The following is a 57,671-nucleotide window of genomic DNA, read 5'->3' on the forward strand; positions in this document are numbered from 1 at the left end:
TTGCTTTACATGCCAGAACTCACTGGCGGCGGTATTGGACTGATTCCCAATATCACGAATGGTGGCTATAGTGCAGGCTTTCTTTTGCTGCTATTCCTCGGCCGTATTATCACTACTATGATTTGTTTTGGCTCGGGCGCACCAGGTGGCATTTTTGCGCCAATGCTGGCACTTGGGACTCTATTTGGGTATGCATTTGGATTAACAGCTAAGAGTCTATTCCCAGAGCTTGATATCCAACCGGGCATGTTTGCAATTGCCGGGATGGGTGCATTATTTGCAGCCACTGTACGCGCTCCAATCACAGGCATTTTATTGGTGATTGAAATGACCAACAATTACTACTTAATCCTACCATTGATTATTACTAGCCTGGGTGCGGTGATCTTTGCTCAAGTCTTAGGCGGTCAACCTATTTACAGTCAGCTACTTCATCGAACCTTAAAAAATGAGAAGTTGAGGCAAGTAGACTTACCTCGTGAGCCAAATTGAGAATTGCGCCGTAACCACTCAACTTGTATTATCGTTGCCGAAAATTCAACCGGGCTAAGGATAGCCTCGTTCTTGATTAGAGTAGATGTTCTAGGAGAAAACCGTTGAACTGGCGCAGGCTAACGCAATTCCAAAATGTTCCCCCTTCTCAAGCGGCCTTAGCTCTTGGAATGATTGGTCTAGGGCATGCGTGGGCTTTGTATATGCCAGAATTTGGGGTATTAGTGCGTCCTTATATGGCTGGCTTAGGGGCATTGTTACTGCTCCCAGTTCTTATTAAGTATTTCACCAACCTCAACACGTTTCTAAATGATATTCGTCATCCTCTTAGTGGCAGCCTGATGGCCCCTATGAGCATGGCATTATTGATCCTTTGTGACTATCTCGCTGTTATTTCCCCCGTCATTGCATATCCAATATGGTTTGCCGCTCTTTTGTTGCACTTTACCATGATGGTACTGTTTTTTAGCTTTCAACTGCTTAACTTCAAAATGTCCAACATTGTCCCCAGTTGGTTTCTTTACCCTGTCGGGTTGATCAGCAGCTCTTTGGCAGGCACGCAGTTTGGTCATACGGTCTTTTCTGAAACACTGGTGAATGTTTGTATCACGATCTACTTTTTCATGTTGCCATTGGTGTTATATCGTCTGGTGTTTGAAGGCATGTTACCAAGGCGAGCGAGACCGACACTTGCCATCATGGCCGCACCTATCAACTTAACCTTAGCAACCTACCTAGTGAACTTTAAACAGCCCGATCCTATTTTAACCGGAGCATTAGCTGGCATAGCCATCACTATGACCTTGCTTATCTACCTTTGCTATATCCGGTTACTGCGCTTGAAATTCCAACCTTCCATTGCAGCAGTCACCTTCCCTTCTGTCATTAGCGCTGTTGCAATGCATCGGTTGACGGGATTTTTCGAGCAGTACCACCCTCATTGGCATTGGCTACACAAATTCGGTTTCTTTGAGCTGACGATCGCAACGATTCTTGTTGCTTGGGTCTCATTTGGCTACGTAAAAATGTACTGGCCTGAGTTTTTTTCGAACAAGGCAATTGAACAACCCAAGCCATAAAAATGGAACCGGCCGCACGCCCAAACGGTACGCTAGTAATAAATAAGTTAATACACAGTATATTTTTGTTTGCTCACTAGCGCAAAGAAATCATATTCAATCCTAGATTATGCACTCCGATTCATTCATATATCCCTTGTCAGCTGGCCCAGGTTTTATAAAAAGGATATATGTACCATGAACATGTTAAAAAGTGCTCCGCTTCTGCCAGACTTTATTAAATCGTCTTTAGATCATTACATTGAAGATTTAATGGGCTCTAATCAGAATGGTAAACATCTTGTATTAGGTAAGCGTCCTACATCACAAGATATCGTTTTACAAAGCAATGATTACCTTGATTTATCAAATCATCCAACAATCATTGACGCTCAGGTTCAGTCTTTATTGAGTAACACAGATACGCCTTTTATGTCTGGCATATTTCTTCAAGATGAAGCTGATAAACCGAGTGTAGAAAAACAACTCGCTCGATTTACCGGATTTTCTTCTTGCTTACTGTCTCAATCAGGCTGGGCTGCGAATACTGCCCTGTTGCAAACTATTTGCGATACCAATACCAATGTTTACATCGACTTTTTTGCGCACATGTCAATGTGGGAAGGCGCAAGAATTGCTGGTGCAAATCTTCATCCCTTTATGCATAACAATGTACGCCACCTCAAAAAGCTCATCCGTCGTCATGGCCCAGGATTAGTTGTTGTTGATTCCATTTATAGCACCATCGGCACTATCGCACCGTTGGAAGAGATGGTTTCCATCAGTAGAGAACTTGGCTGTGCGATTTTAGTTGATGAGTCACACTCTCTGGGCACCCATGGTTACCATGGTGCGGGTTTAGTGAATAAGCTTGGCTTAACAAAACAGGTCGACTTCCTAACGGCAAGCCTCGCTAAAACATTTGCCTACCGCGCAGGAGCGATTTGGTGTAACAACCTTGCTAATGAGTGTATTCCATTTGTCGCCTATCCGGCTATTTTCAGCTCGGCAATGTTGCCGTATGAAATTGACCGCATCAGCGCAACGTTGGAAATCATTTTGAAAGCGGATAAGGAAAGAGAGGTGCTCGCAGAAAAAGCCAACGCTTTGGCTAAAACCCTGCGCTCAATTGGTTTCACAATTCGCAGTGAATCACAAATCATTGCATTGGAAACAGGGGATGAAAGAAACACAGAAAAGGTTAGAGACTACTTAGAAAGCCATGGCGTATTTGGCGCTGTCTTCTGCCGGCCAGCAACTACTCCAAATAAGAACATCATCCGGTTTTCTCTAAATAGCTCTGTTACCGACGCGCAACTAGAAAAGCTGATACAGGTATGCCATGACGCCTACCACCAGCCAAACATCTATTTTCTTTAATAGAGAGGGCTCCCCTATGTCTTGTCATAGGGGAGCCCTAAATCCAATTGGCAATCTTATCGAGAATCAAATCACTATCCGCTGGTTTCACAATATAGTCATTCATACCCGAGCTCTGTATCTTTTCAATCGACTGTTCCGTTTTATCTCCGGTATGCCCTAGAATAGGGATCGAAGCATATTGCTCACTTGAATTTCGAATCCGTGACGTTGTTTCAATGCCATTTAAAGCGGGCATCTCAATGTCCATTAAGACAAGATCAGCGGGTTGTGCAGCCAACATTTCCAAGACTTCAATGCCATTCTTCGCTTGAACAACCTCAAAACCCTGCCTTTCTAGCAAAATGGAAGTGTAGGTACGAAGTGATTGGTTGTCGTCAGCAACAATAATTCGCTTGCCGCCAATGCCTTTTTTCTCTGGCAATACATTTCGGTCAACGGAGGGTGACTCGAAAAAAAGTTCATCTAAAACTTCTTTACCTTTCAACAAAAAACGATGTTTTTCGATAGGATACACCGTGAGATGGCGTTCAATTGCGTTATAGTACTGGCTATTTTCATCATAAAGATACACAAGCCGTGCCTCAGTAAAATGCAGCCTTTGTTCCAACTTATCAAAGTAGTTAGGTTCGGAAACCGCAGCATCGAGATCAATCATGATCAAGTCATATTCAAACTCGTATTCTTCAAATTTGGTTGCCGTCTCCAGAGAGATATTATTTAAGCGAAAACCTCGATAAAAGGAGAGCTCATTTAATAAACGCCCTACAGCATTCTGCTCACCGATATAAAGTACGGACTTATCTTTTAATAAGTCTATTTTGATCGCCTCAACTTGTTTGGACTGATAATGAGGAAAACTTAAGGTAAATTTGGTCCATTCGCCAACCTGTGATGAACAAGAGATATCACCACCAAGTGCTTTCATCACTTTACGACAAAACGGTAAACCTAAGCCATAACTACCCTCTTTGCCAAAGGTATAAAAGTCCTTAAAGATATGTTCTTTGATCGCGGGATCAATACCAACCCCGGTATCCGTTAGTATCAGCTCATTGCCATCTTGAGTGGCCCTGAGCGTGATACTGATTCGGAATGAATCTCCACTTTGGTAGTAAAACGCATTCTTCAATAAATTATATAGCGCATATTTAAGCAGCAAATCACTCCCTAAAAATTGGAAGTCTTCCATGACATCGAGTGTCACCTTTTCTTTATCTGCTGCTCGGCGATACGAGAAGCTGGCCACCGCCTCTTCAACAACCTGCAATGCAGAATACTGCTTGAATGTTCCTCTTGATATTCTGCTTTCATCGATTGAGGTAAGCAGTAGATCTATCGTCTCATTACCATGCTCAATCACTTCATCGGCATCTGCAATTACATCTCGTGCCAACATCAATTCTTGATGAGACATTAAGTGGAATTCTTTTCGTCCATGGCTTGTTTGAGGTAACACAGAATTGAGTACTTCTAATGATGATTTAAGCGCTGCAAGGGGGTTACGCATTTCATGAGCAATCCCAGCACCAAATGATTTAGCAATAGAGGCCTTTGTTTCGTGTTCAACTTGATTACGGAAATAAAACAAATTGCCAAAGATGTAAGTAAACAAAAAGATGGGCACATACGCCCATACCACATGACCAGCGATTTTTGTGTAGTCAAAGCCATAGGCAAAGAGAAAGGCTAGCGCGATACAAACCAGCGCTTGTGCAAGCATCAAACGAGTTTGGTGAACCAACAGGATATGCAAAAAGATAGATGCCATAAACGACATGACCCAAACCGTTGACCAAGCGTTTTGAAACATCATAAAGGCAAAAAAGAACGGTAAACAAAAACCAATAACAAATAAGTACAAGAGGGGCATAAAACGTTGAATATGCTTCGGTAGCGCTTTCCGAAATGCAATCAAGGCAAACAGAGCCGAACAAAACAGCCTTAATGCCAAGTTTTCATAGGGCTGAGGAAACAAATAAGCCCATATATAGTAATACACCGGAAAGCCAAGTAGCCCCATCCAACCGACAAGGGTCAGATTGGGCTCCGCATATTGATAGACTTTGCGTACAGCTTCCATTCGACTTCCTAAACCAACGTATATTTTATTATTCTACTTTAAGGATTAGCACAACTTTATGTGCCCCCCCAAATACCCTGCCTAACTAGTTTTTACTAGCTAACGACTTTCACTCGGCTTCCAACTCGACTGGCTTCAATATCAACACGCAGTGACATCTGTTCTTTTAACTCACTGACATGAGAAATCACGCCGATCGTTCGCCCACCTTGCTGGAGATCGATTAAGGTTTGGATTGCCAAATCCAAAGATTCTGGGTCAAGACTACCAAAGCCTTCATCAATAAACAGTGTGTCCAGTCGAATTCCGCCACTGTATGACTGAACCACATCCGAAAGCCCTAACGCTAACGATAATGCCGCCATAAACGATTCACCGCCAGATAAGGTCGCAACATCTCTCAACTTGCCGGTGTAGCCATCTTCCACCATCAAATCAAGCCCTGAGCCTGCATTACCTTTTGCACGTTCTTCCTTACGACGAAGCTCGTATCGCCCTTTGCTCATGATCCGCAAACGTTGAGAGGCCTGAATAAGCACATCATCCAACAACACACCAAGAACAAAGCGGTGTAAGCTCACTTTTGCCCCAGTTTTGCCATTTGCGATATCACTTAAAGTGCCGATCACTTGGTACTCTTTTTCAAGAGCCTCGTTTTGCGCATAAAGGGCCACTAATCTCTTTTGCACTTCTTGGATACGATCTAATACAGACTTAGCCTCAGAATAAGCGTTCAGCGCCTGTTGGTGAGCAATATTGGCTTGCTCTCTTACTTGTGACAACATCTCGACTTCAGGCTTTGAAGCGCCTTCAAGTGTTTTCTGTAGCGTTTCAATTGAGCCTCGTAGACTGGCAGACTTCTCATCATACGTTTGTATCTCGACATCTAGAAGCGCCAGTGTCTGCGGATCTAACTTGGCGGCAAGATAGGCTTGCTCATCTGAAAACGGGCTGCTCGAAAGCGCTTCTAACCAGAGTCGCTGAGCCTCTTCTACTTCAGTTTGAGTCCGATTTAATTGCTTACTCAGTTCATCACATGTTGCTTGCAGCTCAATCGTTTTCTGTTTTCCCTGCTCAGCATGTGCTTTCGTCGTTTGTTCAGTGTCGAGATATTGCTTAACCAAATGCTCTGTTTGTGCAATGGCGACCGTAACCTCTTCCTGCTTCTGATACTGTGCTGGGATCCCTTTTGAATAAGTGTCGACTTCCGCCAACTGTCGCGCTAGTAACACATTCGCATCATTTAATTGTTGTGTTTTTTCATCTAATTCACTCTTCACTTTGGTGAACTGACTTTCAAGTTGCACAAGTTGTTGGCTAGTCTGCTCAGGGTCAAGGCGACGTAGCTGAGCTAACTCATTGTCTAAAATCGATAATTGCGCAGCAACTTGTTCTTTCGTCTCTATTGCTCTTTCACCAAGCTGGAGCAAAATGCCGTCTAGCGATTGCTGGGTTTTCGCCACCACCAGCATGCCTTTTTGAACTCGGGCACTGACGGTATCGAGTTGCTCTTGATGCTTTTGTTGTTCTAAACGCGCTTGTTCAACGTCTTTTTTTGTGACTTCTTCAGAGGTAAAACGAGCTGGATTTGGGTGCTCACAACTGCCACAAACAGGACATGGTTCCCCTAGTTCAAGGCGTTTTGCAAGTTGAGCAGCCTGAGTGCTATGCCAATGAAACTCGATACGATCTGCCGTTTCTTTCGCCTTGGCAACAAGATGTTGGGCTTGCATTTGCTCTTGTTCAAGCTGCTTTAAAAGCAATTGTTGCTTCTCAAGCGCAGTTTCAGTTTCTGCTTTTTGAACAACAAGCGTTAGTTGGCTGTTGATGGCATCAAGTTGCTGCTGCTTCAGCGGAATAGTAGCGTAAGCATCTTTTACCGACTCGAGCTCACTGCGTTTTTCAGTAAGACTTTTCTCCAAGCTTTGATGCGTTCTATCTAACGCCGACTTCTCAGTACTCAATTGAGAAATGTGTTGGTTGCTTTTAGCCACCATTTGCTCGGATTTCGCCAACTCAGCAAACTTGCCTGAGATTTCCTTTAATGTGTATAGCTGCTGATTGAGCTCAGGTACTTGTTTGGCTTGCTCTGCTGCATGGAGCCAAGCATTATTGCTTACTTCAAGTTGTTGAGTGGCAGCTTCAAGCGTGACTTTGGTTTTACACACTTGTTCAGAGACATGCTTGGCTTCTTGATTGGTTTGTTGCAACCTAGCATGTGCGACATTCAGAGCGATTGCCGCTGACGCATTTTCTCGTTGCACTTTGTTTTGAGCATGGGCCTCATGCTGTGCCAAATGCGTTGTTTGCTGGGCAAGCATCTGCTCTAGGTTGTCAAACTTACTAATCAGCTCGACTGCCTGTTTCTCATTCGCCTGTGCTTGCTCTAGCTCTTTTTGCGTCTTTACTAGTTCTTTTTCTGCTAATTCACATTGTGGGAGTTGTTGCTGGTGTAATGTATGTAGCGCTTCTTCACTGTCCACGTTCACGACATCCAATACGCCTTTAATTTGGTTATCAAACTCGTCTTTCGCTTTGCGAATTCCCGCTGCACGGTCAAACAATGCCCGTTCAATAGCAACATAAATGTGTGTTGCAAAAAGTTGCCCAAAAATCTGTTCACGCTCCTTGGAATTTGCGATGAGCAGTTCACGGAACTTTCCTTGAGGCAACACCATCACTTGCCGAAATTGCTTAACGTCTAAACCAATTAACTCTACGATCGCCTTCGCGACGGGGGTAGGTTTATTTGCAATTAACTCTTCGTCTTGATGGTCGATACAAAACAACGTTGCTGAGTGGGTTCTTTTAGTTGTTCCCTCTCCCCGTTTTTTGGGGATCTGCTGCTCTGGGCTACGTTCAATACGATAGTATTTCTCACCCAACGCAAACTCAAAAATGACCTCCGTCATCAACTCCGCTTTCGCATGGTCACAACGCATCTGGTCGCCCGTACGTTCACTACCAGTAGTTTCACCGTATAAAGCAAAACAAATAGCATCAAGAATTGTACTTTTCCCAGAACCAGTAGGCCCATTGATCAAGAATAAAGGCGCCGAGCCAAGCAACGTAAAGTCAATAACTTCACGCTCCGCGAATGGACCAAAAGCTTGAACGGTTAATTTGATTGGCTTCATTATGCGTTCTCTTGCTTGCGGGTTAATTGACCAATGATCTCATTCATGGCCGCTTCTTGAGCTTCTGTTAACGCTTCTTGCTTTGCTTCGGTGAAAAAATCCTTAAACATATCCATTTCACTTCTTGCCAACTGCGCTTTACCCATCTCTTGTTCAACCCCAATTAACATGCCGGGTTTCTCTAGGTGGAGCACATTCGGATACGATTTCCTCAGCTTCTCCATCGGGTCCAAGATGGCATGTTTATCCGTCAGACGAGCCAATATGTAATCGTGACTATTAGGATCTTTTTGCCCTTGTTCGATAATGTCTTGAAGCTCTCCCTCAATAATGCGCATTTGGTGAGGAGCCACCAAATCGATATGAGTAGCGGATTTAAAACCAGACTTATCCAACTCGACTAACGTCATCCCTTTCTTTTGATGTTGTTCAGAGAAGCTGTATTTCATGAGTGAGCCGGAATAACGGATGTAGTCTTCACCTTTTTTCTGAGGTTGATGCAAATGCCCAAGCGCCACATAATCAAATGGCAGAAAATGCTCATGACTCACCCTATCAGAACCACCAATCGACAACGGACGCTCAGATTCAGAATCGATAGCCCCATCGACAAAACAATGACTGATAAGGACATTTTTCTGATCAGAAGAAAAATGTTCGGTGATCTCATCGACTAACTGCTTATGCGCTTCGTCATGGGTAGAAACTGGCGTTTGATAGGCATGACGTACCAATTCAGGGTCGTTATATGGCATACCCCAAAAGGCCACGTCACCGGCTTGTTGGGACGTGATGATCACCGGTTGACGCATATCTTCAAATGTACTCAGTATGTGTAAACCTGCCCCCGACATCTGGCGAGACGCAAACCCTAATCGCTGAGCACCATCGTGATTTCCTGGGATAAGAATGACAGGGACATTGAGTTCATTACACGTTCGGTTGATAAAGTCGTTCAACACTTCTATCGCAGCCGTAGGAGGAACAGAACGATCGTAAATATCACCAGCAACCACTACAGCATCAACATCATTGTGACTTAGGTACGCAATGATTTGATTTAAAACAGCTTGCTGATCTTTAAGAAGAGATACGTTGTGAAATTGACGGCCAAGATGCCAGTCCGAAGTGTGAAGGAACTTCATTAACGCCCTGTGAAATCCATATTCGATTGACGCTAATGATACCATTGAGTGCCAAATGTTATAAACGAAAACTGCCACAAAAAACGTGGCAGTTTTTACTGATTACAATCTGAATTATTCCGCTCGGCTTTTACAGTGCGCGATTGCGTGTTCCAGTAGCTCTAGTGCAGTACTGTCGCATGTTGGTAGCGTTGCATCACTCTTGCCAATTGGCGTCACACGCTCACCCCATTTAATATGGCCAGCACCCCATGTTAATCCGGCGCCAAATGCCGCAAGTAAAAGGTTATCTCCGGCTTTTACTCGCCCTTGCTCTAACGCTTCACATAGCGCAATTGGCACGGTTGCCGCTGAGGTATTGCCGTAATTGTGAATATTCACAAAGGCTTTTTCTTGCTCAATACCTGACAGATCACACAGTGTTTGGATAATGCGAATATTAGCTTGATGTGGAATCACTACATCGACATTTTCAGTTGAGAGGTTGCTTCGAGTTAGCACACTGTGTGCTGCTGCCCCCATACCTTTTACTGCTCGTTTAAAGATTTCTTTACCGACGAAATTAAAGTCCCAGTAGCCGTTATCAGCCGCAAATCGATCCATGCAGGTACCGAATTTCGGCACTGCAAGAATATCTCGCCCTGCTGAGTCACAACCAAGTTGAGCGTGTTGTAAACCGACTTGTTTCTCAGTTTTTGAAAGCACGACAGCACCTGCACCATCACCAAACAACACGGCGGTGTCACGCTTTGTCCAGTCAATGTAAAACGACAGTCTTTCCGCACCTACAACGATAGCATTGCGGTAATTGCCCGCTTGGATTAAACGAGTGGCCGTTTCCAAACCGTATACAAAACCTGTACAGGCAGCATTGAGATCAAATGCTGTAGCCGTTTTTAACCCGAGGTTTTGCGATACTTTAGATGCAATATTTGGAATCAAGGAATCTGGTGAGCAAGTTGCAATGATCACCAAATCAATATCTTCAGCGGCTAAACCTGCGCAAGCCAATGCATGCTGAGCGGCGACTGTTGCCATGTCAGAGGTGTTCACATGGCTGATACGACGATTTTCAATTCCAGTACGTGTTTTTATCCACTCATTGGAAGTATCAATGAACGTGCTTAGGTCATCATTCGACAGCGTTGCAGGTGGTAAGCATTTCCCCCACCCGGTAATTTCGGCATAAAAATTAGACATTGCGGACCTTTTGTTATTTTTTCGCTATGGATTGAGTATAACGACCCAAACTACCGAGTGTCATCCTATTGAAATTAATAATCTAAACCTTATCTTGTAAGAAAGCCCTGAAAAACTCGTTCTTAATTTGAGTTACATTATAAGAGAGAAAAGTCATGTCTACATTTAACACTCGTTGTCCTTCTTGTTCAGGACTGAACCGAGTTCCTTTAGAAAGAGTATCGGACCTTCCCAAATGTGGTAAGTGTCAATCAGAGCTGCTTGATGGTGCACCCGTCGAAGGTACCGATTTAAACTTCGATGCAATATTAAATAGCGACCAACCAGTGGTTGTTGATTTCTGGGCACCGTGGTGTAACCCATGCGTTGGATTTGCCCCAGTATTTGCTGATGTGGCCGTAGAGCAAAAACAGAAGGTACGATTCGTAAAGGTTGACACTGAAGCACAACAAAACCTAGCCATGAAATATCAAATTAGAAGCATTCCAACCGTTATGGTTTTTAAAGGTGGGAAAAGAGTCGATGTAATTAACGGAGCCCTTCCTAAAAGCCAATTCCAGCAATGGTTAAATGTGGCTATAAGCAAATAGCACACTCAAATAAATGCCGCCATTAAATGCATAAATCGGCGGCTTTTACACCTATTTATACACCATTGACATCAATAAATATTATTTATCGTCAAGTTCAATAATTTTCGTTGTACTTCAACCATAATCCCCTCCATAGTCGCGCCAAATTCTGATTACTTTTCTACCAATTCATTGAGGCGACGACATTGGAAAATACCTTCTCTCCTGAACCTGTGAAAGCTCGTATCACCGTGCCAGTTATTGCATTAGCACTTTATGCCGTTGCATCTGGTTATCTGATGAGCTTAATTCCGTTGATGCTTCCGCATTACGGGTTGGAGAGTAGTTTAGCCAGCTGGCTTGCTAGTGTTTTTTATGCAGGTTTGTTAGTTGGCGCCGCCATCATTGAACCGCTCGTCACTCGTGTCGGCCACCGCAATGCTTTTGTCTATTGCTTAACAGCTTTCATCTTAACCATCATCGCATTGCCAATTTTTACGAATGCTACACTTTGGCTCAGCGCGCGATTCATTGCCGGTATTGCCGTTGCTGGGGTATTTGTCATTGTTGAGTCTTGGCTTTTACATGGTGATGAAACTTCTCGCGCAAGACGTCTAGGTTTATATATGGGTTCCCTTTATGGAGGCAGCTCACTAGGGCAACTCGGCATCGGTTTGCTAGGCATTGAAGGTGGCGTGCCATTCATCGCTATTTTCACTTTGCTTCTGATGGCAATTGTCGTACTTCTATTTGGCGAGTCCGATCAACCAGAAAGCCAACACAGCATTCCTTTGTCATTAAAACAAATTGGTAAGTTAAACCACGCTGCAATTATTGGTTGTATTGTTTCTGGCCTCACACTGGGCGCTATTTATGGCCTGATGCCTCTTGAGCTGGATAACCGAGGGATCCAACATCAGGATTTAGGCAGCTTAATGGCTTTAATCATTCTTGGTGGCATGGCGGTTCAACCTATCGTCCCATGGTTATCTAAGTACTTAGGCAGAACATTACTGATGGCACTGTTTTGTATGTTAGGGGTAGCCGCTATCGCTTTGACCAGCGCTTTCTCAGATTTGCGCGTGTTGGGGCTTGGCCTGTTCATACTTGGTATGGCGACATTCGCCATCTACCCTGTAGCTATCAACCTTGGTTGCGATAAGTTAGATGCAAGCTACATCGTCTCTGCAACTCAAGTAATGCTGTTTAGCTACAGTGTCGGCTCTGTTGCTGGCCCTGTTGCCGCAGACGGGTTTATGGCAGACAACCACGGCTTAATGCGATATCTGTTCGCGACATTGCTAGCAACGTGCATCTATATGTTACTTGCAAGCGTGAAAAGCAAACGCCAAGCCATGGCAGGAGAATAAACAAGGGGCCATACTAGGCCCCTTTTTCTTTTTGCTTTCTTAAATAACGATTTGACACATTACTACTCGGCTGCTCTGGTACCTTCCTCTTTTCATGAATTAAATGGCGAATCGCAAGGATGGGATGTGGTAATAACATTCTGGGGCCTGAATATCGCATAACTAGCCGCATTTGCTCCTTCGGCTCAGGCTTATAACAATGAATTGGGCATTGATTGCACGTTGGTTTATTTTGGCCATAAGGACACCGATCAAGTCGCATTTCTGCATAATCCAACAGGCTTTCACACGTTTCACACAGTTCGTCACGACCCTCATGTTCAGTATGATGAGCATGACAATAGATCTTCACCATCGCCGTCACAGTCTTAAATTCTGTTAGCAATGCTCCCTGTAATATCATCGAACTCTTTTTGTCCATATTCTGCGCCAATCGAAATCAATAATTAAAGTCTAGAACCCCAACTCATTCAGCACTTTGATTTAGATTGGAAAAAACAACAATTAAAACCAACTGATGACAATATGACCAAGTCCTTCGTTTATTGCATAACAATCGGTTACAATACCCGCAACTATAACGATAAAAATAACAATTATACTTAGCAAATCAGGGGAAGTGGGATGGTACTAAATTCCAGAGGGGCATTTAACCAGCACTGTTATGTCGATGAGACGGGCAATCATCGAGCGCGCTATAAAGGGCTGGAGTTGAGCAGTGTTTTTCAACCCATTGTTAATGGGCGAAGACGACTCATTGGCCTTGAAGCATTACTGAGGGTCTTTAGCACTAAAACTCAAAAGCTCATTCCTCCTAACCTTGTTTTAGATACCCAAAAGAATGACTTCATCGATTGCCTTAATGTCGACCGCCTCAGTAGAGCTATCCATCTTCGAAACTTCGCTACTCTTAACCGCACTGATATCACCCTATTTCTCAACATGTTGCCTATCTCAAGTGAATACAATATGCAAAAAGCCATCGATGCCACGCTACTTTTAAAGCGTATGCAAGAACTTGGCATCAATACCAGCCGTGTTGTTTTTGAATTAGTTGAAACAGAATCGATGGCAGATGAACTATTAACCTCTGCCACACATTATATGCAGCAGGTGGGGTTTCAAGTTGCCATTGATGATTTTGGAGCGGGAGAATCCAACATAAAACGGCTCAGTTTGATAAAACCGGACATCATTAAAGTCGATCGTTCACTGTTGCAGGCATTTTGCCAAGGTCGCCCAGCCTCTCTCATTGAAGTATTACAGCATGCTCGCGTACTAAATGTTCCCGTGATCATAGAAGGCATTGAAACAACAAAAGAGTTTAAGCAAATGCAAGAGCTCGAGATCCACTACTACCAAGGTTTCTTACTTGGCAAACCGCAGAATCTAAAGGATATATTTGGGAATTAAATAAACTGAGTCAAAAATGGAGGCGCGTCCCGGAGTCGAACCGAGGTCCACGGATTTGCAATCCGCTGCATAGCCACTCTGCCAACGCGCCTTATTTTTCCTGTTCGGATGAACAAATGAGAGATGGTGCCCCGGGCCGGACTTGAACCGGCACAGCGCGAACGCCGAGGGATTTTAAATCCCTTGTGTCTACCAATTCCACCACCAGGGCACACAAATTTCTTTGTGATGCCGTTTAAGAGTTTTGTTAAACACCATCTTTAAATTCGAATGGAGGCGCGTCCCGGAGTCGAACCGAGGTCCACGGATTTGCAATCCGCTGCATAGCCACTCTGCCAACGCGCCTTTCCTTTCAACGCTTTAGTTACCCACCGCTGCGTTCGATGCATACTTTACGGATTGCAGGAAAAGAGTCAAACAAAAAAATCATTTTCCTGTTTGATTGCTGGGTTTTACATCAAATGGGTGCGAATTCGATCGAAGCGATTACAAATCCCCCAACCTATTGAGATGGCTCTTACCGTTATTTGTACATTGTGACACCATTCAACTCGGTGTACCTCACCTAAACTCTCAGAGTAAGTACTACGAAAAACAAAAACACCGCAACAAATCACAATTGCTGCGGTGCAGTTGTACTCAATACTAATACTTAAATTGAGCAATCTCTTTATTCAAGCCATCAGATTGACCTGATAAATCTTGAATCACTTCATCTACGTTATTTACCTGTTCAGAAACGGCCCCTGATGCATCAGCAATCGAGGTGATACTGCCACTGATGTCTTCTGTCACGGCTTTTTGTTCCGCCGCTGCTGCGGCAATTTGAGTCGTCATTTCATTCAGCTGACTGAGCATGTCAACAATTTGCCCAAGCATATCGGTATTTTGATGGCAGGTTTCCACACCTAATGACACAGTTTGGTTGGCATGTTGAATACTCTGAGCGACACCTTGAGTTTCTTTCTGTAATGCATCAATCTTTGATCTTATCTCTTCAGTGGAAGATTGAGTACGGCCGGCAAGCGATCTCACCTCATCGGCAACGACAGCAAAGCCTCTACCTTGCTCCCCTGCTCGAGCCGCTTCAATTGCTGCATTCAATGCCAATAGATTGGTTTGCTCCGCGATGCCCTGAATTACATCAAGCACTTCTGCAATAGAATTACTTTCCGCGTTTAGTCGTTCAATTGCCTCAACGGCTGTTTTCATCTCATTGTCGAGTTGGGAAATTTCATCCCCCAGCGAGGTACCAATTTTCATACCTTCATTCCCAGTATGGTTGGCATTGGTGACATATTCCGCTGCTCGGTTAGCAAACTGAGCGACTTCAGCGATCGACGCGCTCATTTGGTTGACAGCTGTCGCGACTGAGTCTGCTTTATGACTTTGTTCAGAGACAGCGGAACGGGTGTTGTTCATATTGGAAGACATACTGCGCGTATTCGAATTTAACGCATCTGTCGCCTGAGCAAATTGCCGGATCATTCCTTGTAAATGCTCAAACAAGGTATTCAATGCGCCAGCCAGTTCCGCCATTTCATCTTTACCGTTAACCGTTAACCGCGATGTCAAATCGTTGTTGTGACTGATCTCCTTGATTTGTTCACTGGCATGACGAATAGGTTGCGAAATACTATTACCAACCATGTAGGACAACACAATGGCGGCAATAACCACGATCACAATACAAATCAGTGCAGTAGTAATTTCCGCCTCAACCAACACTTCCACATCTCTCAAGGCTTCCTCAACTGTTAACTCGGTCAAAATTGCCCATTTCATACCCGCAGCCGTTACTGGCGCATAAGCGGAAAATACGGGTTTACCAGAAGTGCTGCTCGTCGACAGTTTCATTCCACTTTGGCCTGTCAATGCAAGAGTTAAAGTTTCACTATCGACTCTTTGACGGCCAATTGCAGACCCTTTGTCTGAAATCTGCGTAACCAAATCATTTGATACGCCAGTTGCTTTTAAAGCCTCAAAATAAGCAGTGTCATCTTCAATTAGCATCCTTGGTTGGCTACGCATTAACTTATCCGGGCCAACGAGATAGGTCTCCCCGGTATTGCCCAACCCTGCAAACTGCCATTTGCCATCAAATGTCATGAGTGCATTGATCTCATCCACTGGCATTTGAAAAATTAAAACCCCTGACCGCTTTCCTTGGGTAAAGACTGGCGTAGAAATAAAGGAGGCAGCCGCTTCATACGACGGATAATAAGGATAGAAATCTTCAAGATAGAACTGACCATTGCCTTTCTTCATTCCTTCACGATACGCAACAGCAATACCACTGTCCTGATATGGACCGGAAGTAAGGTTAGTAGCAAAATCGAGTTCTTTAAAAACGGAGTAAACAATATTCCCATCAAGGTCAACTAGAAATATGTCGTAGTAGCCAAACTGCTCAAGAAACGATTTGATGCCAGGATGATGTTTTTTATGTACCCCATCATAATCCGTCCCTAAAGAGTCACTCTCCATCTGGTGCTTCTCTCCCAGACCATTTGGATTCACTGCAATATAGCGGGCTTGGAGCGCTATGCCGATCTCAGGGATCTGCGAGAGCCTTTGTGACTCATTGGCTGACTGTCCATTATTGGACTCTCTGTAAGTCGTGCCGAACTGATTAGAATAGTATTGATTGAGTTTTGTGATATCAGAAGATGAGACTTGATTTGTGGGGTAAGCTTTAAAAGCTTGAGTAAATTCAAGCATCGCTTCCTGTGTCGATTTTAATCCTGCGAGTGTCGTTACCTGACCACTTATCTGGTCAAAGTAACGTTGGATTTCATTTTTCTTGATTTCTCTAACGGAGATGAGTTGTTGCGACGCCCGATTATACAACGCCTCTTCAGCTAGCACCGATGATTTCCATCCAATGAACCCACCCGTGATTACAACACCGAGAGCACATAACACCGTACACGCCAGAACAATTTTAGTGGCAATTTTCATATCCCAAACCCCTGCTCCAATATCCTCTTGCTTGGAGCACAATGACTGATTGAAAATGCCAACTGACTGGTTATTGTTAGAATTGTAATTTCAATAAAATGAGTTTAGGCGCATATATCTGAATTTTCGAATTATCAATCACACCAATCGTTACAAGCTCATTAAGGAATACGCGAATTTTCCTTTCTAAATTGGCGGGGAGTTTTATGGCACCACGCTTTAAAGCGAGCTGTGAAATTGGCAGCAATGGGATAGCCAACAATTTCACCGATGTGTTGGATGGCCCACGTAGTCGAACTCAACAACCTTGCAGCATATTCCATACGCATCCGCGTAATATGGACCTTAGGGCTGTGTCCATAAGCTTGCTGGCAAAGACGATGTAAATGCGGCGGGGAGCATGGGTATAGTGCTGCTATTTGGTCTACGTTCCAATCTCTGTGAAGCGCCATTTGTACGGTATCAAATATCCGATTTAAACGCGCTTTTTTATCAGAGTGGTGTTGTAACTTTGGCGCTTTCAAGAAGAGTTCAATCTGGCTAAGTGCGTTTTCGATCACCACACAACTCAATTCGACAGACAAGTTTCTTGCTCGTAATAACAGCAGCACGTTCGCGTAGATAACTTCTGCTAAAGAAGTTAGGTGATATTCGAATTCTTCCCCAACTAACGCACTCCAGTCATGATTTGGAGAAAGGAAAATCCAAGCAATTTGCCACTCTTCCTCTTCTATACTAAAGCCATTTTCTAACCCCGCTGGTACGATGGCTAATGAACCCGGCTCTAAAATTTGCTTGTCTAAATTGCAGGTGATCCAACCTTTACCTTTTACAGTGTAAAGCAACATGTGTTTATGCTGATTTTTCCGGTAAACCGTAAATAACTCACGGCAATGCGCAATCCCACATTGCACAATCCCTAGCCTTTCCATGGACATTACTTCATTACAACTGATGAACTCATGTTGTGTCTTATCTGAAATCTCAAAGCACTCTTGTTTTTCCATTTTGATAGTTTTGCATAAGTTTTAGATATAATTTAAAAATACCGAATACATAAAAACCGATACACTCCTTTCTGTACTTTCTAAGGAGTTATGCGATGCGTACCCCACATCAAACGCTTGACTATAAATTTTGGCAAAAACTCATTCAAATTGGTGTTCCTGTCTCTTTGCAATCCATGCTTTTTTCTTTGCTTGGTGTCGTGGATATATTTATGGTGAGCCAACTAGGAGAAGCCGCCACGGCTGCTGTTGGCGTGGGAAACCGCATCTTCTTCTTTAATCTAGTGATGATTTTTGGCATAAGTGGCGCTGTCAGCATACTAGCTTCGCAATACTTTGGTGCTAATAATATGGATGGCGTGAAAGTCACGTTGGCTCAGACTTGGCTTGCCGCCTTACTCGTGACTATCCCTTTTATTGTTGGCTATGCACTATCACCAGAAGCGATTATTTCCTTCATCTCAGATGATCCGGCTTACATTGTGATGGCTAAGGACTATCTGGTCGTCACGGGCATAAGTCTTGTCTTTACTGTTTTGGTCGTTCCACTTGAATGCGCACTAAGAGCGGTCGGAGTAGCAAAACTGCCTACTTATGTCAGCATATTAGCCATCATCATTAATGTAATACTCAATGCCTTACTCATTTTTGGGTTATTTGGTTTTCCTGAGCTAGGCGTTTTGGGAGCCGCGATTGGTAGCCTTTTATCTCGCCTCGCTCAAACAGTGCTGTTGTTTTATTTGGCGCATCAACGATTTAAACAGCTCTGGCCGGAAAAAACACATTGGTTACAAACGTTCACAACCTCCCATCGTCGCCGCTTTTTAAAGGTCGCAACCCCAATGTTCATACATGACACAACATGGGCTTTTGGGTTGATCATTTATAACGTGATCATTGGGCAATTAGGGGTATCAGAGCTCGCTATCGTCTCTTTATTGACGCCAATTGAAGGGGTTTTGATCTCAGCCTTTATGGGATTTGCCGTTGCAGCATCAATCATCCTTGGCAATGAAATTGGCGCACAGAATTACCAGCGTGTTTCTAATACTGCATGGTGGTATGTGATCATCAGCGTCGTACTGGCATTAATGCTCGCGGTCCTTTTTTTGCTCGCGAAACCTTTGCTGTTTACGTTGCTCGAGAAGTCTCCAATTCATGATGTACAAACAGCCGTCAACATCTGCTTAATAATGGCATTTGGTATGGTGTTAAAAGTATTCAATATGGTCGGGATCGGCGGCGTATTAAAAAGTGGTGGAGATATTAATTACAGTATTTTCATTGACTTGTTTGGTCAGTGGGGATTTGGTATCCCACTCGCATACGTTACGGGAATTATTCTAGGGTGGCCTTTAGAATATGTCATGTTAATCATCCTTGTTGAAGAAATCGTCAAGTTGATTTTGACCACCTATCGTATTCGAAGCAAAAAGTGGATTAATAACTTAGTTAATGATGAAGAACCACTCTGTGCATAAGGAACTCACACCTAAGGGCGTCACTCTTACACGATAAGGTGCGCCCTTCTTTTACATATCATTAAATCGTTACTGCAATAATATTGGTAACGCCATATTTGAAACACGACTCTTGTTCACTTCTTCCAACACTCTTCTTTTTTACGACTAGGCTTAAACAAAAGAACAATAAGGAGACATAAAATGATCAGACAGTGGCTAGGCTTAGTTTTGATGTCGTTTACATCGCTTTCATACGCAAATACCGACAATTTTGATGACTTCTATCTTGGTCTTGCGAGTAGCTTTTCTGAAGTGGATATCAATGGCGTCGATCAAGTCGATGACAAACCTGATATTTCCTCAGTTGGGATTATTTTCGGTTACCAACCATCCAAGTACTTTGCGATAGAAGCCAGAGAGTTGGTTCGAGTATCGAGTCGTTCTGATATGTTCGATGGTCAAGGTTCACTACTCGCTCGCGGCATTGTTCCTATCCATGAATACTTTGCTCTCTATGGTGTCGGGGGGATCTCTGGTATTTACACCAGCGGCTTTGATGATTTGGAGACTGATGTAACCTATGGCGCCGGTTTTAGAATCAAAAAAGGCTCCCCACTTTACCTTGATGTCGAATACCGTCGGCTATATTCAGGAGACTTTGTTGGTAGCGACATTGAAGTCAATTCTGTCAATCTCAATATCGTTTACGGCTTTTAAACAAAAAAAGCCAGCACGGGGGAGGCACTGGCTAAAGGAGCATGGATTAGCTTCTTACTGAGCTTTTTTATCGACTTTGTGGATTTGATATCCGTCTTCCCCGCGACGTATGCGCACACCAAAACCTTCATTTTCGATGAAGGTATAGTCGTGCCCTGCCACCGCTGGCCAAACTGCCAAAGCGGACAATCTTTCACGACCTGTATTGACCAAGCGATGGGCAACAACACTGCGAATATGATGGACACTACCGGGAAACACTTTTTCTACGGTTACACTGCCTTGTTCATTTTGTAGGATCAGCAATCCTTCACCAACAGCGCCAAAATAGTATTCGGCTTGTTCTGCTCGTTCATGAATGTGGCCACGAGTCATGTAATACTCATTTCCAACGGTCCCCGGATTAAGGTGAGTCACGCCAAAATTGAGCTCTCCTTCCGTCTGTTCAGGTGGAAACATCTCAACGCAATAAATAACTTCGTTCGGATCCCTTTTCTCATAAGCGTTTTTGTCCTCAAACACCCCTTCTAAAGACCCTAATGTCGTTTCTTTGCACATCAACTCCTCAGAACGAATTTGCCCCGAAATATAGTTTACGTACGGAGGAATCTTAACTTCCATGGCTTAACTCCTTTTCAGCTTTAATTAACTCAGCAAATGCCAAAAATATATGGTAGAACGTGCTCGCCGGAGAATGAGGCTGCTGCGAGAAACCATACTTGTCAGTTTGGTCGACCCATAACCCCTTTTCTGCGGGTTCAATGTAGTATTTGAAAATATGATCAACTGCGGATGATATCGCAGCTTCACGAATCGGCGTAGGGTTGCGCTCCCACAGTGCAATACACGCTTTTAAGTATTCGGTTTGGCACCACAAGCGTGATGTCGGCCTTAATGCTTCACCCGTAGACAAGACTTCATCCCGAACTAATTGATTGGGGTTGTGACCGTATATCTGAGCAAAACGCTGTAACTTCTCTATTTGTTCGGTCACATCAGCGTTAGTCAACTTTTGGTAGTGATTAAGTAACCAAATCCATTCGTAATGATGTCCCGGGTCTACGTGCGTCCCCGTCTCTTTATCTAATGAGAGATCCGCATTGAAGAACTCTGCGAGATGATCATCACGTAGAAAATACATATTAAACAGCTGGTAAATGTGACCGGCACGTTGAAGCCAAATAGCATCGTCCGTTGCTTCATAAGCAACCATCAAGGCTTCAAACAAATGCATGTGAGGGTTTTGCCCTTTCGCATTCAAGCTTTCGGTTGAGATGTAGAAGCCCGGTTGACGATCAGAACTGAGTTCACGCTCAATGAAGTCATACATCGCATACATGTTATTTAAACTATCTTGGCTACGAGTGAGCTTGTAATGCCAAGCAAACCCCAGCAGAGCGAACGCTTGCTCATATAGATAAATCTGTGATGGACCTTCATCAAACTCTTTGCTTAACGCAAACTTAAACCCCTGCTCTGGAGAGCCGTAATAATATAAGCCAATCGTTACGACATCATTAACAAGCTCTGTAGCGTCGCACATATCAAGCAATGTTGCGTGGCTAAAAACGTAAATCTGTCTTGGTTGTACTCGAAACCGAATCAATGATGGTGCGTAAAGTTCACCATCTTGACGTATCCCCTCAGCAAACAATGCGTGCTCTTTAAGTACACTGTTTTGCCATTTTGGTAAGGCGTAAGAAGTCAGCCAGCGCTGACAGCGTGCAGCCTGAAAAGATAAAGAATTCATTTTGTTATCCCTAAGGCAACGCTTTGATTAGCGTTGCCTTCAGAAGCCAATAGAAATTAGAAGATGCCGAGTGCGACACCAATGGCGGAGAAAGCAACGAGTGCTAACATTGCATTGACTGGGCTTAGTCCCTTCTTCGCCATTGCATACCAAGTTCCTAGAACAACCAGCAAAGGCAGTAATTTAGGGAAGATTCCATCCAACATGGCTTGAATACTGATATCGACTCCATCTTTTGTGGCGTACTCCAGCCCTGTGCCAAGGTTCACATAGCTTGCCGCAACACCGCCCATGACAAACACACCAAGCAACGATAGTGCTTCACGTATTTTGGTGGATTTATCACTGACTAGCACTTCCACTGAGCTTGCACCCATCTTGTAGCCTTTCATAAACAGCTGGTATGAACCAATCAGTGCAATGGCGTTAAAGGCAACAATATAAAAAATCGGGCCAAGAATATTGCCACCTGCGGCAAGTGCCATACCAATACTCAATAGTATTGGGATCAACATTCCCGGTATCATCGAATCGCCGATACCTGCTACAGGCCCCATCAAACCGACTTTGAGCGTATTAATGGTTTCCCCATCAAGTGGCTCGCCATTCGCCTTTTTCTCTTCCATACCCACGGCCATACCGTTGATGATGGCACCCAGTTGTGGCTCCGTGTTGTAGAAAGAAGCGTGGCGTTTCATGGCTTCAATACGATCTTCTTTATTTGGATACAGTTTCTTTAGTGCCGGCATCATGCCTAAACAAAATCCAAACGATTCAAGACGCTCAAAGCTCATTGAAGACAGGTTGTACATCATCCATGCTTTCCAGCATTTGGTTAGATCTTTCTTATTCAGCTCTACCCGTGAGCTGCCAGTGTTTTCTGTCGGGTGTTTAAGTTCAGTCATCAGAATTCATCCTCATCGTCATCAGCGACTGCATTTTGTGCTGCTACAGAAGGTTGTGGATCTGGCTTGTAGTTGTAGTGAATCAACGCAAATAGCGCACCAATCGTGACTAAGCCCAGCATATTCAGTTTTAAGAAAACGATGCCAACAAACCCAACAAGGAAGTAGATCAACATACTGTTGTCTTTGATGATCTGCTTCAGCAAGATAGCGATACCCACAGCAGGTAAAATGCCACCTAGAACGGACATAGTGTCAATCACCATATCTGGCAAGCTTGCCATGAAACCTTCGATGTATTGGTTACCAAAATAAACCGCGATAAATGTCGGAATAAAGCGCATCAAAAAGTTGGTGACTTGCGGATAAATGGCGGAGTTCATGTATACCCCACGTTCATCACCTGCCTCTATTGCCAGATCAGCTCGGTGGTTCCAGTAGGAGTTAAGGACCATCATGAAGTTGAAAATAATGGTTCCGGCGATACCAATGGTCGCCGCAATCGCAACGGCCACTTCGACCCCCTGTCCCGACATAACCCCGAGGGCAACGGCCGGAAACGCTACAAAGTTTAAGTCTGCTGGCATCGCACCACCTGGTGTGACCATCGCGATGTATACTGCTTGCACAGCCACACCAACCATGATCCCGGTTTGTAAATCACCAAGGATAAGGCCAACGAGCATCCCCGAAACTAACGGGCGAGTAATGGTGTACCAGCCACCGGTTAGCCCCATCAGCCAAGGGCTTGATAGCGCTCCGAGATAACAAAGTATCCCGATAAGTACTGCTTCTAAAAACATAATCTTGTCCTTTTGCTCACGTTAAAGCATGGTTACTTCAGTTTTTGTTGTGCGTCTTGCCAGCTATATGCATTGGCATCGGGCACTAATCTGAATTCAATCTGATGTCCGGCATCGCTCAGATAGTTAAATGCCGTAATTTCTTCTGCATTAACACACTGATTTCCACCGATGGTTGTCGTGCCCTCACGAGCACTCATAGGACCAACGTTGATTTTTTTATTAAGGTTGGTCAGGTCAATTCCCGACTCGCTGATTTTCTGCAGCGTGACCGGGGATTTAGCAATAACGAAATATTTTTTGTCACTGGCAATGACTTTAGGAAGCTTGGTGATTGCAGTCGCCGTATCAAATAACCAAACTTTGACATCCGTGACAGCGCCTTTCATAACTTGAGAGAGCAGTGGATCAGCCGCAACCGCATCATCAATCGCGACAATACCGTCGCAAGGCAGCTCTTTTGCCCAACGAGTCATCAATTGACCGTGGATCACCCGGTCATCAATACGTACAAATGAAATGGCCATAACAAGCTCCTTAAAAATCGTCTTCTTCCGTCGAATCAATCAACTCTGCAATTACAATGGTGCTGAGTGCTTCTTTATGTAGTTTTTGTGCGACCACGAGTGCGTCATCTTCTTCAACATACTCTGCTGTCATTAATAAAGTGGGAAAGTTAACCCCTGTCACGACTTCCACATTGGTTTCAAATTCACGGTCAAACGCGTAGGTACACGCCACGTTGTAAGGTGTGCCGCATTCAAGATCACACAACACAACAATACCGTCGAAGTGAGGGGCGACCTTGCGGATCTCTTGATCAAAATCTCGCTTGAACTGTTCAATGCCGCCTTCTTCGGTCAAACAAACGCAGGAGGTATTTTCTAGCTGACCAAAAACCATATTGGCGCTGGCCATCAGCGCTTGTGCCAACGGTCCATGTGTCGCAACAATAAAATGAATCATCTAATTACCCTCTTACAAACGCTTTAATGGTTGCCAGTTCATGCCCGACACTTTCACCATGTGGTTCAATGATGTATTCGTCCACGTTCGCCGGAATCACAAAGGTTTCGGCATAATGGACAACAAACGGTTCAAACTGATTGTTTGGGCTGATCACTCGTGCTTCTTGCCCCTCAATTAAGTTAAGTACATTTACCGCACCGCATGTCTGGTGTAACACTGGCTCAGAAAACCAATGGCGGCGCGTTTCAATAAACTCTCTGTCATGCAGACCCGTTTTCTCTTCACGCCAACCTGCGCCTTCAGCAATAGGCTCAACCGCGTTAATCAAATTACTTTCACACCATTGGGTATCTCTGTCCCATTGGATCACCTCTTTGCCATGATCCAAATGCACCGGACGTGGTAGCCCATCCATTCCAAGGCGTCCCCAATCCCATAGCTTGAATGTAAAAATGTAAGGTGTGGCACTTATCTCCAGAACCATCGATTCAGAACCAGAACAGTGGATTGTCCCGGCAGGAATCAAAAAATGATCGTGTTTTTTCGCTGGAAATTGATTGATGTACTTTTCATCATCGAAAGGCTTTTCACCGCGTTGAGCAGCGTGCAAATCCGCCATCATTTCATCCGGATTAATGCCAGTTTTCGTTCCCAAATACACACTCGCATTTTCACCCGCGTCCAAGAGGTAGTAACTTTCGTCTTGGGTATAGTGCATGCCAAATTCGTTCTGGATATATTCCGTTATCGGGTGTACCTGCAAGCTAAGATGTTGACCCTCCATGGTATCGAGGAAATCAAAGCGGATCGGGAATTCAGCCCCAAATCGTGCATGTACTTTTTCACCTAACAAGGCTTTCGGTTGCATCAAGACCAGATCTTGAGAAGGGATCTCCACGGTGACGTCACCGTATTTGAGCAGTAAACTGTTCTCTTCCGGCACACAGTCGAAGCACCAAGCATAATTTGGTTTGTCCGCTTCCAAATCACAGACTTGTTTCATCCACTGCCCACCCCAAACTCCCGGATCAAAGAAAGGAACTAAGCGGAAAGGTTGTTGCGTTGCCTGACGAAGCCCAGCGTTAAACGCTTCACCAGTGACCAATTTCGGGTCCATCGCACTGTTGGTATCGAGCAAGAAATCAACCGCATCGAGTAACTTCGTTTTGTAGCGATCAAATACGCGCCACTCAATAAAGAAAGAGCGTTTATAGCGGCGTAGCACATCTTCGTTAAAGTTATCGACGCCCCAGTTTCCAAGCTCTCCTCGACGAAAACGCTGTTGGATTTCCCAACGCGCCATGTCGGCGTAAACAAAGGTATCTCCTTGCACGACTAACCTTGCACCATGGCCGTACACCACAATGAGCCCACTTTCACACTGTTCTACCAACTCAGATAAATCTGCTAATCTCTCTTGGTCGAAAAATTCTTCTAGCTTATGTGGAGCTATCACGCCAAATACGCGATCATCCGTAATATGACGCTCTAACATGGCATGAATATAAGTTTCTTCATATTTCGCGGAGTCGGTAGAAATCACAACAGCAGGATTAAGCGGTGCGATAAGCTGTTGCAGTAACTCATCATGATCGACGCCATGATAGGTATCAATCACTAACACATGTTTATGGCCCTGAGCGACACTGTTCTCAAGTGTTTTTACGATACTCGCCCAGCCTCGTTGTGCATGGTGCTGATAACCCTTCACTTCGATGTGTGGTGTTTTGTCATAATTCGATTGACCAGATAAATACTTCATACATCACCTTTGATTGCCTTCTGATGACAATTTAATCAATGAGTCATAAAAACCACAAATGGGTTAACGTGTTTAACCTATCATTTATCTTTGTTTAATCTCGATCTATTGGCATTTGTAAGTGTACGATCACAAATAAATCGTTTAAAAATACATCAAATAAGATTAAACGTTTAACCTAGAATTAATTCATTCAGAACAGTGATACATATAGTTAGAAAATAGGCTTTTAATGAACGCTAGGCTGAAGTGTCTTGATGAGGTGAACAGATGGGAAAAGCAACAATTGCACACGTCGCGAAGCATTGTCAGGTCTCAACCGCGACCGTTTCTATGGTCTTAACCAACAAAGGGCGAATTTCCGAACCAACTCGAGAGCGAGTGTTGAAGGCTGTGGAGGAGCTTGGGTATGTGTACAATCAAGCGGCCGCCAACTTACGGCACAAACGCAGTAACCTCGTTGGCTTAGTCACCCCCGACATTACCAACCCCTTTTACTCAGAGCTCATCGCCGGCCTTAGCCACTTTCTCGAAGAACGAAACTCCATGTTATTTCTCGCCAACTCAGAAGAAAGTGTCGAACGGCAAGATAAGTTCATCGACTCATTGCTAAGCCAAAATGCTGGAGGTGTGGTGATATGTCCAGCCGTCGACACCGATATCAACTATTTAAATACCGTTAAAGGTCGCGGGCTTCCCGTCGTGCTGGCAGTTAGGCCACTTGGTGATGATCTGTTTGATTTCGTCGGCACCAATAATTTTATGGGACTACAACTGGCTACCGAACACTTGATCCAACTCGGCCACACTCATATTGGTTTTATCGGTGGTTTGGAAGGTTCGAAAACACGCTCACACCGACTTGGCGGGTATTTATCTAAGTTGATGGAACATGGCATTCCATTTCGTGAAAGCTATGTGCGCAGCTGTTCTGCGAGCCGTACCGAAGGAGCAAAAATCACACAAGAGCTGTTAGAGCAACACCCTGAAATTACCGCGGTGATCGGTTATCAAGACATCGTGGCGTTTGGTGTTATGCGTGCAATCAAAGCCATTGGAAAGCAAGTGGGTAAAGACATCGCTGTCGTCGGTTTTGATGATGTGCCAGAAGCGGCGGACTCCATGCCTGCACTCACCACTATTTCTGTCTCCGCAAAGCAGATAGGCCGAGTTGCGGGTGAGCTAATTCTGGCGAGAATGGAGGGTGATAAACAGACGGTGAAAAGCACTATCTTTCCCCCCAAGCTTAAAATTCGGGAGTCGTGCTGCTAGCTATCAATACAAAAAAGCCCCTCTCAATGAGGGGCTGGAGCATAGTCATAGGGGGTGACTATAGAGAGTTAAAGCTTTGACTGGATTAATGCCGTTGCGTTATGCATTGCGTCTTTTGTTGTGACATCCAGTGTTGGTAAATCGTTAAAACGTTCAGGTTCTTTGATCGCAACATCGTGAGCAAAAATCACAAACTTCGCATTAGCCACATCTTTGGCAGTAATGCGGTTATTGATGCCATTTGCGCCCTGAGTTTCCACCTTGATTTTAATTCCTAAAAGATGGGCCGCTTTTTCCAATGATTTGGCCGCAAGGAATGTATGTGCTACACCTGAAGGACAAGAAGTAATCGCAAGAATGTCGGCTTCGCCCTCACCTTCAACTGATGCATAGACTTCTGCGACAGCGCTTTCAGATTCATCTTCAGTGACATTCTTCTTAAGTAAAATAACGATCAATGCCGTTGTGAGCGCCCCCGCTAATGTCCCAACAACATAACCAATCTTGCCATCAACAACAGGGAGAACAATCCATCCGCCCCATGGCGCATGGTTTAACACATGGAACATAAAGCCAGTAATGTTACCAACGATACCACCAGCAACAATGGCAGGAAGTACACGCGCTGGATCGGCAGCAGCAAATGGAATCGCCCCTTCTGTAATACCGATCATCCCCATGATACCTGCAGCTTTACCTGCTTCTCGTTCATCACGTTTGAATTTCTTAGGTGAAAGGAAGGTTGCCAGCGCCATACCTAAAGGAGGCGTACAAATAGCAATGCCCACACCACCCATCAGCCATGGTTGCGTATCCACCTGAGTTTGCGCAAAAAGTGTCGCGACTTTGTTGATAGGGCCACCCATATCAAAGGCAGTCATCCCACCTAAAATGGTACCAAGCAGCACTTTTCCTGAACCCGCCATTCCTGCCAACCACTCGTTCATGGTTGTCATTGCACTGGCGATTGGCGCACCAATAACCCACATGACAGCACCACAAGTAATAAAAGTGCCCACAAGCGGATAGATAAATATGGAGCCAAGCGAGCTCATGCTGTCTGGCAGTTTAATTCGTTTGAGTTGCCGAACCACAAAACCAGCAAAAAAACCAACAACAATTGCGCCAAGAAAACCGGTGCTGTACTGGCTCACGGCAACCCAAGAGCCAATCATACCCGGCGCAAGACCCGGTTTGTCTGCAATGGAGTAAGCAATATACCCACCCAACACCGCAGTGAACAGCGTCAAACCAGCGATACCCATTTGGGCAATATCCGCTAAGATGCCACTCTCCGGGACTGCTCCTTGACCAGAAATCATGACCGATAACGAAAGCAGCACGCCACCTGCGACAATGAATGGGATCATGTGTGAGGTGCCAAATAACAAGTGTTCTTTGATGCGGCCAAGCTTTTGCTTCATCTCACTAGTATTGTTGGCCGTTGATGGCATCTCTACTGGGCTTGGTTTGATTACATCCTGAGGTACATCAATCAATAACGCTCTCGCCTCTTCCACCGACTTAGCGGCTTTTAGGCGCTCAACAAAACCGTCTTCGACTAACTTACCTGAAATTTGTGCTAACACTTCAATATGATGATTGTCTGCACCATCTGGTGATGCCAACATAAAGAAAACATCTGACAATTCACCATCCTCAGCACCATAGTCAATGCCTTTGCGGCTGATGCCTACCGCTACTGCCGGTGTTTTTACCGCATTACTTTTAGCATGGGGAATAGCAATACCATCTTCAAAGCCCGTATTACCAATCTCTTCACGTCGCCATACGTCTGCAAGAAATTGCGATTTATCATTTAACTTACCGGCTTTGTCTAGCAACTCAGCCAGCTGTTGCAACACATCATCTTTGGTCCGAGCTTGCAGATCTAATGTGATGATCTCAGGCTCAATAAGGTTTGTAATATCCATCTTGTCATTACCTTTATATTCACGCTCGGATATAGATTAGTGAGCCAACTCATTTGTAGAAATAGGACGAAAAAAGCATTCACTGGACAAACGTATCACACCAAACAAAGTGTGATGACCGTCGTTAATTTGCTGGTTTTAAGTCACTTTTTTTCCGTCAGGCTATGCTAATATTCGACAAAATTGTTATTGAGAACACCGATGAAAATTGTAGCCGTGACCGCCTGCCCAACGGGTATTGCACATACCTACATGGCCGCAGATGCTCTGATTAAAACTGCGCCAAAATATAACGTACAAATAAAAGTTGAAACCCAAGGAGCAATGGGGATTGAGAACCCGCTCACTCCTTATGACATAGCTCATGCCGACCAAGTGCTCATTGTTTCCGATATTGACATTGAACAAGCCGCACGTTTCGAAGGCATGAATAAAATTCGACTTTCCATTGAAGACGTTTTACTCAACGTCGACAAAGTATTCCAGCAGTACTGTCGTAGTTAATTACTGCTGTATGTACGAATATCAGATCACTTTTCTCGTTAACAACGCCGATCGCAGTGTTCAACTGGCATCGGCGTTGCCACCCATTGTTAAAAAATTCAAAAGCACCATTCATCTCATCAACATCACCCAAGATCGCAGTGGCAATTTATCCAAAGCCCTCGGGGTATTTAAAGCCGGCATGGTCGAAGGTGACTTGTGCCAAATTACTGCTATCGGTGTCGATGCAGAGCTGGCGTGCTTTGTCATCAAAGATCTGGTTGCCGATTTATATACCGTTATAGGAACCGATATCTACTCTGTGCTGTCCCAGCACGTGAAAACACCTCTTCCATTTAAAGATATACATTTTGATTACGCCAAAGCCCAAACGATACTGACTAAATTTGAGTGCTTAAAGGGCATAGCGCAACTTATCTATCCTAAGAACCCTGACGAGCTATTATTAGCTTTCATTAAGCGCGAAGAGACCTCATCAACCTGCGTTACTCCAGGAATTGCGCTACCTCACGTTATGTTTAAAGAGAGCCATCAGCTCTCCATTGCAGCGATTTCTACTGAAGACGCCATTGATTGGCAATCACCCATCGGCAAAACCCACTTAGCGATTGGCTTGGTCATGCCTGATAAGCCAACAAAAGCGCAAATCATCGCGGTAACCAATTTGACTCGCAACCTACTCAACCACACCTTGTGTGAAAGGCTGCTGCTCACACGAAATAGTAGTGAGTTGCAATCCATCATCATGTACGCCACATCACGGTTAATTTAAGCTGCACCACGATATTCGGTTGGCGTTCTTCCTGTCCGGTTTTTAAACACACGGCAAAAATAATTCACATCTTTAAAACCACACCGAACCGACACTTCGTTCAATTTGAAGTTGTACTTCTTCAACATAAATTTAGCGCGGTCGATCCGCACCCACGTAATGTAATCAGCCAACGTCATATGCCCTTGCTGACGGAACATTCTCGACAGATGGTTCGAGGAGATACTAAAACGCTCAGCAATGCTGTCACGGGTGATCTGGCGATGAAAGTTCTCTTGAATATAGATACAAATCCCCTGATACAGATCTGTTACTCGATTGTGTGACTGGGTCACAGGTTCATCCAGCATCGATTTGCTGTACTGCAACAACGCCTGAAGTAGCAGTTCATCCATTGGCTTTTTGTGAGACTCTTTCGCCAATGAGCTAAGGGCCTCAAGAATGTTATCAATGGCAAAACCTGAGCGGGTCTGAATGCTGTGTTTTTGAACATCAAAAAAGCCCACTTCATTTTTCCGCTTACTGACAAAACTCAACCCAAGCTGACGACGGCCAAACAACATACTAAGCACTGAGCAATCTGTATCCCAGTCCGGCTTATTCCAACAGTTGGGAGGAATAAAAATCGCATCACCCGGCTTAGCTATAATATGCGAGATCTGGCGTTCGTGATTTTCCATTTCATTAATGTATTCACCGTCTAAAATCAGCTCCAAACGAGGGAAGTTCACCTGATAACTGAATGCTGGAGGCGTATGAAAGTCTCCCGCAAACCAAATGTTATGGAACGGTTCTCTTTCACTTAATACCGATGAAATTAAATCCTGAAATACTGTCATACCTACTCGCTTAGCCACATAAATCCAGCTGGCTATTTCATACGGCAAGGTATAACGCGTTATTGAAATAAGTACTATTGGGGGAGTTCACAATTACAAATGAATGTTACAAAAATCCAGTAAAAGCCTTAATTATCCTCCCTCCTTCGCAAACAATACTGACCAAATGCAAACCTTTGCATCCAATGGAAGCAGTTGTATTTACTGGATTCTGCAATTTATCGAATATCAAACTCTATTTTGATTAAACATTAACCATGACACTGTGTTCATAGATCCAAATCACATCCAAGACATTAGGTTACAATCATCCAGCTAATGCATTTTTTCTTCACTACAGTCTCGTAGGTTCAAATTTCACAATAACCCCGACATAAGAAAAACAGTTAGGGGTCAAACATGATTAACCAATTAATCAACGAGAACTTAATTCAACTCTCGCTTGGTGCTGAAACAAAAGATGACGTGTTTCATGAGCTGATTGAAATTTTGTTCCAACAAGGTCGGATTAACGATAAAGCGCAGTTTCTTGCCGATATCAAAGCACGCGAAGAACAAGGCAATACTGGATTTGAAGACGGTGTTGCACTTCCACACGCTAAAAGTGCTGCGGTTATCGAGCCTGCCGTTGTGATTGGTGTGAGCAAAAAAGGGATCGATTACGGCGCAGAAGACGGTCAGCCCTCTAAATTATTTTTTATGATCGCGTCACCTGATGGTGGCGATAACCATCACATTGAAGTCCTTGCAGAGCTCTCTTCTAAGTTGATTGAACAAGGTTTCATTGAACAGTTTATCAATGCAGAGAGCAATCAAGAAGCGTTAGCGCTGCTACTGGAAAAATCCGAATCGGCGCAGCAACCTTCAGACAGTGAAACAAAAGGTTTCCTTATTGGTGTCACTGGTTGTCCTGCTGGTGTCGCCCATACTTACCTTGCCGCAGAAGCGCTGGAAAAAGGGGCAGCAAACAGTGGATACCAGATCAAAGTAGAAACCAATGGTTCAATTGGGGTGAAAAACAGCCCAACTGAGGAAGAGATAGCCCGAGCAGATGCCATCATCGTTGCCTGTGACAAACAAGTTGATATGGCACGATTCGCTGGAAAGCGTGTGATAAAAACCAATGTAAAAGCCCCTATCAAAGATGCGGAAGGCCTGATTAAGCAAGCGTTAAGTTCACCAATTTATCAGACGGATGCATCAAGTGCTGACTCGTCTAGCACAAGTAATATTGCACAAGCACGCTCAGATCTTTATCGCTTCTTAATGAACGGTGTGTCACACATGATCCCGTTTGTTGTCACAGGTGGTTTGTTAATTGCGCTGGCACTGGCAATTGGTGGAGAACCAACAGAGGCGGGAATGGCAATTCCTCCTGAAAGCATGTGGAACCAAATCCTCAACGTCGGGGTTGTTGCCTTTACTCTGATGATCCCTATTTTGGCTGGTTACATTGCTTATGCGATTGCCGACCGCCCTGCTCTAGCCCCTGGTCTTATTGGCGGCTGGATTGCGAATAATGGCTCATTTTATGGTGCGGAAGCTGGCACTGGCTTCATCGGCGCTATCATCGCCGGTTTGCTTGTTGGCTACTTTGTTAAATGGCTCACCTCAATTAATTACCATAAATTCGTGCAACCTCTTGTGCCAATCATGATCGCACCGATTACAGGTTCGCTCTTCATCGCTGGCTTATTCATTTTCGTCATCGGTGCTCCTATCGCCAACCTCATGGATGGTTTAACAGCTCTTCTTACCAGCATGAGCACCGGAAACGTCATTCTACTGGGGATCGTTTTAGGGGGCATGGCTGGCTTTGATATGGGTGGTCCATTCAACAAAGTGGCATTCCTGTTCTCTGTCGGCATGATTGCCAGTGGCCAAACTCAATTCATGGGAGCAATGGCTTGCGCAATCCCTGTAGCACCGCTTGGTATGGCACTCGCTACATTCCTTGGTAGAAAACTCGACCTATTCGAACAATCTGAAACCGAAGCAGGCAAAGCTGCTGGCGCAATGGGGCTAGTAGGCATTTCAGAAGGGGCGATCCCATTCGCCGCTCAAGATCCAATGTCTGTTATCCCTGCAAACGTACTTGGTTCCATGGTCGCTGCCGTCATGGCGTTCTCCTTCGGCATTACAAATAGCGTGGCACACGGTGGCCCTGTTGTGGCCTTACTTGGCGCAATGAACTACCCGCTGCTTGCGCTTATCTGTATGGCGGCAGGTGCAGTAACCACAGCTGTCACTTGTGTCGCACTGAAGAAAGTTCGCAAAGCCAAGCCGGTTGCAGCAAGCGCTTAATTTTATTGGCTGACAGGCTTGAGTCGTAGGGCTTAAGCCTGCCTTCGCATCACAAACTCAGAGAATTCCATGACTTGCACACGAACCACGCATCCGGTGTTCTATCCGATGACCAATGTTATTCAAAACTACGCTTGGGGCAGCACGTCTTCCCTTACACAGTTATTTGATGTACCAAATAGCGATAACCAACCTCAAGCTGAGATCTGGATGGGCGCACATCCAAACGGCTGCTCGACCATCGAGAGCGATGGAGAATTAACACTACTTTCAAGCTTGATCGCCAGCGATAAGACGTGTTTTTTAAATCCAGAAATCACAGAAAAATTTGGTGAGCTGCCCTACTTGTTTAAAGTGCTTGCGGCTGATAAAGCATTGTCGATCCAAGTCCATCCAAACAAGCAGCAAGCAGAACATGGCTTTCAATTAGAAGAACGGTTAGGAGTCGCGCTTAACGCCAGCAATCGAAACTATAAAGATCCAAACCATAAACCTGAGCTGGTTTATGCACTAACACCATATCAAGCAATGAATGGGTTCAGAGCCATCAAAGAAATCGTTAAACACTTTACAGCGCTTGATATCACCGTACTCGCGCCTTTAGTCAACGCACTCCAACAAAGCCCAGATGAACAAGGGTTAAAGCATTTTTTTAACGGTTTACTCTCACTGCCACATGAGCAAAAACAGAGCGCAACGGCAGCTCTCATGCAATATGCAGCACAACATGAAGAAGCACCTTTCCCACTGATTCTAGCGTTAGAAAAGCAATACCCCGGTGACATTGGCCTATTTGCGCCTTTACTACTCAATGTCATCACATTAGAGCCCGGTGAAGCTATGTTTCTTGATGCTGAAACACCGCATGCCTACATCAAAGGCACGGGACTGGAAATCATGGCAAACTCAGACAACGTCCTTCGTGCGGGTTTAACACCTAAATACATGGATGTGGATGAATTGGTTGCATGTACTCGCTTTGAAGAAAAGCCATTTGAACAATTACGCCTTCAACCAACCTCAGAGCATGGCATTGAAGAATACCCTATCCCAGTGGATGACTTTCGATTCGCCATCATCCGTGATTCGATACAACGGACGCTCCACCTAAATAGCGCGGAAATATTGCTCCCGATTGACGCCCCGATGGTATTAAATCATGCCAATGGTGAGCGATGTACCGTCGCTAAAGGGCAATCAGTATTCATCCCTGCTTGTACTGAGCACTACCAGCTGACATGTTCAGGACGAGTAGCACGAGCTTACTGCTAACATAAAAAATGGGCACTTAAGGTGCCCATTTTCTTATAACGTCTCTTCCAGTACGCCAAGCTCTCGACCTAGCCATACCGCTCGTTCAGTATGATCTAATAAGTGCTCTTCACTGACTGGATGGATCAACACACTCATTGTCCCCCGCTGCGCATCCAACCATTCGATCAGTTGGTGCTGATTGTTCGCAAAATGCAGTTCAAACATCGGCATTTTGTGGGGGCCAACTAGACGCGGAACTAAAGGAAACTGCGCCAGCACATCTTTTCGTTCCGCTTTGATTTTATCGTGCAACGCCTGCGCTTGATCCATATCTTTTAAAGCGAAATAAACATGGGCATGGAACATAAACTCTCCTTCATTCATTGTGATATGCGAAACAGTGTAACGTTTTTCATCTCGAACATAATCAAATAACGTCGATCAAGTTGTTCAAGTTTGTCTAATGATAACGTCATTTCAATATATAAAACCTATCAAGCGGGACAATTTTCCATATTCGGAACATATTTTTTTGCCCTCATAATCTTATGGATTCTTCCATTTTCTTAGCGATTCTTTTTGATTTTTAACAACTCAAATGGAGCAATGCCATACTTTTGACTGCTTTTCGTCAACTGTAAGAATTATTTTACTCGATACTAAAGCACAAAACAGGCACCTTTTAACATTTTGATTACAATTATTATATTGGGATATATCAAGATTCATCACTACATTACTAAATGTAACTAGCAATAAAGCGCGCCATAAGGGAGTTTTTCAGAATAGTATTTCAACCAGCACGCTTCATTCTTTAGTTTGATGAGCCTTTTTATCACGACGATCAACAGCAGTCGCCTTTGGTAGCTAAAGGCGAAGTGAAAGGAGCTTGAAATGAGTGTTCAGGCATTACCTATGCACCGGTTTATCGATCACCAAGGTCATGTCACCGGTTCTCTTCCATCATGGGCCGACCTAGAAACATTAAAGCAGTTTTACTGTGACATGTTGGTTGCCCGCACTTATGACAACAAGGCTGTAGCCCTTCAACGTACTGGAAAGCTTGGGACTTACCCCTCTCACTTAGGTGCTGAAGCTTTTGGAATCGCGATCGGACACGCACTCAATCCAGAAGATGTTTTTGTGCCCTATTACCGAGATATGCCAGCTATGTGGGTACGCGGTATTGGCATGGAGAAAAACCTTCAATATTGGGGCGGAGATGAACGCGGCAGTGACTTTTGTACTGAAAAAAGTCATAACGCAGTACGAGATTTGCCCTTCTGTGTACCCATTGCGACTCAGTGCACTCATGCCGTTGGCGTTGCAGCAGCACTAAAAATTGAAGGAAACCACAATGCAGCATTAGTCACTTGTGGCGATGGAGCAACTTCAAAAGGTGATTTTCTCGAATCACTGAACTGTGCAGGAGCTTGGAACATTCCTTTGGTATTCGTCGTCAACAATAACCAATGGGCCATTTCAGTCCCGCGTCGGTTGCAATGCGCCGCGGATTTACTCTCAGAGAAAGCCAAAGGAGCTGGAATTCCCGGCATCACCGTTGATGGAAATGATGTTGTCGCCATGTATGATGCCGTTTCGCAAGCATTAGATAATGCGAGAAAAGGCAAAGGGCCAACCTTGATCGAAGCCATCAGTTATCGCCTGAGTGACCATACCACCGCAGATGACGCCAGCCGTTATCGCAGTGATGATGAATTGAAACAAGCTTGGCAGTTCGAACCCGTCTCACGACTCAAACATTACTTAATCGCGAACCATGCTTGGTCGGAACAACAAGATGAAAAATGGTTACACCATGCAAAAAGCTTGGTTGAACAAGCTGTAGAGCACTATCTCAATTTGCCCCCACAAGCGCCTGAGAGCGCTTTTGATTTTCTCTATGAAACCCCACCGGTGGAATTAAATGCTCAGAGGGATCTTTTGATCAACAAAGCTATGCGAATGCAGGGAGGCAAACATGACCAATGAAATCACATTAGTCGAAGCCGTTAATCTCGCGCTGCATTATGAAATGAGCCATGACGATAATGTGCTAGTTCTGGGGGAAGATGTTGGCGATAACGGTGGCGTCTTCCGTGCAACGGTGGGATTAAAAGAGAAATTTGGCCTACGAAGAGTTATGGATACCCCACTTGCAGAAGCGTTAATCGGCGGTGTTGCGGTTGGTATGGCAAGCCAAGGGTTACGCCCTGTTGCTGAGTTTCAATTTCAAGGTTTTGTTTTCCCAGCACTTGAGCACTTAATGTGTCACGCGGCAAGGATTCGCAACCGTACAAGGGGGCGCCTAACCTGCCCCGCAGTGTTCCGTGCCCCATTTGGCGGCGGTATTCATGCACCCGAGCACCACTCTGAAAGTGTCGAGGCGCTATTTGCTCATGTTCCGGGTTTTAAAGTCGTCGTGCCCTCCTCACCACAACGCGCTTATGGCTTGCTATTGGCCGCGATTCGTAGCAATGATCCTGTGATGTTTTTCGAACCCAAACGTATCTACCGCACAGTGAAGTCCACCGTCTTCGACAACGGAGAAGCCCTGCCATTAGATACCTGTTTTACGCTACGTAAAGGGCGCGATTTAACTTTAGTTAGCTGGGGGGCATGCATCGTCGAATCATTACAAGCCGCTCAAACCCTGTCATCTCAAGGCATAGAAGCGGAAGTGATTGATCTTGCCAGCATCAAACCGATTGATATGGATACCATTTTCCGCTCGCTTGAAAAAACGGGTCGGTTATTGGTGGTTCATGAAGCAAGTAAGACCTGCGGTGTCGGTGCAGAAATCATTACCCGTACCGTAGAACACGCCATGTGCATGCTCAAAGCGCCACCAAAACGTGTTACCGGAATGGACACCATCATGCCTTATTATCGCAATGAAGATTATTTCATGATTCAGGAAGAAGATATCGTACTCGCGGCCAAAGAGCTGGTGGAGGGATGGAAATGAAGTCATTTATTTTACCCGATTTAGGCGAAGGACTTGCCGAATCCGAGATCGTCGAATGGCACGTCAACATTGGTGATCAGGTTGAAGTTGACCAGATTGTACTCACGGTTGAAACCGCCAAAGCGGTGGTGGAAGTCCCCGCCCCGTACAGTGGTAAAATTGTCAGCCGTCACGGTGAACAAGGAGACGTCATCAGCATTGGCAGCCTACTGCTTGAAATCGAAGAACTGGGTGAAACCGTTGTTCAACACGCAGAAAAGCAAACTGAAGATGCAGCGACTGTCGTTGGTAATGTATCTCAGCAAACCCATCAAGTTCAGGTTGACGATTACTGGGTTGGCAGTGTGCATAACCCATCCAGTGAAGGACCGCTGGTTGCCATGCCTTCCGCACGAATGTTAGCCAAAAAGCTTGGTGTTGATTTGCTAAAAGTGGTCGGTAGTGGCCCCAACGGACTGATTTTAGATGCTGATATTTACAGTGAAGCAGGCAAACAAATCCCGGGAACCGAAGTCCTTAAAGGCGCAAGACGCACCATGGCAGGTACTATGGCAGAGTCTCACCACAATGTCGCGGCGGTCACCATCACCGAAGAAGCGTTGCTTCACAAATGGGCTGAAGGCGAAGACATCTCTGGTCGGCTCATTCGCGCTGTCGTTCATGCTTGCCAACAAGAACCCGCTCTGAATGCGTGGTTTGATGCCGAAACCATGACTCGCTGCGTCCACAGCACAGTGAACATTGGCATTGCCGTAGACAGTGCTCATGGATTGTATGTACCCGTGCTACGCCATGCTGATGAGTTTGACCAAAACGGAATTCGCCAATGGCTGGATGATACAGTGAAGGGGATACGTAACCGCAAGATCGGGCGGGAGCAGTTACAACATGCCACCATTACCCTATCGAACTTTGGTGCCATCGCCGGAATTTATGCAACACCCGTCGTTTCACCACCACAAGTTGCCATTGTCGGCGCGGGTCGAATCATCGAAAAAGTCATTCTTGAACAGGGTCAGCCGATTGCGATTAAAGCGATGCCACTTTCGATCACATTTGATCATCGAGCATGCACTGGTGGTGAGGCAGCACGGTTCACCAAAGTGCTGGTTGAACATTTACAAATGCCAACACTTTAACAAACAAGAACAACCGACGCTTACTTTACATCCGCTCATTTTGGGGGTTCAAATAACTCAAATTGAGCGGAAATCGGGAAATAAGTCCGGTTTGAGCGCAATATAGTGCGTTAATTATTTGATCCAACTCATTAAATTAACATATTTTATTTGCCAATTTTTTGGCTCTCCGGCCACCACAAATCTGTAGCCTGCAAGCTCATAACACCCAATCTTTCGTTGTAAAGCAGCGCGTTATAAACACCAAACTTTTATATTAAGCCAATCTCATAGCGCCAAAAAACAAACACCCCACCTCGGCCATTAACAATCTAACTTAAGTTATTAATATTGCTTGTTTTATTTAAACAGTGCATTCAAATCTCACCTGTAGAATGAAGATTGGCTTGAGAAAGAATAACCACAATAAAGCCAAAACCTATTCACGCTAACACCTATATGAGGTTCGAAAAGCAAATGTTTAATAGTATTCGCACAAGAATAGCGGTGAGCGCCGGAGTCGCTATGTCTTTTACCTTGCTTATCGCTATGGGAATGACCACCAACGCCTTTACTAACGTTAACCAACAGATCTCACAAAGAGTTTCGGAACAACTGACTGAAGCCACCACTTCTCAACTACGCTCTACTGCTTCAGAACAAGGTAAAACCATCGCCAACGGCCTTTTCCCAGTTACCGGTAGCTTATCGCAATTACGTTCAATCATTGAACAGAGTGCCGTCGATCAAGCCGGCGCTCACGAGCTGGTGAATCAATTTGTTGCCGCTCTTAAATCCCAAGATGAAGCGGTTTTTGCGGGGTATATGGTCTTTGAACAAAAGACGTGGCCTGTTGAGAGTGAGCCCCTAGCTTCTGATGCATTTAATAAGCTTGGCTACCTTGCTCCCTTCTTTTCACCAAATAGCAACGGTGGTTTTGATGCAGTCGCCATGGACAGCTTTTCAAACACTGAGTTAAATGCCAATGGTGAGCGCAAAGACGATTGGCACTTAATGCCGTTTGAAACCGGACAAACCTTTGTGATGGAACCTTACATGTACCCTGTCAGAGGGAAACAGGAGCTCATCACCACCATCAGTCAGCCCATCAAGGTGAACAACCAAATCATCGGTTCATTGGGGTTTGATTTGGCGCTGACTGAACTGCAAGGTCAAAGTGAAAACATTGCCAAAGACCTCTTTGAAGGCGAAGGTAATGTGATCATCGCATCTTGGAAAGGCGCGACCTTAGCCAATGCTAAAAAAGGCGCAACGGTAGGTAAAAAAGTACCAGATGTTCTGTTTCAACAATGGAAAAAAATTCAAGGTTTGGCGACGCAATCTGACATTGGCATGATGACTCAAAATGGTCGCGAATACGCAGTTACCTCGGTTGATACCTCTGGTGCGCCATGGATCGTCATTGTTTCGGTACCCACTCATGTGCTGCAAAAAAGCATCTCTGAATTTAATGACTGGAATAGTGAAATCAACGCACAAGCGCTAAAACAAGGTGTTATCGGTGGGATAATTGCCATGGTTCTCGGTGTTGCGGTCATGGCCATCATCGCAACGTCACTAGGTAAGGTACTGATCAACTTAGTGGAACGATTTAAAGATGTTGCACAAGGTGACGGAGACCTCACCTACCGTCTTGAAGTAAAAGGCAAGGACGAAACAGCGCAGCTTTCTCACTGGTTCAACTCATTCCTTGCTCGCATGCAAGAAATGCTGAAAACCGCAAAAGAAACCGCAGTTCAAGTCGATGGCAGTGCAAAAGAAGGCCAAGTCAGTGCGAGTGTGTCTAAAGACAAACTGAATGATCAGTTAAATGAGGTCAATTCACTGGCAACGGCCATCAATGAAATGACAGCAGCGGCACAAGAAGTAGCAAATTCCGCCGTTCAAGCCGCAACCGCTGCAAGCCAAGTGCAAAGCAATAGCGTAAACGGTATGGATCGCATGGATAATGCAGCAAAAGCCGTTGATACCCTCGCAGCCCAGGTTTCTAATGCCCAGACCCAAACCCTTAGCCTTGCTGAGTCTAGCACCAGCATTCAGGGTATTTTGTCCGAGATTGGTGGTATTGCAGAACAAACTAACTTGCTGGCATTGAACGCCGCAATTGAAGCTGCACGCGCCGGAGAGGCAGGTCGCGGGTTTGCCGTCGTCGCCGATGAAGTCCGTAATCTGGCCAATCGCACACAGAGCTCGACAGAAGAAATTCGCTCGATGTTGGCGCGACTTGAGCAAGACACACAAAACATCGTCGAACTGATGGAACAGAGCCAGCAACAGGCGACAGACACTCGTGGTGAAGCGCAAGCTGCTCAAAGTGCATTGGTTGAAATAAACCAAGCAATTGAAGTGATCAACGACATGAACAACCAAATCGCCGCCGCCGCAGAAGAACAAAGCCTTGTAGCAGAAGAAATTAATCGTAATGTGGTGATCATCAATGACACAGCGGTAGACGTGATGGATACCATGACCACTTCAGTGAGCATCAGCCATCAGCTCTCTGGCCAAGCATCCGATCTGCATACTGAGCTGAATAAATTTAAGATTTAATGGATGAGCTTTCTAACAAAAACAGCGCCCACTGGCGCTGTTTTTATTTAAGGAACACAACAAGCACATATCGCATATAAATCAAACCGTTATAAAATAAATGCGATTAAAATCTCAATGAAATTATTGATATTTTTGCGTACATTTTTACAAGCATAAAAATATTATTAATCATTATCTGTTTGATTTTATTAGTACGAATCAACCTCATTTTCAAACTAATTAATGAACTCATCCCACATGATGTAACTATTTGTATACAGTGCAAACAAGCGAATTTAGATAAGAATTGGCGAGAGCGTTAATTGTCTTCCATTTTTTTCTTGCCAGCCACAAGTTGCTTGGCCTCTGATCAAAACATCAGATCAGAGAAGGAAAAATATAAACAGGATAGATAAAAATGAAACGCAAACAACGTCAAACCCTCTTATTCGCTACCATTGGAGCGATAAGTTCACTTTCAGTCACCGCTGCAGAAATGGTTCCTGTCAATGACAGCGCCGTATTAGAACAAGCACTCTCAACTCAGGCTCGCAGTCTGGTTCCTACGGAGAATGGTTTTCAAGCCGTAAAAACCGTAACGCTGCCAAACGGAAAAACCAAAGTTCGTTATCAACAAACCTACCTTGGACTCCCTGTCTTTGACACTGCCGTTGTCGCGACAGAAAGCCGAACAGGACTCAGTCACGTCTATGGCGCAATGGCACAAGGAATCGCAGCCGATGTTGCTTCCATTGTGCCACAAATCGATGCCAAGCAAGCGCTTGAGATAGCCAAGCAGAAACATCAAAAGAAACACTTTAAAGACAAAGCTTTTAACTCCGAAAACGAGAGCACCAAACTGATGGTTCGCCTCGATGAAAACAACAAGGCGCAAGTGGTGTATCTTGTCAGCTTTTTTGTTGCCGAAGATGAACCTTCCCGCCCCTTTATGTTTATTGACGCAAACACAGGCAAAGTTCTGCAAACGTGGGATGGCTTAAACCACGCGCAAGACACAGGGACAGGACCTGGCGGTAACGACAAAACAGGTCGATACGAGTTTGGCACTGACTACGCTGGTTTGGTCATTGATAAAGTGGGCACCACATGTACGATGGAGAACAGCGTTGTTAAAACCGTGGACTTAAACCACCGTACTTCCGGTTCCAAAGCCTTTAGCTATACCTGTAGTGGCGCTAGCAACTACAACGACCACAAAACGATCAATGGTGCTTATTCTCCCCTAAACGATGCACATTTCTTTGGAAAAGTCGTGTATGACATGTACAAGGACTGGATGAACACGGCCCCACTCACCTTTAAACTGACAATGCGAGTTCACTACGGCAACAGCTATGAGAATGCCTTTTGGGATGGCTCTGCCATGACGTTTGGTGACGGGGCTAACACCTTCTATCCATTAGTCGATATCAACGTGAGTGCTCACGAAGTCAGCCACGGCTTTACTGAGCAAAACTCAGGGCTTGTTTACAGCAACATGTCTGGCGGTATGAACGAAGCCTTTTCTGACATCGCAGGTGAAGCAGCTGAGTACTATATGAAAGGCAGTGTTGACTGGATTGTGGGCGCTGATATTTTCAAATCGAGCGGCGGGTTACGTTATTTTGAACAACCATCGCTGGATGGCAAATCCATCGATCATGCCTCGCAATATTATGATGGTTTGAACGTTCACTACTCTAGTGGTGTGTATAACCGCGCGTTTTATCTACTGGCTAATAAAGCGGGCTGGGATGTACGTAAAGGGTTTGAGGTCTTCACGCTCGCGAACCAACTTTACTGGACAGCAAATAGCACATTCGATGCGGGTGCATGTGGCGTAGTGAAAGCGGCAACAGATATGGGCTACAACGCAACTGATGTGGCAGACGCATTCAACCAAGTTGGCGTAAACGCCAGTTGTGGTACTCCACCATCGACTGGAAATGAATTGCAGAACAATGTCCCTGTGAGTGCTCTTTCAGGAAGCAAAGGAGATGAACTGTTCTATACCTTCACGGTTGATCGCAATGTCGCCGCTACTGTGTCTATCTCTGGCGGCTCAGGTGACGCCGATTTATACGTGAAAGCAGGTGCGAAGCCTACTACCAGCTCATGGGATTGTCGCCCATACCGTTATGGTAACAACGAGAGCTGCTCAGTGAGTGCAACCACGGGCACGACATATCATGTCATGCTGAAAGGTTATACCAACTTTTCGGACGTAACACTGAAACTCCAATATTAAGCTTCCCTTCCCCTTCTTTGGCACTCTTACGAGAGTGCCTTTTCTTTATTTCACCACACCTTAAGCTAGCGTTAAATTGATAGATATTTGATTCAGATTAATAAAGGTTGAACTAGATCACCAAAGCGGAACTGAAACCCGTAGAATGCGTGCCTATTTTATTGCTAGGTAGACTTCAGTGACACGAGAACAGTTTGAGTTATTGGCTCCGGGTGGCGATCTGGACTCCATTAAAGCGGCCATCGCTGCCGGTGCAGATGCCATTTATTGTGGTTTAGATCGTTTTAATGCCAGAAATCGCGCAACCAACTTAACCTTGGATAACTTAAATTCGGTGCTCGAGTTGACACATCAGCACCAATGCAAAATTTTTCTTACCCTGAACGTCTTGATCCTAGAAAGTGAAATCCCTGCGATTGTGCGTTTACTCAGTCAGCTAAGAACGACAAAAATCGACGGCGTCATCGTACAAGATTTAGGCCTTGCCTATATTCTCAAACACCATTTTCCTGAGTTAGATGTTCACGCTTCTACCCAGCTAAATACCCATAATGAAGGGCAAATACTGTTTCTAAATCAGTTGACGGCAAGCCGTGTTAATTTGTCCCGAGAATTGAATATCGATGAGATCCGCCATCTGGCTCAATTTGGCAAGCAGCATAACGTGTTGATGGAAGTGTTCGTACATGGTTCCTATTGCATCGGCTTTTCTGGTATTTGTTACATCAGCTCAGCTCGAAATGGTGCGTCGGGTAACCGAGGACGCTGTAGTCAGCCTTGCCGTGAACAGTATGAAACCACCAAAACGGGTCATCAATACCCATTAAACATGAAAGACAATTCTGCTTTTGGTGATCTTGAAGCGCTTGCCGATGCGGGCGTTTACTCACTCAAAGTCGAAGGACGGATCAAAAAATCCCATTACGTTTATACCGTGGTCGACAACTGGCGCAAACAGATTGATCGTTTATGCGATGGTGAGGCATTATCTTCTGACACCACCGAGCTCTACACTGTATTTAATCGCGACTTTTCTAACGCATTTTTGCAAGGAAACTATGGCAAATCGATGTACATCGATAACCCACGTGACCATGCTGTGAAACACTTTTCTAAGATCTATCAATGCCAAAGTACTGATGATGTTCAGCGGGTTAAAAAGCAGCTTTATGATGCCAAAACCGCCATTATTGAAACGGTGGCAGAAAAAACGCACGACTTTACATTAGAAACCGGGCAAACCAGTGCTAGCTTGAAAGGTACCATCGATATCCCTGCGCTCCCTGCCCTAGCAGACCACGACACAAACGATGAAACGACCCGCCTTTCCGTACTGATTTCGTCTATTGATGATCTACTTTTAGCTGAAAACGACATTGACCTCTATTACCAAATGCCGATGGGCCTCGCATCAGAGTGCGCTGAACTGGTCTCTGTTTTTAAAGCGAATCCACAACTCAAGCCGTGGTTTCCTGCCATATTGATTGGTGACGATTACCTTGCTGCGCGAGATTTTCTAGAACAAGTTAAGCCAACGCAGCTGATCACCAATAATTCTGGTATTGGCGTGATAGCCAATGAGCTTGGTTTAAACTGGGTTGCAGGCCCACAGATGAACACCACAAACTCCTATGCACTGAAGTGCTTGAATGAAGAGTTTCATGCCACTGGTGCATTCGTCTCTAATGAGCTGAATATGAAACAAATGCGCCATATTAAGCGTCCTGAGTCTATGCGCCTGTTTTATAGCGTCTATCACCCAAATACCTTACTCACCAGTCGTCAGTGTCTTTTCCAACAAACCGAAGGGTGTAAGAAAATTAAGGTCAACAAGGGGTGTTTAAAACGTTGTGATAAACGTACTTCGATCATAAATCTTAAAGATAACCCTTACGTCATCCAGAAACTCAGAGGCAGTCACAACGCTATCTACAGTGAACACAATGTGCTCAATCTCGATGTACTGACAGACTTGCCGAGCCTGTTTACCGACGTGATGATTGATTTGCGAGACATCCAAACCGAGACCAATGTGACCATCGACAAAACAACTTTAATCAAAGAGTTTTTGTCCTTGCTTGAAGGTAATTTAACGCCTACGTGCCTGCATCAATGCATTCAACCAACCGGAAATGCTCAATACCGCAAGGGATTGTAAGATTGAGACTATTGCGCCACATCAAGTTGTGTGGCGCAGTTGGCGATTAGACTAACTCTTCACCCAGCAAATACCTTACTTAGCATGAACCAGCCGAAACATATTCAAGAGATCATCGCTTCTTTTACCTCGATAGAGCAAGCTTTGGATTATTTTGAGATCAGCTTTGAACGTCGATTCATTGATGAATATCGTACTCAATTGGTCAAACGCTTTAATGGCTATTTGTTGTTAGAAAAACCGGATGATTGGTTCTCTGCACGAAGAGCATTGAAGAATGCCTATTGCAAAGTACAACGTAGTCGGCTCGATCGGCATACTCGTTCAGCATGCCGTGGTTGTACCTCGTGCCAGCGAAGATAAGCATCACGCCATAATTGTCCTGAATTGTCTTTGGTTAAAATAGCATCAACCAATTGAAATTAGAGTAAAAACTGTAGTCTCTAACCACCACCAGCTATAAAATGCCTGCGCTATGTTGTTTTAAATGAAACGCTATGAATAAAAGTCGTGTATTAGGCGTACTTGTTGCGCTTACTTCTGTTGTTGGCTTAATTTTTTTACTCTCTGCAGGTTCTCCTTTACCTGTAATTCAATGGCCAACTGAGGCCCTAAACGGGTTAGCCTTCTCTTTTGCATGGGGCTTTGGTTTATCTAAATATCTGGCATATTCCGTTTCTGTTCTGTTTTTTATTGTGATAGCCGTCGCTGGTTACTTCGTCGGAACCAAACTCGCTAAGTGCCCATTCTGTTAAACAAGCGAAATGGTGTTTACTCACAATGAAATGAAATCGATTGCATTTCATAACGACTGATCAATTGCGAGATATGCTGCATAAATCTATGAAATTTAATCCTTAGTTAACACTAAAATGAGAACTTCGTAACCATCATTAAACCAATTTAAGTCTATGGTATCTGGGATTTTGATATCAGATCGGAGGTTACATGAAAACAAAAACCAACACTCTGAGCATACTGACCCTACTCTGCTCTCCACTCGTACAAGCCGAGATTGTGAACGGTGACTTTGAACAATGGAATGGAAATAATCCATCCAATTGGACAATCATTGATTCAGGCATCGCCGTTACCCCTTCTAGCACCCAAATTAAAACCGGCGGACTCTCTGCAAAAGTTGCAGTCAATACAGCAAGCCAAAGCAGCACTGATTTATTGCAAACCATTAATGTTGAACAAGGAAAAAGCTATCCGTTCAACGTGTCGCTTTTCCATACCGAAGGTCACGTGAAAGCGCGCTTGGTTGTGGATGGTTATCAAGGCTATTCTGATCCCGCTAAAACGAACCAATGGCAAACCATCAGTTATACATACACAGCAAATAGCAATCAATCCATCCAAGTGGGCTTGCGTTTTTACGACACCGCTGGTTTTGACGGTTCAGAAGTCGTTTATGTCGACAACTTTCAGCCAACAAGTGGCTCTGATACCACACCACCAGTAGAACAATGCCAAGATCACTCCGTGACCTTAACCCTCACGACAGACCGTTACGCGGCAGAAACCAGTTGGACCCTGAAAGACAGCCAGTCCCAAACGCTGTTCTCTGGCAATGGTTACGACAATTCAACCACCATTACAAAAACCATGTGCCTTGCCGATGGTGACTATCAGTTCACCATTAACGACAGCTATGGCGATGGTATCTGCTGTAGCGCTGGAAATGGCACCTATACGCTAGCAACAGACCAGCAAACACTCGCCTCTGGCGGAGAGTTCCAATATAGCCAAACCACCGACTTTACCTTAGGTGATAGTGGCACCACGCCACCACCAACCGGAGATTATTATCAAGCTGCCGCAGGTAAAAACGGTTTTGAGCTAAAAACGGCATTACACAACATCATTAAAACGCATACCAGCCAAGGTTATTCTGCGGTTTGGAACCTAGTGAAAGAAGCCGATATCGACCGTTATTATGAAAATGATGGCTCCATTCTAGACGTTTACTCGGAGAAACCTTCAGGGGCAGATTCGGTATCGTTCACCAAAGTCACCAACCAATGTGGCCAATACAGCAAAGAAGGCGATTGCTACAACCGAGAACACTCATTCCCGAAAAGTTGGTTTGGTGGCAAAGTTGAACCGATGAATTCAGATGGCCATCACCTGTTTGCAACCGACGGCTACGTCAATGCCAAACGCAGCAACTGGCCATTTGGTGAAGTTGGCTCTAGCTCTTACGTATCCAGTAATGGTTCCAAACTTGGCTCTGCCAGTTCGCAGTTGGGATACAATGGCACCGTATTTGAACCGATTGATGAGTTCAAAGGAGACTTTGCCCGCGCCTACTTCTATATGGCAACCCGCTACGAAAATGTCATCGGTAATTGGCAAAACAACACAACAAACTCTGATGCGGTACTGAATGGCACGCGCACCACCGTATTCGAACCTTGGGTACTCAGCATGCTAAAACGCTGGCATCAAAACGATCCAGTCAGTGAAAAAGAACGCCAACGCAATCAAGCCGTGTTCGAGTTTCAGGGTAATCGAAATCCATTTGTCGACCACCCAGAATTCGTCGGTCAAATTTGGGGCAACTAGAACTGCATCTTATTGAATTAAAATGGTAATGAACAAGCGCACCTAACAGTGCGCTTGTTTCGTAAATACCCTCACAATACTTAGCGTTTTTATTTAGTGTGTTATGTGTCACATTTAGATGAGACAAATATGTATGACTAAATCTGCTCAGTCAGTGAGAGGTTACTATGCTCAATATTGCTTTCTTCAGTACAAAAAACTACGACGAAACCTCCTTCAACACCGCCAACACCAACCCCGAGGTTCAGTTCCACTTCCATGACTTCCGTCTCAACGAAAAAACGGCACAAATGGCAAAGGGAAGTGACGTTGTGTGTGCGTTCGTCAATGACAACCTATCCCGACCAGTGCTTGAAAAACTGGCTGGTTATGGTGTTAAGATCATCGCTATGCGCTGTGCTGGGTTTGATAAAGTCGATCTTGAAGCTGCCAAAGAACTTGGCCTCCAAGTCGTGCGCGTTCCCGCTTATTCGCCTGAAGCTGTCGCCGAACATACGGTCGGTATGATGATGTGCCTAAACCGTCGCTTGCATAAGGCGTATCAACGCACTAGAGACGCCAATTTCTCTTTAGATGGACTGGTTGGCTTTAACTTTTTTGGTAAAACCATTGGCGTAATTGGCTCTGGCAAAATTGGCATTGCAGCAATGCGTATTTTTAAAGGTCTTGGCATGAATATTCTCTGCTTTGACCCATATGAAAACCCACAAGCGATTGAACTGGGTGCAACGTATTGCTCTTTAGATACGTTATTCGCTCAGTCAGACATCATTTCTCTGCATTGTCCATTAACACCTGAGAACAAGCACTTACTCAACGAACAAGCGTTCAATCAAATGAAAGATGGTGTGATGATCATTAACACCAGCCGTGGGAAATTACTCGACTCGGCGGCGGCGATTGAAGCCTTGAAGAAAGGTAAGATCGGCGCATTAGGCTTAGATGTTTATGACAATGAGAAAGACTTGTTCTTCCAAGACAAGTCGAATGACATCATTGTCGACGACGTATTCCGCCGACTTTCAGCTTGCCATAATGTGCTGTTTACAGGCCACCAAGCTTTTCTGACTAATGAAGCACTACATAACATCGCAACCACAACGCTCGATAGTGTTGATAAGTTCTTTGCCGGCGAAACCTCCGGAAATGAACTGATTAAATTGTAATTGGAAAAGCCCTCACGTTTATCGTGAGGGCTTTGGTTTTAACTAGGCCAGTCAATCGCCGTTACGGAGTCACCACGCCAACCTGCGATCCAAACAGATCACGGCTCAATAACAGCTGACACACTTAAATGGCTTCGATTAACTCCGGAAGAATGTCAAACAAGTCACCGACTAGGCCATAGTCCGCTACCTGAAATATTGGGGCATCCAGATCGCTGTTGATTGCGACAATCACTTTTGAATCTTTCATCCCCGCCAAGTGTTGGATCGCGCCTGAAATACCCACTGCAATATACAGTTCTGGGGCAACAATTTTTCCCGTCTGACCAACTTGCAAGTCATTGGAGACAAAACCTGCATCGACCGCAGCACGAGAAGCCCCAATGGCTCCTCCTAACTTGTCTGCCAACTGCTCCACCATTACAAAGTTTTCTTTGCTGCCAAGCCCTCGTCCCCCTGACACCACCACTTTGGCCGCTGGTAGCTCAGGTCGCTCACTGGCAACTTTTTCTTGCGAGACTAACGTTGAAAGTGCATTTGGAAAAACGGGTTCTAGTCGCTGGATAGCACACACAGAGTTATCAGTTATCTTTTCCGCATCAAACGCAGAGCTTCTCACCGTAATCACTTTAATCACATCATTCGATTGCACTTGAGCAAGCGCATTTCCTGCATAAATCGGCCTTACCACCGTATCGGGGGATTCAATGGCAATCACATCTGATAGCTGACCCACATCCAGCATTGCTGCGACTCTTGGCAGCAAGTTCTTCCCTGTGGTGGTTGCCGCCGCCAAGATATGAGAATAGGTTTTGCCAAGTTCACTGACTAATTGCGATAGGTTTTCAGCAAGTTGAGGTTGGTAAACTTCATTCTCAACGAACAGAACCTGACAGATCCCCTCGATTTGACTCGCTTGCTTGGTGACATTTTCGCAATCACAACCGATAACCAGCAGGGATACAGCAAAGCCAATTTGTTTGGCAGCATTTAGAGTACACAAAGTATCCGTGGATAACGTTTGATGATCATGTTCAGCGACAACAAGCACCGCTTGATTTATCTCTTCCATGTCCCCTCCTACTCGATGACTTTGGCTTCGTGTTTCAGCTTATCAACAAGCTCAGTAACCGTGGCGACACGCTCTCCCGCTTTTCGCTGTGGTGGCAACATGACCTGCAACACACGCTGCCTGACACTAATGTCTACCCCTAAGCTTTCTGCTGCAATCACATCTAGTGGCTTTCGCTTTGCCTTCATAATGTTCGGAAGCGATGCATACCTAGGTTCATTTAAACGAAGATCCGTACTGATCACCGCAGGTAGCTGCAACTTCACTGTTTCTAACCCACCATCGATCTCTCGTGTCACCAAGACGGATTCACCTTCAACCGTTACTTTGGATGCAAAGGTGCCTTGAGGTCGCTGCGCAATCGCCGCAAGCATTTGAGCCACTTGATTATTATCGCTGTCTATCGACTGTTTACCCAAAATAACTAAAGTCGCTTGCTCTTGCTGCATCACCGCATGTAATAACTTGGCGACGGCTAAAGGCTCAAGTGGCGATGAGATTTCGACGTGAATCGCTCTATCCGCCCCCAGAGCAAGAGCCGATCGAAGCTGTTCTTGGCAAGCAGTTTCACCAATGGACACCACTATTACTTCCTCTGCCGCGCCTGATTCTTTCAGGCGAATCGCCTCTTCCACTGCGATTTCACAAAAAGGATTCATCGCCATTTTGACATTGTTTGTTTCAACACCGGAGCCATCACTCTTAACTCTCACTTTAACGTAAGGATCGATGACTCGTTTTATCGCAACCAGAATTTTCACAGTGCCCCCTCATGTAAGAACCGCCACAGTTAAAATAATGCATTGATTTGAAAGATTATTTGTCTATCTCACGCTTGATTTACTTCGATATAACGGCATAAATTGCGTGCGTTTAATCCTATTAAAGAGCTTAGTAAAGTTTACGTTTACGTCAACTGGACTATATTTAATAGCAACTCATGTGTTGATGGATACGCGCACTATGGAAAGAGAAGTCATGGAATTTGACGTTGTCATTGTCGGAGCTGGCCCAGCAGGTCTGGCAGCCGCCTGTAAGCTCACTCAACTTAGCCACAATATGCAGCAAGAAATTAATATTTGCGTTGTAGAAAAAGGCGCTGACGTTGGCGCGCATATCCTTTCCGGAGCTTTGCTCGAAACCACTGCTTTAGAAGAACTGTTTCCTGATTGGCAAGCAATGGGCGCGCCTGTTAATACCCATGTCACCGATGACCAATTGCTTTACTTAACGTCTGCAAATAATCATATTGCGCTTCCCGAATTTCTTACCCCAAAACCCATGCATAATACGCACGACAACTATGTCATTAGCTTAGCCAATATTTGTCGCTGGTTGGCTCAACAGGCGGAAGCACTAGGTGTGGCGATCTTTCCCGGCTTTCCTGCTGCAAACATCAAATATGACGACCATGGCCATGTCACTGGTGTGATAACCCAAGATATGGGGCTCGATAAACAAGGACAACCAAAAGATAATTTTGAACCAGGAATTGAACTCAAAGCGAAATACACCCTTTTCTCAGAAGGCGCTCGCGGCCATCTGGGCAAGCAACTCATTAAACGATTTGAGCTCAACAAAGGAAAGCAGCCACAACATTACGCTCTTGGTATTAAAGAGATCTGGCAACTACCAAAAGCGCATCCGAAATTTCAACAAGGGCTCGCATTACATACCGCCGGATGGCCATTGAGCGAGACAAATTCGACCGGCGGCGGTTTTGTTTACCACAGTGAAAACAACCAAATTGTGGTTGGCTTAATCACAGACTTAAACTACCAAAATCCATATTTAAGTCCATTTGATGAGTTTCAACGCTACAAGCACCACCCTGCAATCAAACCGTTTCTCGAGGGGGGTGAGCGCATCGCATATGGCGCAAGAGCGATAGCCAAAGGCGGGCTGCATGCACTGCCCAAACAGCAGTTTCCCGGCGGTGTATTGATTGGTTGTGATGCGGGCACCTTGAATGCCGCTAAAATTAAAGGTACGCATACCGCGATGAAATCCGGAATGCTGGCTGCCGAAGCCGTATTCGCTGAGCTAACCGCTGGAAATGCGTTAACAGAACCGGATTATCAATCTGTATTTCAGGCATCATGGCTATACCAAGAGCTATTAGAAGGTCGGAACTTTAGCGCGGCACAACATCGATTCGGTAGTGTACTTGGGGGAATGCTCTCGACGTTTGAGCACAATATTTGGATGAAACTGACGGGCAAGATTGCACCTTGGCATCTTGATGACCCATGCCCTGATTACGTCAACCTAAAGCATGCCTCACAGTGTCATCCCATCACCTATCAAAAACCTGATGGCAAGATTAGTTTTGATAAAAACTCTTCTCTGTATTTATCCGGCACGCAACATGAAGAAAACCAGCCATGTCACTTGGTTTTATCCAGCCAAAGCATACCCATTAACAATCATCTCGTGATGTTCGAAGAGCCAGCGCAGCGTTACTGCCCAGCTGGCGTCTATGAAATTGTGTCTGTCGAGGGGGCGAACAAGCTTCAAATCAATGCGGCAAACTGCCTACATTGCAAGACTTGTGACATTAAAGATCCATCGCAAAACATTACATGGCGAACACCAGAAGGTGGTGGAGGGCCGGGCTACCAGAATATGTAGCCTTCAAAGCAGAGCATCGCCTCTGAAAAAATTCTCAGAGACGATGCTTGAGACATTAAAGTTTTTTAATTACATCAACATCTACTGACTTTTTATTCCATTCGGAATCCACTTCGCCAAACAATTGTACTTTGTCTTGAGGTGTAACTTCTTGACCAGCCCACTTATCGTGATCGATTTCCACTTCCATTTCACCAGTCGCATCCCGGAACAAGTAGCGTTCATCACCTAAGCTTTTCACAATGCTACCTGTCAACTCAACGGCACTGTCATCCCTAGCTTCACTGGCAGCTTGAACGGTATTAATTCTTTCACTACCGGGGCCAGAAAAACCACCAGCGGGCTGAGTAATTGTTTCTGTGGATGCGTTTGCCATTGCAGACGCAATAAGAGTTATCGAAACCAACAGCAATTTTTTCATAATGAATCCTTAATCATTGTTTATAGATTTACTTCAGGAACAGCCGACTTAGTCATCTTCGGCTTCAATTTCTTGCGCGATGTACTGACCATTTACTTGAGTAACTTCTGCTTCTACTCGTCTTGCTGGTAAAGTGGTAAATGAAAGTCCATCGTCATAGCGCGTATTGTTATTAACGAAAATGGTATGTTCAGCGTTAACAGTGCGGATCACAAAGCTATGGTCGAGTTGGTTTGTACTCAGCACGACGCCTTCTAAGTCCAACTCACTGTCACCCCAGTCCCCATTACCGATCTCGTCATCAAATTCAACTTCGGTTGCTACAATACGCGGACCATTTTTCGAAGTAGAGACTTCAACGCGCACTCCTGGTTTGAGAGCAGCTTTCGTCCCATCTTCAAAGCGGGTTTGGCTTGTGATCTCAATGTGTCCGCGATAATTCAGCTCAAAAGAATTGCTATCATTCGCAACCCAAGTGACAAGCCCTTCGATTTCAGCATCATCATCCATACCCTCAAGATCTTCGACTTCAACCTTGGTTGCGGTAAAACTTGCACCGTTCAGTGAACCCGACACCTCAACCCACAAGCCATTTTGCAGTTGAGCATTGTCCTCGACGAAGGCGTTGGAGAAATCAATATTCAACGCAGCGCCTAAATCAAAATTAGTATCGGTTAAGTTATTGATAACCCCTTCGACTTCGATGATCCCAACCAAATCCGCATCATCAAACTTGACGACGGATAATACGTGGTACCCGGCATTTGCAGTGGGTAATGAAGACACCATCACCCAATCTCCATTACTTATCTCTGAAGAGAGCTGAGTGAAACTGAGGGTAATACCATTGACTGAAAATGAACCGGCCCCACGATCGATATCGCTGATAAATCCCGTGATAGTGGGTTCAAGTTGAAGTTGGACATTATTCGCAGCAGTAGAACGGCGAGTAGAAGTACCAGTTCTGACTTCCACCAACATATTTGGTCGTAGTTCAGACAAAGGAACCGCTTGGCTAGCGTAAGTCGCCTTGCTCACCGTGTAGTGGTGACCATTGACCGTGACCGTATCTCCAGAAACGGCCTCGATTGTACCGAGAACAGTCGATGGGTTTGCCTTAGCAGGTGCTGAATCACTGCTCTCTCCGCCGCCACACCCGCCCAAAAATAGACCAATCATTGAAGCAATCACTACTTTTTTCATTTTTTACCTCGATTCCTGACGAACTTTTCTCATTCTCGGCGTATGGTATTGCCTCAAACGTGAAGCACTCGTGAAGAAAAGTGATAAGCCTATGAAAATTCTGATTGTCGATGACAGCCACAATGTGGCTGAAACCATCGCGGACTATCTTGAACTCGAAGGCATGACCATTGATTGCGCCTATCATGGTGAAGCCGCGATTCAGCTTGTCAAACAGCACCATTATGATGTCATCATCATGGATATCATGATGCCAAAAACCGATGGCATTTCAGCGGTGGCAAAGCTTAGACAAGAACTCTATTGCGATACACCCGTTCTTTTTCTCACTGCAAAAGATGCCCTCGAAGATAAGGTTGCCGCATTCCAAGCAGGTGGGGACGATTACCTACTCAAACCATTTGCCATGCAAGAGCTTAGCCTCCGAATACATGCTTTAGCGAACCGAGGCCCAAGGCAAGACATCGGACAGTTGGCATTTGCTGATATTCGCATCGATATCAAGACTGACGAAGTCTTCCGTGATGACACTCCGATTAAGCTCAGCCGTCTCCAGTTGCGCATACTCAAAATTCTAATGCGCTACGCCCCTGCAATCGTCAGCCGTCAAGAGGTTATTGATTCCGTTTGGGGAGATGAATCACCGTCAAGCGACGCTTTACGCAGCCACATTTATGGCTTAAGAAGTGCCCTTGATAAAGGGTTTGAGCAATCAAGATTAGAGACCATTCATGGACAAGGCTACCGAATCAAAGCATAAAACGTTTCCTAGTATTTACCGTAAGATCCGTAATAGCTTCGCTATCATGACCTTCGCCATGTTTAGTTTGTTTTGGTCGGTCATTTATGTCGCAGAAAATCAATTGGAGGTGATAAGTCTGCACCATTGGCTGGATACGGAAGCCAGTCGCTACATCGAAGAATACAAAACCTTAGGCGATAAAGCTGTGCTGCCCCATGATGGGGAGTTTTCTACCTATTGGAGTAAACAACCTTTACCTAATTGGCTCCAACAGTTTCAGTCTCCGGGATTTTATGAATATTTGCTGGGTGAAGAAGACAAACACTTCATTGTCACACCTCATCCTTCTGGAGATGGATTAATGTATATCGTGTTTAAGGACGATGCCGATGACTACCTCGACGAATATGAGTTGAGTTTGCACAACTTTACTTTTTTGATGGGAGGGATTATTTCCTTAGTCATGATTGTCTATGGCTTCTACTTGGTACGTTCATTGTCTAAGCCATTGAACCACATCGAGGAAAAAATCACACAAATGCCGCCCGATCAGCCGACATTTAACGTCGAAACCGCTTTTGCTGAAACTCGCCATATCGAGCAAACGCTGCTCGACTCGAAAAATCACATTTCTGGATTCTTCCAGCGAGAAAAAGAGTTCAGCCGCTTTGCCTCTCATGAGCTTCGAACACCGATTATGGTCATCAAAGGCTCTTCTGATTTACTGGCTAAGATCCCTGAACAACCACCTATTGCTAATAAAGCGATTAAACGGCTATTACAAGCAAGTGACCAGATGCGTGTTCTGACAGAAGCCTTTTTGCTCTTGGGAAAAGAGGCCATCGAGCCTCATCACTTAACTGAACAAAACTTAGCACAAGCGCTAACCCAACAACTCGACGAAATGGCACCACTTTTTGCCAAGCAGAATTGTGGTTATTCGCTGCGCATTGATTCAACACACACCCTACTCGCACCAGAAAGTTTTGTAACAATTGTGATTAATAACCTAATAAAAAATGCATTTAGCTACAGCGTTGGGGACATAGAAATCAACCTAACCGATCATGAATTGATAATTTGTAACCAACATGACGGAAACGAGACTTACAACGCAGGCTACGGCTGTGGCTTGGTGATTGTTCAACGGATCAGTGAACGCATGGATTGGCAATTTGAAACCAGTGAACACCATCAATATTTCACTGCAAAAGTCCGATTCAACTAACCATTAGGAGCAAACAAACCGGTAAGTGAGATTGCATCTAACTTTTGCAATCTCACGTCTTTGCTTAATTATTTAATTCCACTTCATAAGCGATATATTGATCATTCACCAGATACACCTCTACTTCAATGGACTGACTCACTAAAGAACCAAAACTGAGCCCATCTTCGTAGCGTGTATTTTCATTAACGAAAATCGTAAGATCATTGCCATTAACGCGAATAATAAATGATTGAGAAGCATCATTTTCACTTTGCACAACGCCTTCAAACTCTATTTCGGCGTTTCCCCAACTTCCTGAATAATCATCATCTTCAAATTCTATTTCTGTTGCGATGAAAGCGTCGGCTTGACGGATAAACTCTACTTCAACCAATTTACCCACCGCTAAGTCACTTTGAGCGCCACCTTCAAACTCAGTGGAACTGTTTATTAGAAAATAACCGAGGTAATTGAGTTGAATTGACGAGAGATCATCAGCTACCCACGTGATCATACTTTCGATTTCAGCATCAGACGAAAAATCGTC

The 57,671-nt window shown here is 44.8% G+C and carries 47 protein-coding genes, 3 tRNA genes and 2 pseudogenes (2 of these 52 cut by a window edge); 26 read left to right on the forward strand and 26 right to left on the reverse strand.

Annotated features, from left to right (window positions below; translation table 11 throughout):
• The 3 genes from clcA to cqsA form a co-directional block, all read left to right on the forward strand.
• Positions 1-492, forward strand: partial view of a H(+)/Cl(-) exchange transporter ClcA gene (gene clcA / locus ACQEXU_RS14090; RefSeq protein ID WP_427011299.1) — the 3' end only. It extends 909 nt beyond the left edge of the window; only the last 492 of its 1,401 coding nucleotides appear in the window; its start codon lies off the left edge, out of view; its stop codon occupies positions 490-492.
• A 104-nt stretch (positions 493-596) separates the two neighbouring features.
• Positions 597-1,571: a TDT family transporter gene (locus tag ACQEXU_RS14095; protein ID WP_427011300.1), complete on the forward strand. Its 975-nt coding sequence runs from the start codon at positions 597-599 to the stop codon at positions 1,569-1,571.
• A 177-nt stretch (positions 1,572-1,748) separates the two neighbouring features.
• The gene (gene cqsA, locus ACQEXU_RS14100; protein WP_367990008.1) at positions 1,749-2,930 is read left to right on the forward strand and encodes an alpha-hydroxyketone-type quorum-sensing autoinducer synthase; all 1,182 of its coding nucleotides are present in this window, start codon (positions 1,749-1,751) and stop codon (positions 2,928-2,930) included.
• Between the two features lie 37 nt (positions 2,931-2,967).
• Here the strand turns inward: cqsA and ACQEXU_RS14105 are convergent, their stop codons facing one another.
• From ACQEXU_RS14105 to ACQEXU_RS14120, 4 genes are all read right to left on the reverse strand, one after another.
• Entirely contained in the window at positions 2,968-5,013 is a 2,046-nt protein-coding gene (locus tag ACQEXU_RS14105) for a hybrid sensor histidine kinase/response regulator (RefSeq protein ID WP_427011301.1), read from the reverse strand.
• 95 nt (positions 5,014-5,108) lie between these two features.
• The gene (locus ACQEXU_RS14110; protein WP_427011302.1) at positions 5,109-8,150 is read right to left on the reverse strand and encodes an SbcC/MukB-like Walker B domain-containing protein; all 3,042 of its coding nucleotides are present in this window, start codon (positions 8,148-8,150) and stop codon (positions 5,109-5,111) included.
• Positions 8,150-9,295: an exonuclease SbcCD subunit D gene (locus tag ACQEXU_RS14115; RefSeq protein ID WP_427011303.1), complete on the reverse strand. Its 1,146-nt coding sequence runs from the start codon at positions 9,293-9,295 to the stop codon at positions 8,150-8,152. Before ACQEXU_RS14115 ends, ACQEXU_RS14110 begins: the two co-directional genes overlap by 1 nt.
• A 114-nt stretch (positions 9,296-9,409) precedes the next feature.
• Positions 9,410-10,495 (reverse strand): ketoacyl-ACP synthase III, encoded by a 1,086-nt coding sequence (locus tag ACQEXU_RS14120; RefSeq protein ID WP_427011304.1) that lies wholly within the window; start codon positions 10,493-10,495, stop codon positions 9,410-9,412.
• Positions 10,496-10,650: 155 nt separating this feature from the next.
• Here ACQEXU_RS14120 and trxC point away from each other — a divergent pair, with 155 nt between their 5' ends.
• Together trxC and ACQEXU_RS14130 are read left to right on the forward strand one after the other, a co-directional pair.
• Positions 10,651-11,085 (forward strand): thioredoxin TrxC, encoded by a 435-nt coding sequence (gene trxC, locus ACQEXU_RS14125; protein WP_427011305.1) that lies wholly within the window; start codon positions 10,651-10,653, stop codon positions 11,083-11,085.
• A 188-nt stretch (positions 11,086-11,273) separates the two neighbouring features.
• Entirely contained in the window at positions 11,274-12,437 is a 1,164-nt protein-coding gene (locus ACQEXU_RS14130) for an MFS transporter (protein ID WP_427011306.1), read from the forward strand.
• A gap of 13 nt (positions 12,438-12,450) precedes the next feature.
• On the opposite strand, the gene ACQEXU_RS14135 is transcribed toward ACQEXU_RS14130, so the two are convergent.
• On the reverse strand, positions 12,451-12,858 hold the full coding sequence (locus ACQEXU_RS14135) for a nitrous oxide-stimulated promoter family protein (protein WP_367990015.1): 408 nt from the start codon (positions 12,856-12,858) through the stop codon (positions 12,451-12,453).
• 203 nt (positions 12,859-13,061) lie between these two features.
• Between ACQEXU_RS14135 and ACQEXU_RS14140 the strand changes: the two genes are divergently transcribed.
• A complete protein-coding gene (locus ACQEXU_RS14140; protein WP_427011307.1) occupies positions 13,062-13,850 on the forward strand; it encodes an EAL domain-containing protein in 789 nt (262 codons plus the stop codon).
• A 17-nt stretch (positions 13,851-13,867) separates the two neighbouring features.
• On the opposite strand, the gene ACQEXU_RS14145 is transcribed toward ACQEXU_RS14140, so the two are convergent.
• From ACQEXU_RS14145 to ACQEXU_RS14165, 5 genes are all read right to left on the reverse strand, one after another.
• A tRNA-Cys gene (locus ACQEXU_RS14145) sits at positions 13,868-13,941 on the reverse strand.
• A gap of 33 nt (positions 13,942-13,974) precedes the next feature.
• Positions 13,975-14,061 (reverse strand) — tRNA-Leu (locus ACQEXU_RS14150).
• 60 nt (positions 14,062-14,121) lie between these two features.
• Positions 14,122-14,195: transfer RNA gene (locus ACQEXU_RS14155), tRNA-Cys, on the reverse strand.
• 300 nt (positions 14,196-14,495) lie between these two features.
• Complete coding sequence (locus tag ACQEXU_RS14160) at positions 14,496-16,811, reverse strand: methyl-accepting chemotaxis protein (protein ID WP_427011308.1); 2,316 nt, start codon at positions 16,809-16,811, stop codon at positions 14,496-14,498.
• 161 nt (positions 16,812-16,972) lie between these two features.
• The gene (locus ACQEXU_RS14165) at positions 16,973-17,818 is read right to left on the reverse strand and encodes an AraC family transcriptional regulator (protein ID WP_427011309.1); all 846 of its coding nucleotides are present in this window, start codon (positions 17,816-17,818) and stop codon (positions 16,973-16,975) included.
• 95 nt (positions 17,819-17,913) lie between these two features.
• Here ACQEXU_RS14165 and ACQEXU_RS14170 point away from each other — a divergent pair, with 95 nt between their 5' ends.
• Both ACQEXU_RS14170 and ACQEXU_RS14175 read left to right on the forward strand, forming a co-directional pair.
• On the forward strand, positions 17,914-19,299 hold the full coding sequence (locus ACQEXU_RS14170; RefSeq protein ID WP_427011310.1) for an MATE family efflux transporter: 1,386 nt from the start codon (positions 17,914-17,916) through the stop codon (positions 19,297-19,299).
• Positions 19,300-19,482: 183 nt separating this feature from the next.
• Complete coding sequence (locus ACQEXU_RS14175) at positions 19,483-19,998, forward strand: outer membrane beta-barrel protein (protein ID WP_427011311.1); 516 nt, start codon at positions 19,483-19,485, stop codon at positions 19,996-19,998.
• 54 nt (positions 19,999-20,052) lie between these two features.
• Here the strand turns inward: ACQEXU_RS14175 and ACQEXU_RS14180 are convergent, their stop codons facing one another.
• From ACQEXU_RS14180 to ACQEXU_RS14210, 7 genes are read right to left on the reverse strand one after another with little or no spacing between them, the layout of a single operon-like run.
• Positions 20,053-20,619 carry a glucose-6-phosphate isomerase family protein gene (locus ACQEXU_RS14180; protein WP_427011312.1) on the reverse strand — a complete coding sequence of 189 codons (567 nt, stop codon included), beginning with the start codon at positions 20,617-20,619 and terminating at the stop codon, positions 20,053-20,055.
• Positions 20,609-21,748, reverse strand: coding sequence for an AGE family epimerase/isomerase (locus tag ACQEXU_RS14185; protein ID WP_427011313.1), 1,140 nt, complete (start codon positions 21,746-21,748; stop codon positions 20,609-20,611). The genes ACQEXU_RS14180 and ACQEXU_RS14185 overlap by 11 nt, the downstream gene beginning before the upstream one ends.
• 56 nt (positions 21,749-21,804) lie before the next feature.
• Positions 21,805-22,653, reverse strand: coding sequence for a PTS system mannose/fructose/sorbose family transporter subunit IID (locus ACQEXU_RS14190; RefSeq protein WP_427011314.1), 849 nt, complete (start codon positions 22,651-22,653; stop codon positions 21,805-21,807).
• Positions 22,653-23,456, reverse strand: coding sequence for a PTS mannose/fructose/sorbose/N-acetylgalactosamine transporter subunit IIC (locus ACQEXU_RS14195; RefSeq protein WP_427011315.1), 804 nt, complete (start codon positions 23,454-23,456; stop codon positions 22,653-22,655). Before ACQEXU_RS14195 ends, ACQEXU_RS14190 begins: the two co-directional genes overlap by 1 nt.
• Positions 23,457-23,488: 32 nt before the next feature.
• On the reverse strand, positions 23,489-23,983 hold the full coding sequence (locus ACQEXU_RS14200) for a PTS system mannose/fructose/N-acetylgalactosamine-transporter subunit IIB (protein WP_367990036.1): 495 nt from the start codon (positions 23,981-23,983) through the stop codon (positions 23,489-23,491).
• A gap of 10 nt (positions 23,984-23,993) precedes the next feature.
• On the reverse strand, positions 23,994-24,422 hold the full coding sequence (locus ACQEXU_RS14205; protein WP_427011316.1) for a PTS sugar transporter subunit IIA: 429 nt from the start codon (positions 24,420-24,422) through the stop codon (positions 23,994-23,996).
• A gap of 4 nt (positions 24,423-24,426) precedes the next feature.
• Entirely contained in the window at positions 24,427-26,187 is a 1,761-nt protein-coding gene (locus ACQEXU_RS14210; RefSeq protein WP_427011317.1) for a class I mannose-6-phosphate isomerase, read from the reverse strand.
• A gap of 270 nt (positions 26,188-26,457) precedes the next feature.
• Between ACQEXU_RS14210 and ACQEXU_RS14215 the strand changes: the two genes are divergently transcribed.
• Positions 26,458-27,459 (forward strand): LacI family DNA-binding transcriptional regulator, encoded by a 1,002-nt coding sequence (locus ACQEXU_RS14215; protein ID WP_427011318.1) that lies wholly within the window; start codon positions 26,458-26,460, stop codon positions 27,457-27,459.
• A gap of 68 nt (positions 27,460-27,527) precedes the next feature.
• Here the strand turns inward: ACQEXU_RS14215 and ACQEXU_RS14220 are convergent.
• Positions 27,528-28,883, reverse strand: a pseudogene (locus ACQEXU_RS14220) (fructose-specific PTS transporter subunit EIIC); the annotation flags it as partial.
• Positions 28,884-28,951: 68 nt separating this feature from the next.
• Positions 28,952-29,393 (reverse strand): annotated as a pseudogene (locus tag ACQEXU_RS14225) (PTS sugar transporter subunit IIA); the annotation flags it as partial.
• Between the two features lie 201 nt (positions 29,394-29,594).
• Between ACQEXU_RS14225 and ACQEXU_RS14230 the strand changes: the two are divergent.
• Together ACQEXU_RS14230 and ACQEXU_RS14235 are read left to right on the forward strand one after the other, a co-directional pair.
• Entirely contained in the window at positions 29,595-29,897 is a 303-nt protein-coding gene (locus ACQEXU_RS14230) for a PTS fructose transporter subunit IIB (RefSeq protein ID WP_367990041.1), read from the forward strand.
• A gap of 10 nt (positions 29,898-29,907) precedes the next feature.
• Positions 29,908-30,669 carry a PTS sugar transporter subunit IIA gene (locus tag ACQEXU_RS14235; protein ID WP_367990042.1) on the forward strand — a complete coding sequence of 254 codons (762 nt, stop codon included), beginning with the start codon at positions 29,908-29,910 and terminating at the stop codon, positions 30,667-30,669.
• On the opposite strand, the gene ACQEXU_RS14240 is transcribed toward ACQEXU_RS14235, so the two are convergent.
• Entirely contained in the window at positions 30,666-31,508 is an 843-nt protein-coding gene (locus tag ACQEXU_RS14240; RefSeq protein WP_367990043.1) for a helix-turn-helix domain-containing protein, read from the reverse strand. The two genes, ACQEXU_RS14235 and ACQEXU_RS14240, sit on opposite strands and share 4 nt — an antisense overlap.
• Before the next feature lie 399 nt (positions 31,509-31,907).
• Between ACQEXU_RS14240 and ACQEXU_RS14245 the strand changes: the two genes are divergently transcribed.
• Together ACQEXU_RS14245 and manA are read left to right on the forward strand one after the other, a co-directional pair.
• Positions 31,908-33,812 carry a PTS fructose transporter subunit IIABC gene (locus ACQEXU_RS14245; RefSeq protein ID WP_427011319.1) on the forward strand — a complete coding sequence of 635 codons (1,905 nt, stop codon included), beginning with the start codon at positions 31,908-31,910 and terminating at the stop codon, positions 33,810-33,812.
• Between the two features lie 69 nt (positions 33,813-33,881).
• Complete coding sequence (manA, locus tag ACQEXU_RS14250; protein ID WP_427011320.1) at positions 33,882-35,084, forward strand: mannose-6-phosphate isomerase, class I; 1,203 nt, start codon at positions 33,882-33,884, stop codon at positions 35,082-35,084.
• Positions 35,085-35,117: 33 nt separating this feature from the next.
• Here the strand turns inward: manA and ACQEXU_RS14255 are convergent, their stop codons facing one another.
• Positions 35,118-35,432, reverse strand: a complete 315-nt coding sequence (locus tag ACQEXU_RS14255) for a DOPA 4,5-dioxygenase family protein (protein WP_427011321.1) — start codon at positions 35,430-35,432, stop codon at positions 35,118-35,120.
• A gap of 528 nt (positions 35,433-35,960) precedes the next feature.
• Here ACQEXU_RS14255 and pdhA point away from each other — a divergent pair.
• The 10 genes from pdhA (at position 35,961) to ACQEXU_RS14305 (ending at position 49,845) form a co-directional block, all read left to right on the forward strand.
• Positions 35,961-37,058, forward strand: a complete 1,098-nt coding sequence (gene pdhA / locus ACQEXU_RS14260) for a pyruvate dehydrogenase (acetyl-transferring) E1 component subunit alpha (protein WP_427011322.1) — start codon at positions 35,961-35,963, stop codon at positions 37,056-37,058.
• Positions 37,048-38,034, forward strand: coding sequence for an alpha-ketoacid dehydrogenase subunit beta (locus ACQEXU_RS14265; protein WP_427011323.1), 987 nt, complete (start codon positions 37,048-37,050; stop codon positions 38,032-38,034). Before pdhA ends, ACQEXU_RS14265 begins: the two co-directional genes overlap by 11 nt.
• Positions 38,031-39,173: a dihydrolipoamide acetyltransferase family protein gene (locus tag ACQEXU_RS14270; RefSeq protein WP_427011324.1), complete on the forward strand. Its 1,143-nt coding sequence runs from the start codon at positions 38,031-38,033 to the stop codon at positions 39,171-39,173. The genes ACQEXU_RS14265 and ACQEXU_RS14270 overlap by 4 nt, the downstream gene beginning before the upstream one ends.
• Positions 39,174-39,629: 456 nt before the next feature.
• On the forward strand, positions 39,630-41,723 hold the full coding sequence (locus ACQEXU_RS14275) for a methyl-accepting chemotaxis protein (protein ID WP_427011325.1): 2,094 nt from the start codon (positions 39,630-39,632) through the stop codon (positions 41,721-41,723).
• 400 nt (positions 41,724-42,123) lie between these two features.
• Positions 42,124-43,953, forward strand: coding sequence for a M4 family metallopeptidase (locus ACQEXU_RS14280; protein ID WP_427011326.1), 1,830 nt, complete (start codon positions 42,124-42,126; stop codon positions 43,951-43,953).
• Between the two features lie 178 nt (positions 43,954-44,131).
• Positions 44,132-46,111, forward strand: coding sequence for a U32 family peptidase (locus ACQEXU_RS14285; RefSeq protein ID WP_427011327.1), 1,980 nt, complete (start codon positions 44,132-44,134; stop codon positions 46,109-46,111).
• 84 nt (positions 46,112-46,195) lie between these two features.
• Entirely contained in the window at positions 46,196-46,474 is a 279-nt protein-coding gene (locus tag ACQEXU_RS14290) for a nitrogen fixation protein NifW (protein ID WP_427011389.1), read from the forward strand.
• 134 nt (positions 46,475-46,608) lie between these two features.
• On the forward strand, positions 46,609-46,866 hold the full coding sequence (locus tag ACQEXU_RS14295; protein WP_427011328.1) for a hypothetical protein: 258 nt from the start codon (positions 46,609-46,611) through the stop codon (positions 46,864-46,866).
• 193 nt (positions 46,867-47,059) lie between these two features.
• A complete protein-coding gene (locus tag ACQEXU_RS14300; RefSeq protein ID WP_427011329.1) occupies positions 47,060-48,679 on the forward strand; it encodes an endonuclease in 1,620 nt (539 codons plus the stop codon).
• 167 nt (positions 48,680-48,846) lie between these two features.
• Complete coding sequence (locus ACQEXU_RS14305; protein WP_427011330.1) at positions 48,847-49,845, forward strand: 2-hydroxyacid dehydrogenase; 999 nt, start codon at positions 48,847-48,849, stop codon at positions 49,843-49,845.
• A 124-nt stretch (positions 49,846-49,969) separates the two neighbouring features.
• Here the strand turns inward: ACQEXU_RS14305 and ACQEXU_RS14310 are convergent, their stop codons facing one another.
• Together ACQEXU_RS14310 and ACQEXU_RS14315 are read right to left on the reverse strand one after the other, a co-directional pair.
• On the reverse strand, positions 49,970-50,917 hold the full coding sequence (locus tag ACQEXU_RS14310; protein WP_427011331.1) for an electron transfer flavoprotein subunit alpha/FixB family protein: 948 nt from the start codon (positions 50,915-50,917) through the stop codon (positions 49,970-49,972).
• A gap of 8 nt (positions 50,918-50,925) precedes the next feature.
• Positions 50,926-51,678: an electron transfer flavoprotein subunit beta/FixA family protein gene (locus ACQEXU_RS14315; protein ID WP_427011332.1), complete on the reverse strand. Its 753-nt coding sequence runs from the start codon at positions 51,676-51,678 to the stop codon at positions 50,926-50,928.
• A gap of 202 nt (positions 51,679-51,880) precedes the next feature.
• Between ACQEXU_RS14315 and ACQEXU_RS14320 the strand changes: the two genes are divergently transcribed.
• Positions 51,881-53,548: an electron transfer flavoprotein-ubiquinone oxidoreductase gene (locus tag ACQEXU_RS14320; RefSeq protein WP_427011333.1), complete on the forward strand. Its 1,668-nt coding sequence runs from the start codon at positions 51,881-51,883 to the stop codon at positions 53,546-53,548.
• A gap of 55 nt (positions 53,549-53,603) precedes the next feature.
• Here ACQEXU_RS14320 and ACQEXU_RS14325 read toward each other — a convergent pair whose 3' ends face one another.
• On the reverse strand, positions 53,604-53,969 hold the full coding sequence (locus ACQEXU_RS14325) for a YgiW/YdeI family stress tolerance OB fold protein (protein WP_427011334.1): 366 nt from the start codon (positions 53,967-53,969) through the stop codon (positions 53,604-53,606).
• Positions 53,970-54,017: 48 nt separating this feature from the next.
• Entirely contained in the window at positions 54,018-55,172 is a 1,155-nt protein-coding gene (locus ACQEXU_RS14330) for a DUF5666 domain-containing protein (protein ID WP_427011335.1), read from the reverse strand.
• 91 nt (positions 55,173-55,263) lie between these two features.
• Between ACQEXU_RS14330 and ACQEXU_RS14335 the strand changes: the two genes are divergently transcribed.
• The gene (locus tag ACQEXU_RS14335) at positions 55,264-55,932 is read left to right on the forward strand and encodes a response regulator transcription factor (RefSeq protein WP_427011336.1); all 669 of its coding nucleotides are present in this window, start codon (positions 55,264-55,266) and stop codon (positions 55,930-55,932) included.
• Positions 55,904-57,142 carry a sensor histidine kinase gene (locus ACQEXU_RS14340; RefSeq protein ID WP_427011337.1) on the forward strand — a complete coding sequence of 413 codons (1,239 nt, stop codon included), beginning with the start codon at positions 55,904-55,906 and terminating at the stop codon, positions 57,140-57,142. The genes ACQEXU_RS14335 and ACQEXU_RS14340 overlap by 29 nt, the downstream gene beginning before the upstream one ends.
• Before the next feature lie 64 nt (positions 57,143-57,206).
• On the opposite strand, the gene ACQEXU_RS14345 is transcribed toward ACQEXU_RS14340, so the two are convergent.
• Positions 57,207-57,671 carry the end of a DUF5666 domain-containing protein gene (locus ACQEXU_RS14345; protein ID WP_427011338.1) on the reverse strand. It continues 681 nt past the right edge of the window, so the window shows 465 of its 1,146 coding nt (coding positions 682-1,146); its start codon lies beyond the right edge, outside the window — the gene reads right to left on this strand; it ends in the stop codon at positions 57,207-57,209.

The sequence above is a fragment of the Vibrio sp. TRT 21S02 genome (assembly GCF_050113675.1).
GTDB lineage: Bacteria > Pseudomonadota > Gammaproteobacteria > Enterobacterales > Vibrionaceae > Vibrio.

Excerpts from the sequence above, each read along its gene's own strand:
- cqsA (WP_367990008.1), top strand. The coding sequence starts at position 1,749 with ATGAACATGTTAAAAAGTGCTCCGCTTCTGCCAGACTTTATTAAATCG.
- ACQEXU_RS14105 (WP_427011301.1), bottom strand. The coding sequence starts at position 5,013 with ATGGAAGCTGTACGCAAAGTCTATCAATATGCGGAGCCCAATCTGACC.
- ACQEXU_RS14110 (WP_427011302.1), bottom strand. The coding sequence starts at position 8,150 with ATGAAGCCAATCAAATTAACCGTTCAAGCTTTTGGTCCATTCGCGGAG.
- ACQEXU_RS14115 (WP_427011303.1), bottom strand. The coding sequence starts at position 9,295 with ATGAAGTTCCTTCACACTTCGGACTGGCATCTTGGCCGTCAATTTCAC.
- ACQEXU_RS14120 (WP_427011304.1), bottom strand. The coding sequence starts at position 10,495 with ATGTCTAATTTTTATGCCGAAATTACCGGGTGGGGGAAATGCTTACCA.
- trxC (WP_427011305.1), top strand. The coding sequence starts at position 10,651 with ATGTCTACATTTAACACTCGTTGTCCTTCTTGTTCAGGACTGAACCGA.
- ACQEXU_RS14135 (WP_367990015.1), bottom strand. The coding sequence starts at position 12,858 with ATGGACAAAAAGAGTTCGATGATATTACAGGGAGCATTGCTAACAGAA.
- ACQEXU_RS14140 (WP_427011307.1), top strand. The coding sequence starts at position 13,062 with ATGGTACTAAATTCCAGAGGGGCATTTAACCAGCACTGTTATGTCGAT.
- ACQEXU_RS14160 (WP_427011308.1), bottom strand. The coding sequence starts at position 16,811 with ATGAAAATTGCCACTAAAATTGTTCTGGCGTGTACGGTGTTATGTGCT.
- ACQEXU_RS14165 (WP_427011309.1), bottom strand. The coding sequence starts at position 17,818 with ATGGAAAAACAAGAGTGCTTTGAGATTTCAGATAAGACACAACATGAG.
- ACQEXU_RS14170 (WP_427011310.1), top strand. The coding sequence starts at position 17,914 with ATGCGTACCCCACATCAAACGCTTGACTATAAATTTTGGCAAAAACTC.
- ACQEXU_RS14175 (WP_427011311.1), top strand. The coding sequence starts at position 19,483 with ATGATCAGACAGTGGCTAGGCTTAGTTTTGATGTCGTTTACATCGCTT.
- ACQEXU_RS14180 (WP_427011312.1), bottom strand. The coding sequence starts at position 20,619 with ATGGAAGTTAAGATTCCTCCGTACGTAAACTATATTTCGGGGCAAATT.
- ACQEXU_RS14185 (WP_427011313.1), bottom strand. The coding sequence starts at position 21,748 with ATGAATTCTTTATCTTTTCAGGCTGCACGCTGTCAGCGCTGGCTGACT.
- ACQEXU_RS14190 (WP_427011314.1), bottom strand. The coding sequence starts at position 22,653 with ATGACTGAACTTAAACACCCGACAGAAAACACTGGCAGCTCACGGGTA.
- ACQEXU_RS14195 (WP_427011315.1), bottom strand. The coding sequence starts at position 23,456 with ATGTTTTTAGAAGCAGTACTTATCGGGATACTTTGTTATCTCGGAGCG.
- ACQEXU_RS14200 (WP_367990036.1), bottom strand. The coding sequence starts at position 23,983 with ATGGCCATTTCATTTGTACGTATTGATGACCGGGTGATCCACGGTCAA.
- ACQEXU_RS14205 (WP_427011316.1), bottom strand. The coding sequence starts at position 24,422 with ATGATTCATTTTATTGTTGCGACACATGGACCGTTGGCACAAGCGCTG.
- ACQEXU_RS14210 (WP_427011317.1), bottom strand. The coding sequence starts at position 26,187 with ATGAAGTATTTATCTGGTCAATCGAATTATGACAAAACACCACACATC.
- ACQEXU_RS14215 (WP_427011318.1), top strand. The coding sequence starts at position 26,458 with ATGGGAAAAGCAACAATTGCACACGTCGCGAAGCATTGTCAGGTCTCA.
- ACQEXU_RS14230 (WP_367990041.1), top strand. The coding sequence starts at position 29,595 with ATGAAAATTGTAGCCGTGACCGCCTGCCCAACGGGTATTGCACATACC.
- ACQEXU_RS14235 (WP_367990042.1), top strand. The coding sequence starts at position 29,908 with ATGTACGAATATCAGATCACTTTTCTCGTTAACAACGCCGATCGCAGT.
- ACQEXU_RS14240 (WP_367990043.1), bottom strand. The coding sequence starts at position 31,508 with ATGACAGTATTTCAGGATTTAATTTCATCGGTATTAAGTGAAAGAGAA.
- ACQEXU_RS14245 (WP_427011319.1), top strand. The coding sequence starts at position 31,908 with ATGATTAACCAATTAATCAACGAGAACTTAATTCAACTCTCGCTTGGT.
- manA (WP_427011320.1), top strand. The coding sequence starts at position 33,882 with ATGACTTGCACACGAACCACGCATCCGGTGTTCTATCCGATGACCAAT.
- ACQEXU_RS14255 (WP_427011321.1), bottom strand. The coding sequence starts at position 35,432 with ATGTTCCATGCCCATGTTTATTTCGCTTTAAAAGATATGGATCAAGCG.
- pdhA (WP_427011322.1), top strand. The coding sequence starts at position 35,961 with ATGAGTGTTCAGGCATTACCTATGCACCGGTTTATCGATCACCAAGGT.
- ACQEXU_RS14265 (WP_427011323.1), top strand. The coding sequence starts at position 37,048 with ATGACCAATGAAATCACATTAGTCGAAGCCGTTAATCTCGCGCTGCAT.
- ACQEXU_RS14270 (WP_427011324.1), top strand. The coding sequence starts at position 38,031 with ATGAAGTCATTTATTTTACCCGATTTAGGCGAAGGACTTGCCGAATCC.
- ACQEXU_RS14275 (WP_427011325.1), top strand. The coding sequence starts at position 39,630 with ATGTTTAATAGTATTCGCACAAGAATAGCGGTGAGCGCCGGAGTCGCT.
- ACQEXU_RS14280 (WP_427011326.1), top strand. The coding sequence starts at position 42,124 with ATGAAACGCAAACAACGTCAAACCCTCTTATTCGCTACCATTGGAGCG.
- ACQEXU_RS14290 (WP_427011389.1), top strand. The coding sequence starts at position 46,196 with ATGAACCAGCCGAAACATATTCAAGAGATCATCGCTTCTTTTACCTCG.
- ACQEXU_RS14295 (WP_427011328.1), top strand. The coding sequence starts at position 46,609 with ATGAATAAAAGTCGTGTATTAGGCGTACTTGTTGCGCTTACTTCTGTT.
- ACQEXU_RS14300 (WP_427011329.1), top strand. The coding sequence starts at position 47,060 with ATGAAAACAAAAACCAACACTCTGAGCATACTGACCCTACTCTGCTCT.
- ACQEXU_RS14305 (WP_427011330.1), top strand. The coding sequence starts at position 48,847 with ATGCTCAATATTGCTTTCTTCAGTACAAAAAACTACGACGAAACCTCC.
- ACQEXU_RS14310 (WP_427011331.1), bottom strand. The coding sequence starts at position 50,917 with ATGGAAGAGATAAATCAAGCGGTGCTTGTTGTCGCTGAACATGATCAT.
- ACQEXU_RS14320 (WP_427011333.1), top strand. The coding sequence starts at position 51,881 with ATGGAAAGAGAAGTCATGGAATTTGACGTTGTCATTGTCGGAGCTGGC.
- ACQEXU_RS14325 (WP_427011334.1), bottom strand. The coding sequence starts at position 53,969 with ATGAAAAAATTGCTGTTGGTTTCGATAACTCTTATTGCGTCTGCAATG.
- ACQEXU_RS14330 (WP_427011335.1), bottom strand. The coding sequence starts at position 55,172 with ATGAAAAAAGTAGTGATTGCTTCAATGATTGGTCTATTTTTGGGCGGG.
- ACQEXU_RS14335 (WP_427011336.1), top strand. The coding sequence starts at position 55,264 with ATGAAAATTCTGATTGTCGATGACAGCCACAATGTGGCTGAAACCATC.
- ACQEXU_RS14340 (WP_427011337.1), top strand. The coding sequence starts at position 55,904 with ATGGACAAGGCTACCGAATCAAAGCATAAAACGTTTCCTAGTATTTAC.